At 62.2% G+C, this 56,230-nt stretch carries 50 protein-coding genes, 1 tRNA gene, 2 rRNA genes and 1 riboswitch (2 of these 54 cut by a window edge); of the genes, 38 read left to right on the top strand and 15 right to left on the bottom strand.

Features of this window, described 5'->3' with window-relative positions:
* The 20 genes from M0639_RS15380 to M0639_RS15285 form a co-directional block, all read left to right on the top strand.
* Positions 1–3,028, top strand: a 23S ribosomal RNA gene (locus M0639_RS15380); it begins 107 nt to the left of the window's first position.
* A 153-nt stretch (positions 3,029–3,181) separates the two neighbouring features.
* Positions 3,182–3,298, top strand: a 5S ribosomal RNA gene (gene rrf / locus M0639_RS15375).
* A 61-nt stretch (positions 3,299–3,359) separates the two neighbouring features.
* Positions 3,360–4,301 (top strand): tetratricopeptide repeat protein, encoded by a 942-nt coding sequence (locus tag M0639_RS15370; protein WP_073513327.1) that lies wholly within the window; start codon positions 3,360–3,362, stop codon positions 4,299–4,301.
* On the top strand, positions 4,298–5,281 hold the full coding sequence (locus tag M0639_RS15365) for an HAD-IIA family hydrolase (RefSeq protein WP_007731903.1): 984 nt from the start codon (positions 4,298–4,300) through the stop codon (positions 5,279–5,281). Before M0639_RS15370 ends, M0639_RS15365 begins: the two co-directional genes overlap by 4 nt.
* A 76-nt stretch (positions 5,282–5,357) precedes the next feature.
* Positions 5,358–5,600: a hypothetical protein gene (locus tag M0639_RS15360; protein ID WP_003946140.1), complete on the top strand. Its 243-nt coding sequence runs from the start codon at positions 5,358–5,360 to the stop codon at positions 5,598–5,600.
* A 1-nt stretch (position 5,601) separates the two neighbouring features.
* Entirely contained in the window at positions 5,602–6,441 is an 840-nt protein-coding gene (locus M0639_RS15355; RefSeq protein WP_003946142.1) for a TlyA family RNA methyltransferase, read from the top strand.
* Positions 6,438–7,385, top strand: coding sequence for an NAD kinase (locus tag M0639_RS15350; protein WP_003946132.1), 948 nt, complete (start codon positions 6,438–6,440; stop codon positions 7,383–7,385). The genes M0639_RS15355 and M0639_RS15350 overlap by 4 nt, the downstream gene beginning before the upstream one ends.
* A gap of 2 nt (positions 7,386–7,387) precedes the next feature.
* Entirely contained in the window at positions 7,388–9,166 is a 1,779-nt protein-coding gene (gene recN / locus M0639_RS15345) for a DNA repair protein RecN (protein WP_003946143.1), read from the top strand.
* Positions 9,167–9,252: 86 nt separating this feature from the next.
* Positions 9,253–10,437: a putative cytokinetic ring protein SteA gene (gene steA / locus M0639_RS15340; RefSeq protein WP_064074351.1), complete on the top strand. Its 1,185-nt coding sequence runs from the start codon at positions 9,253–9,255 to the stop codon at positions 10,435–10,437.
* On the top strand, positions 10,434–11,387 hold the full coding sequence (locus M0639_RS15335; RefSeq protein WP_007731900.1) for a copper transporter: 954 nt from the start codon (positions 10,434–10,436) through the stop codon (positions 11,385–11,387). The genes steA and M0639_RS15335 overlap by 4 nt, the downstream gene beginning before the upstream one ends.
* A gap of 156 nt (positions 11,388–11,543) precedes the next feature.
* Entirely contained in the window at positions 11,544–13,304 is a 1,761-nt protein-coding gene (gene pyrG / locus M0639_RS15330) for a CTP synthase (protein WP_003946139.1), read from the top strand.
* 6 nt (positions 13,305–13,310) lie between these two features.
* Complete coding sequence (locus M0639_RS15325; RefSeq protein ID WP_047270484.1) at positions 13,311–13,943, top strand: NUDIX domain-containing protein; 633 nt, start codon at positions 13,311–13,313, stop codon at positions 13,941–13,943.
* 1 nt (position 13,944) lies between these two features.
* Positions 13,945–14,868, top strand: a complete 924-nt coding sequence (gene xerD, locus M0639_RS15320) for a site-specific tyrosine recombinase XerD (protein WP_047270485.1) — start codon at positions 13,945–13,947, stop codon at positions 14,866–14,868.
* Between the two features lie 143 nt (positions 14,869–15,011).
* Positions 15,012–16,025 (top strand): ParA family protein, encoded by a 1,014-nt coding sequence (locus tag M0639_RS15315; RefSeq protein WP_003946138.1) that lies wholly within the window; start codon positions 15,012–15,014, stop codon positions 16,023–16,025.
* Positions 16,026–16,075: 50 nt separating this feature from the next.
* Positions 16,076–16,897 (top strand): segregation and condensation protein A, encoded by an 822-nt coding sequence (locus M0639_RS15310; protein ID WP_046379919.1) that lies wholly within the window; start codon positions 16,076–16,078, stop codon positions 16,895–16,897.
* A 41-nt stretch (positions 16,898–16,938) separates the two neighbouring features.
* Positions 16,939–17,622: an SMC-Scp complex subunit ScpB gene (gene scpB / locus M0639_RS15305; protein ID WP_064074353.1), complete on the top strand. Its 684-nt coding sequence runs from the start codon at positions 16,939–16,941 to the stop codon at positions 17,620–17,622.
* A gap of 77 nt (positions 17,623–17,699) precedes the next feature.
* Positions 17,700–19,145 carry a pseudouridine synthase gene (locus M0639_RS15300; protein ID WP_082893171.1) on the top strand — a complete coding sequence of 482 codons (1,446 nt, stop codon included), beginning with the start codon at positions 17,700–17,702 and terminating at the stop codon, positions 19,143–19,145.
* Between the two features lie 11 nt (positions 19,146–19,156).
* Complete coding sequence (gene cmk / locus M0639_RS15295; protein ID WP_197486162.1) at positions 19,157–19,837, top strand: (d)CMP kinase; 681 nt, start codon at positions 19,157–19,159, stop codon at positions 19,835–19,837.
* Positions 19,834–21,261 carry a ribosome biogenesis GTPase Der gene (gene der, locus M0639_RS15290; RefSeq protein WP_064074349.1) on the top strand — a complete coding sequence of 476 codons (1,428 nt, stop codon included), beginning with the start codon at positions 19,834–19,836 and terminating at the stop codon, positions 21,259–21,261. Before cmk ends, der begins: the two co-directional genes overlap by 4 nt.
* A gap of 102 nt (positions 21,262–21,363) precedes the next feature.
* Positions 21,364–21,437 (top strand) — tRNA-Pro (locus M0639_RS15285).
* 270 nt (positions 21,438–21,707) lie between these two features.
* Here M0639_RS15285 and M0639_RS15280 read toward each other — a convergent pair.
* The gene (locus M0639_RS15280) at positions 21,708–22,133 is read right to left on the bottom strand and encodes a hypothetical protein (protein ID WP_064074348.1); all 426 of its coding nucleotides are present in this window, start codon (positions 22,131–22,133) and stop codon (positions 21,708–21,710) included.
* A 644-nt stretch (positions 22,134–22,777) separates the two neighbouring features.
* Here M0639_RS15280 and M0639_RS15275 point away from each other — a divergent pair.
* Positions 22,778–22,927 (top strand): hypothetical protein, encoded by a 150-nt coding sequence (locus tag M0639_RS15275; RefSeq protein WP_225320035.1) that lies wholly within the window; start codon positions 22,778–22,780, stop codon positions 22,925–22,927.
* Here M0639_RS15275 and M0639_RS15270 read toward each other — a convergent pair whose 3' ends face one another.
* The 8 genes from M0639_RS15270 to M0639_RS15235 all read right to left on the bottom strand — a co-directional run bounded on the left by M0639_RS15270 (position 22,928) and on the right by M0639_RS15235 (position 30,560).
* Positions 22,928–23,269, bottom strand: a complete 342-nt coding sequence (locus M0639_RS15270; RefSeq protein ID WP_042451032.1) for a hypothetical protein — start codon at positions 23,267–23,269, stop codon at positions 22,928–22,930.
* 35 nt (positions 23,270–23,304) lie between these two features.
* Complete coding sequence (locus M0639_RS15265) at positions 23,305–23,985, bottom strand: hypothetical protein (protein WP_064074347.1); 681 nt, start codon at positions 23,983–23,985, stop codon at positions 23,305–23,307.
* A gap of 176 nt (positions 23,986–24,161) precedes the next feature.
* Positions 24,162–25,046 (bottom strand): SCO6745 family protein, encoded by an 885-nt coding sequence (locus tag M0639_RS15260; RefSeq protein ID WP_063316365.1) that lies wholly within the window; start codon positions 25,044–25,046, stop codon positions 24,162–24,164.
* A 65-nt stretch (positions 25,047–25,111) separates the two neighbouring features.
* Positions 25,112–25,972 carry an ABC transporter permease gene (locus M0639_RS15255; protein WP_020969703.1) on the bottom strand — a complete coding sequence of 287 codons (861 nt, stop codon included), beginning with the start codon at positions 25,970–25,972 and terminating at the stop codon, positions 25,112–25,114.
* Positions 25,969–26,931: an ABC transporter permease gene (locus tag M0639_RS15250; protein WP_158510646.1), complete on the bottom strand. Its 963-nt coding sequence runs from the start codon at positions 26,929–26,931 to the stop codon at positions 25,969–25,971. The genes M0639_RS15255 and M0639_RS15250 overlap by 4 nt, the downstream gene beginning before the upstream one ends.
* Before the next feature lie 80 nt (positions 26,932–27,011).
* Complete coding sequence (locus M0639_RS15245; protein ID WP_064074346.1) at positions 27,012–28,544, bottom strand: ABC transporter substrate-binding protein; 1,533 nt, start codon at positions 28,542–28,544, stop codon at positions 27,012–27,014.
* Positions 28,545–28,674: 130 nt separating this feature from the next.
* On the bottom strand, positions 28,675–29,649 hold the full coding sequence (locus M0639_RS15240) for an oligopeptide/dipeptide ABC transporter ATP-binding protein (protein ID WP_064074345.1): 975 nt from the start codon (positions 29,647–29,649) through the stop codon (positions 28,675–28,677).
* The gene (locus tag M0639_RS15235; protein ID WP_231915248.1) at positions 29,649–30,560 is read right to left on the bottom strand and encodes an ABC transporter ATP-binding protein; all 912 of its coding nucleotides are present in this window, start codon (positions 30,558–30,560) and stop codon (positions 29,649–29,651) included. The genes M0639_RS15240 and M0639_RS15235 overlap by 1 nt, the downstream gene beginning before the upstream one ends.
* Before the next feature lie 275 nt (positions 30,561–30,835).
* Between M0639_RS15235 and M0639_RS15230 the strand changes: the two genes are divergently transcribed.
* Entirely contained in the window at positions 30,836–31,393 is a 558-nt protein-coding gene (locus tag M0639_RS15230) for a QsdR family transcriptional regulator (RefSeq protein WP_021333511.1), read from the top strand.
* An 85-nt stretch (positions 31,394–31,478) separates the two neighbouring features.
* Here M0639_RS15230 and M0639_RS15225 read toward each other — a convergent pair whose 3' ends face one another.
* Entirely contained in the window at positions 31,479–32,300 is an 822-nt protein-coding gene (locus tag M0639_RS15225; protein WP_064074344.1) for a class II glutamine amidotransferase, read from the bottom strand.
* 21 nt (positions 32,301–32,321) lie between these two features.
* Positions 32,322–32,765, bottom strand: a complete 444-nt coding sequence (locus M0639_RS15220; RefSeq protein ID WP_030537512.1) for a DUF7144 family membrane protein — start codon at positions 32,763–32,765, stop codon at positions 32,322–32,324.
* Positions 32,766–33,108: 343 nt separating this feature from the next.
* Here M0639_RS15220 and M0639_RS15215 point away from each other — a divergent pair, with 343 nt between their 5' ends.
* The 5 genes from M0639_RS15215 to M0639_RS15195 all read left to right on the top strand — a co-directional run bounded on the left by M0639_RS15215 (position 33,109) and on the right by M0639_RS15195 (position 39,229).
* Entirely contained in the window at positions 33,109–33,837 is a 729-nt protein-coding gene (locus M0639_RS15215; RefSeq protein WP_064074343.1) for a hypothetical protein, read from the top strand.
* A complete protein-coding gene (locus tag M0639_RS15210) occupies positions 33,834–34,448 on the top strand; it encodes a class F sortase (RefSeq protein ID WP_231915247.1) in 615 nt (204 codons plus the stop codon). Before M0639_RS15215 ends, M0639_RS15210 begins: the two co-directional genes overlap by 4 nt.
* A 93-nt stretch (positions 34,449–34,541) precedes the next feature.
* The gene (thiD, locus tag M0639_RS15205; RefSeq protein ID WP_003946192.1) at positions 34,542–35,342 is read left to right on the top strand and encodes a bifunctional hydroxymethylpyrimidine kinase/phosphomethylpyrimidine kinase; all 801 of its coding nucleotides are present in this window, start codon (positions 34,542–34,544) and stop codon (positions 35,340–35,342) included.
* Between the two features lie 48 nt (positions 35,343–35,390).
* Complete coding sequence (gene pepN / locus M0639_RS15200) at positions 35,391–37,874, top strand: aminopeptidase N (protein ID WP_064074341.1); 2,484 nt, start codon at positions 35,391–35,393, stop codon at positions 37,872–37,874.
* Positions 37,875–37,939: 65 nt separating this feature from the next.
* Entirely contained in the window at positions 37,940–39,229 is a 1,290-nt protein-coding gene (locus M0639_RS15195) for an alpha/beta hydrolase (RefSeq protein WP_064074340.1), read from the top strand.
* On the opposite strand, the gene M0639_RS15190 is transcribed toward M0639_RS15195, so the two are convergent.
* Positions 39,191–41,458 (bottom strand): DUF2254 family protein, encoded by a 2,268-nt coding sequence (locus M0639_RS15190; protein WP_064074339.1) that lies wholly within the window; start codon positions 41,456–41,458, stop codon positions 39,191–39,193. The genes M0639_RS15195 and M0639_RS15190 overlap by 39 nt on opposite strands.
* Positions 41,459–41,462: 4 nt before the next feature.
* Entirely contained in the window at positions 41,463–43,598 is a 2,136-nt protein-coding gene (locus tag M0639_RS15185; protein WP_063316370.1) for a bifunctional lysylphosphatidylglycerol flippase/synthetase MprF, read from the bottom strand.
* Positions 43,599–43,737: 139 nt separating this feature from the next.
* On the opposite strand from M0639_RS15185, the gene M0639_RS15180 reads away from it, so the two are divergent.
* From M0639_RS15180 to gcvP, 11 genes are all read left to right on the top strand, one after another.
* The gene (locus tag M0639_RS15180) at positions 43,738–44,352 is read left to right on the top strand and encodes an NUDIX hydrolase (protein WP_003946186.1); all 615 of its coding nucleotides are present in this window, start codon (positions 43,738–43,740) and stop codon (positions 44,350–44,352) included.
* Between the two features lie 109 nt (positions 44,353–44,461).
* Positions 44,462–45,061 (top strand): CDP-alcohol phosphatidyltransferase family protein, encoded by a 600-nt coding sequence (locus M0639_RS15175; RefSeq protein WP_030537518.1) that lies wholly within the window; start codon positions 44,462–44,464, stop codon positions 45,059–45,061.
* Positions 45,058–45,924: a DUF881 domain-containing protein gene (locus tag M0639_RS15170; protein WP_064074338.1), complete on the top strand. Its 867-nt coding sequence runs from the start codon at positions 45,058–45,060 to the stop codon at positions 45,922–45,924. Before M0639_RS15175 ends, M0639_RS15170 begins: the two co-directional genes overlap by 4 nt.
* A 13-nt stretch (positions 45,925–45,937) precedes the next feature.
* Positions 45,938–46,288: a small basic family protein gene (locus M0639_RS15165; protein ID WP_003946178.1), complete on the top strand. Its 351-nt coding sequence runs from the start codon at positions 45,938–45,940 to the stop codon at positions 46,286–46,288.
* A 3-nt stretch (positions 46,289–46,291) separates the two neighbouring features.
* On the top strand, positions 46,292–47,074 hold the full coding sequence (locus M0639_RS15160; RefSeq protein ID WP_007731994.1) for a DUF881 domain-containing protein: 783 nt from the start codon (positions 46,292–46,294) through the stop codon (positions 47,072–47,074).
* Positions 47,075–47,119: 45 nt separating this feature from the next.
* Positions 47,120–47,524, top strand: a complete 405-nt coding sequence (gene gcvH / locus M0639_RS15155) for a glycine cleavage system protein GcvH (protein ID WP_064074337.1) — start codon at positions 47,120–47,122, stop codon at positions 47,522–47,524.
* Positions 47,525–47,735: 211 nt separating this feature from the next.
* Positions 47,736–48,230, top strand: a complete 495-nt coding sequence (garA, locus tag M0639_RS15150) for a glycogen accumulation regulator GarA (RefSeq protein ID WP_003946166.1) — start codon at positions 47,736–47,738, stop codon at positions 48,228–48,230.
* Complete coding sequence (ftsR, locus tag M0639_RS15145; RefSeq protein WP_003946161.1) at positions 48,230–48,967, top strand: transcriptional regulator FtsR; 738 nt, start codon at positions 48,230–48,232, stop codon at positions 48,965–48,967. Before garA ends, ftsR begins: the two co-directional genes overlap by 1 nt.
* A 93-nt stretch (positions 48,968–49,060) precedes the next feature.
* On the top strand, positions 49,061–49,534 hold the full coding sequence (locus M0639_RS15140; protein WP_003946194.1) for a bifunctional nuclease family protein: 474 nt from the start codon (positions 49,061–49,063) through the stop codon (positions 49,532–49,534).
* Positions 49,535–49,866: 332 nt separating this feature from the next.
* Positions 49,867–50,421, top strand: a complete 555-nt coding sequence (locus M0639_RS15135; protein WP_021344354.1) for a MerR family transcriptional regulator — start codon at positions 49,867–49,869, stop codon at positions 50,419–50,421.
* A gap of 220 nt (positions 50,422–50,641) precedes the next feature.
* A riboswitch (glycine riboswitch) is annotated at positions 50,642–50,770 on the top strand.
* 53 nt (positions 50,771–50,823) lie between these two features.
* The gene (gene gcvP / locus M0639_RS15130; protein ID WP_063316371.1) at positions 50,824–53,682 is read left to right on the top strand and encodes an aminomethyl-transferring glycine dehydrogenase; all 2,859 of its coding nucleotides are present in this window, start codon (positions 50,824–50,826) and stop codon (positions 53,680–53,682) included.
* Between the two features lie 22 nt (positions 53,683–53,704).
* Here the strand turns inward: gcvP and M0639_RS15125 are convergent, their stop codons facing one another.
* Both M0639_RS15125 and M0639_RS15120 read right to left on the bottom strand, forming a co-directional pair.
* Entirely contained in the window at positions 53,705–54,853 is a 1,149-nt protein-coding gene (locus tag M0639_RS15125) for a metallophosphoesterase (RefSeq protein WP_058226700.1), read from the bottom strand.
* On the bottom strand, positions 54,853–56,230 hold the 3' portion of the coding sequence (locus M0639_RS15120; RefSeq protein ID WP_058038818.1) for a VWA domain-containing protein. It continues 317 nt past the right edge of the window; 1,378 of the gene's 1,695 nt are visible here — the last part of the coding sequence; the start codon falls outside the window, past its right edge — the gene reads right to left on this strand; its stop codon occupies positions 54,853–54,855. Before M0639_RS15120 ends, M0639_RS15125 begins: the two co-directional genes overlap by 1 nt.

Below are 56,230 nucleotides of genomic sequence, written 5' to 3'. Positions count from 1 at the left end.
AGGATGTCCGAATGGGGAAACCCAGCACGAGTGATGTCGTGTTACCCGCGCCTGAATATATAGGGCGTGTGGAGGGAACGTGGGGAAGTGAAACATCTCAGTACCCACAGGAAGAGAAAACAACCGTGATTCCGTGAGTAGTGGCGAGCGAAAGCGGAAGAGGCTAAACCATGGGTGTGTGATAGCCGGCAGGTGTTGCATTCGTGGGGTTGTGGGGTTCATTTTGTCAATACTGCCGTGTTGGCCAACAGTAAGAAATCACAGGGTTAGTGGAAGTGGTCTGGAACGGCCTGTCGTAGAGGGTGAGAATCCCGTACACGAAAACTTTGTGACTGTTGTAATGGAAACCCAAGTAGCACCGGGCCCGTGAAATCTGGTGTGAATCTGTCGGGACCACCCGATAAGCCTGAATACTCCCTGGTGACCGATAGCGGACTAGTACCGTGAGGGAAAGGTGAAAAGTACCCCGGGAGGGGAGTGAAATAGTACCTGAAACCGTGCGCTTACAATCCGTCAGAGCCTTCGAGCAGTTTACTGCTGGGGGTGATGGCGTGCCTTTTGAAGAATGAGCCTGCGAGTTAGTGGCATGTCGCGAGGTTAACCCGTGTGGGGTAGCCGTAGCGAAAGCGAGTCCGAATAGGGCGATCGTAGTGGCATGCTCTAGACCCGAAGCGGAGTGATCTACCCATGGCCAGGTTGAAGCGACGGTAAGACGTCGTGGAGGACCGAACCCACTTAGGTTGAAAACTGAGGGGATGAGTTGTGGGTAGGGGTGAAAGGCCAATCAAACTCCGTGATAGCTGGTTCTCCCCGAAATGCATTTAGGTGCAGCGTCGCGTGTTTCTCACCGGAGGTAGAGCTACTGGATGGTCTAGGGGGCCCACAAGCTTACCGAAATCAGCCAAACTCCGAATGCCGGTGAGTGAGAGCGCGGCAGTGAGACTGCGGGCGATAAGGTTCGTAGTCGAGAGGGAAACAGCCCAGATCGCCAGCTAAGGTCCCTAAGCGTGTACTAAGTGGAAAAGGATGTGGGGTCGCGAAGACAACCAGGAGGTTGGCTTAGAAGCAGCCACCCTTGAAAGAGTGCGTAATAGCTCACTGGTCAAGTGATCCTGCGCCGACAATGTAGCGGGGCTCAAGTACACCACCGAAGCTGCGGCATTCACGCAATAGCCCCCAGTTGATCCACGGATTTTCTGGCAGGTGTGTGGATGGGTAGGGGAGCGTCGTGTGGCCATGGAAGCGGCAGGGTGACCTAGCCGTGGAGGCCACACGAGTGAGAATGCAGGCATGAGTAGCGAAAGACGAGTGAGAAACTCGTCCGCCGAATGACCAAGGGTTCCTGGGCCAGGTTAATCCGCCCAGGGTGAGTCGGGACCTAAGACGAGGCCGACAGGCGTAGCCGATGGACAACGGGTTGATATTCCCGTACCCGTGTGAACGCGCCCATGGTGAATCAGTGATACTAACCATCCTGAAGCCACGAGAAGACCTTCGGGTCTCGAGTTGGTGGATGCATGGGACCTGATCTGGTAGTAGCCAAGCGATGGGGTGACGCAGGAAGGTAGCTGAGCCAGTCAGTGGTAATACTGGTGTAAGCGTGTAGGGCGTGACCTAGGCAAATCCGGGTCGCACATAGCCTGAGACGTGATGCGTAGCCGATTGAGGCGAATTCAGTGATCCTATGCTGCCGAGAAAAGCCTCTAGCGAGCTTTCACACGGCCCGTACCCCAAACCGACACAGGTGGTCAGGTAGAGAATACTAAGGCGATCGAGATAACTATGGTTAAGGAACTCGGCAAAATGCCCCCGTAACTTCGGGAGAAGGGGGGCCCTGTCTGGTGACGACATTTACTGTCTGAGCTGGGTGGGGCCGCAGAGACCAGTGAGAAGCGACTGTTTACTAAAAACACAGGTCCGTGCGAAGTCGTAAGACGATGTATACGGACTGACGCCTGCCCGGTGCTGGAAGGTTAAGAGGACCGGTTAGTTCCTTCGGGAGCGAAGCTGAGAATTTAAGCCCCAGTAAACGGCGGTGGTAACTATAACCATCCTAAGGTAGCGAAATTCCTTGTCGGGTAAGTTCCGACCTGCACGAATGGCGTAACGACTTCTCAGCTGTCTCAACCGTAGACTCGGCGAAATTGCATTACGAGTAAAGATGCTCGTTACGCGCGGCAGGACGAAAAGACCCCGGGACCTTCACTACAGCTTGGTATTGGTGTTCGGTTCGGTTTGTGTAGGATAGGTGGGAGACTGTGAAGCGGTGACGCCAGTTATCGTGGAGTCGTTGTTGAAATACCACTCTGATCGAATTGGACCTCTAACCTCGGACCATGATCTGGTTCAGGGACAGTGCCTGGTGGGTAGTTTAACTGGGGCGGTTGCCTCCCAAAATGTAACGGAGGCGCCCAAAGGTTCCCTCAGCCTGGTTGGCAATCAGGTGTCGAGTGCAAGTGCACAAGGGAGCTTGACTGTGAGACTGACAGGTCGAGCAGGGACGAAAGTCGGGACTAGTGATCCGGCACCGGCAAGTGGAAGCGGTGTCGCTCAACGGATAAAAGGTACCCCGGGGATAACAGGCTGATCTTCCCCAAGAGTCCATATCGACGGGATGGTTTGGCACCTCGATGTCGGCTCGTCGCATCCTGGGGCTGGAGTAGGTCCCAAGGGTTGGGCTGTTCGCCCATTAAAGCGGCACGCGAGCTGGGTTTAGAACGTCGTGAGACAGTTCGGTCTCTATCCGCCGCGCGCGTTAGAAACTTGAGGAAGGCTGTCCCTAGTACGAGAGGACCGGGACGGACGAACCTCTGGTGTGCCAGTTGTTCCGCCAGGAGCACCGCTGGTTAGCTACGTTCGGAAGGGATAACCGCTGAAAGCATCTAAGCGGGAAGCCTGTTCCAAGATGAGGTTTCTCACCCCCTCGAGGGGGTAAGGCCCCCGGCAGACCACCGGGTTGATAGGCCAGAACTGGAAGTGCAGTAATGCATGCAGGTGACTGGTACTAATAGGCCGAGGACTTACCACAAAGAAGCTACGCGTCCACTGTGCGGTATCTGAAACAACACACAGATACTGATGAGAAACCCTGTTTTCTCCATCCCCCAACACCAGAAACTGGTGTTGACGGGTGGTGAAACCAGGTGATCAGAAGAAGGTTACTGTGACAGTTTCATAGAGTTACGGCGGTCATAGCGAAGGGGAAACGCCCGGTCCCATTCCGAACCCGGAAGCTAAGCCCTTCAGCGCCGATGGTACTGCACTCGACAGGGTGTGGGAGAGTAGGACACCGCCGAACACCCGTTAACCGAAAGGGGACCCAACATATTGGGTCCCCTTTCGTGCGTTGTATGAGAGGAATGACTGTGTCGGAGAATGGCGACGAGCGTCGGTCCTTCCGTGGGGGAGGAGCGCCTCGATCAGGTGGCCCCCGTCGTGACAACGACGGGCGTGGATCACGCGGCGCTGCAGGCGGAGACCGCCGCGGTGGTGCCGGAGACAACAACCGTGGCGGTGCTGGAAACAGTAACCGCGGCGGCGGATTCAACGGCGGACAGCGTCGCGGCGGCGAGGGTGGGTTCACCCCTCGTGGACGCGACGGCGACCGCAACCGTCAGCAAGCACGACCTGACGAACCGGATTTGCCCGACAACGTAGAGCCCACGGAGTTGGACCCGGCCGTTCGTCGGGATCTGCTCAGCCTCGACAAGGACAACGCCAACACAGTTGCGCGTCACCTCGTCATGGCGGGCAAGCTCGTCGACGAAGATCCGGAACTCGCACTGCTCCACGCTCGCGCTGCCCGTCAGCGCGCCGGCCGAATTGCGGTCGTTCGTGAAGCTGCCGGAATCACCGCGTACCACGCCGGTGAATGGGCTGAAGCTCTCTCCGAGCTTCGTGCTGCCCGTCGAATGGCTGGCGGACCGGGTCTGATCGCTGTCATGGCCGACTGCGAACGCGGTTTGGGTCGACCCGAACGCGCGATCGAACTCGGTCGTAGCGACGAGGCTGCCCTGCTTTCGGGCGACGAGGCGTCTGAGTTGAGGATCGTCGTCGCAGGCGCCCGCATGGATCTCGGTCAGTTCGATCAGGCAGTTGTCACACTGCAGACCAAGGATCTGGACGCAGCGCGTACCGGTGAAGCTGCGGCTCGGCTGTTCTACGCCTACGCCGATGCCCTCGTTGCAGCTGGTCGCGTCGAAGACGGACTGAAGTGGTTCCTCAACGCTGCAGCTGCTGACCTCGAGGGTGACACGGATGCTGAAGAACGGGTGGCCGAGTTGACCGGAGAAGATCAGTGACCGTGCTTCGTACTCAGTACGACGTACTTTTGCTCGATCTCGATGGCACTCTGTACGCCGGAGCTCATGCGATTCCCGGCACCCAGGCTGCTCTCGGTCAGGGCACGCAGGCTTTGTACTACGTGACCAACAATGCGAGTCGCTCGCCTTCGGCAGTGTCGGCGCATCTGACCGAACTCGGTTTCGATTCCGAAGACGATCGTGTCGTCACCAGTTCTCAGACGGCAGTGCGTCTGCTGTCGGAGCGTCTCGAACCCGGTGCCGCTGTACTCGTCGTCGGTACCGACGCATTGGCCGACGAGGTGACGCGCGTCGGGTTGCTTCCGGTGCGCGAATTCGCGGATTCTCCGGTTGCTGTCGTTCAAGGACATTCGACGGAGACCAACTGGTCGATCCTTGCCGAGGCGTGCTTGGCGATCCGGGCCGGTGCGCTGTGGGTAGCGGCAAACCTGGACACAACACTGCCGTCGGAGCGGGGTTTGGTGCTGGGCAACGGCTCGATGGTGGCAGCTCTACGCGCTGCGACCAAGCAGGAACCGTTGGTGGCAGGTAAGCCTGCTGCACCGCTGATGGAGGACGCGCTCGCTCGCAGCGGGTGCTCGCGTCCACTGGTGGTCGGTGATCGTTTGGACACCGATATCGAAGGCGCACAAGCTGTTTCGATCGACTCGTTGTTGGTTCTCACCGGTGTGAGCACGCCGGGTGACGTACTGCGGGCTCCGGTTGAGCAGCGCCCCACCTACATTGCAGCAACTCTGGATTCGCTCAATCAGCCGGCCGTCGAATCGCTGGTCGGTGCGGACTCCAAGTGGTCTGTCTCCGTGAACGGGTCGGCGCTGGTTGTCGACGGCCCGGTTGTCGGGGACGAGATGTCGCTTCTACGCGCGGTTGCGCCTGTCGCATGGGCTAATCCGTCGTTCCGGACCCTGGAAGCGTCGGATGCCGGCGTGGCGGATCTGTTTGCATCCTGGCTCGTCTGATCTCTCGCAAATGTGTTCGACTCGCGGGGGTGCGGGTGTATGCGTAACCGAGAGTCATGCACTAACGTTGTGCCCGATGAGCACGCCGACACCGCACCCCGGAAACACGAGTAACGGATCTCCGTTGCCCGGGCCACGCCCTTCCGTCGATCCGGAACGCATACGTTCTGACGTCGACGGTTTGCTGGCGCGCCTGGGCGGCATCGAACAGGATCCGAACGATCAGCACGGAGCAGGTGTGATTCCGCAGAAGGCACATATTTTGGAACAGGCACACGAGGTGCTCGTCCAGGCACTCGCCTCTGTGGACAGGGCTTGACGTGGCACGTAGAGCACGGGTGGACGCCGAACTTGTCCGTCGCGGACTCGCACGGTCACGAGATCATGCGCAAGAACTGATTTCCGCCGGGCGAGTTCTCATCTCGGGAGCCGTTGCGACCAAGCCTGCGACGGCGATCGAAGCCGGAACGCCACTTCGGGTCGTCGAGGTGGAGCAGGAAGTTTCGTGGGCGTCGCGAGGTGCTCACAAACTGATCGGCGCACTCGACGCCTTCGGTGCCGAAGGATTGACGGTCGAAGGTCGCCGTTGCCTCGACGCCGGCGCATCCACCGGTGGGTTCACCGATGTTCTGCTGACGCGTGGTGCGAAGGAAGTTGTCGCAGTCGACGTCGGCTACGGACAACTGGTGTGGCGCCTGCAGTCCGATGACCGGGTGCACGTCATCGACCGAACCAATGTTCGTGCAATTGATGCGGAGACCATCGGCGGAACTGTCGATCTCGTTGTCGCGGACTTGTCGTTCATTTCTCTCAAACTTGTACTCGGGGCGTTTGTCGCCTGTACTGCTGACGGCGCGGACCTGGTTCCGATGGTCAAGCCTCAGTTCGAGGTGGGCAAGGACCGCGTCGGTGCCGGTGGCGTCGTACGAGATCCGGAATTGCGAATCTCGGCTGTGCTCGACGTGTCGGAGGCTGCTGCAAAGGTAGGTCTGCGGACGTTAGGTGTCGTGGCCAGCCCATTGCCCGGTCCGTCGGGAAATGTCGAGTATTTCCTGTGGCTTCGAAAGACAGGTTCGCCCGGTGATCACGAGCCGGACACCGAGGGAATTCCTTCGGTGGAGGACATGATTCGCAAGGCTGTAGAGGAAGGGCCCCAGTGAACGCGGTCACGAACGGCGAGTCGCGCGAGATCCTTCTTGTCGCACACCCTGGTCGACGTGACATCACGGAAACCGCCAAGCGAGTCGGGAAGATTTTCGAACGGGCGGGAATCGGGCTGCGAGTCCTCGTCGACGAAGCAGACAGCTCGCGCATCGAAGCAATGACGGAACCCGCGGGCTTCTCTGCGCCGGGTCTCGACGTCACGGTTGTTCATCCCGGCCCTGATGCTGCCGTCGGATGCGAGTTGGTTCTGGTTCTCGGTGGTGACGGCACATTTCTGCGCGCCGCCGAACTCGCTCAAGAAGCGTCCATTCCGGTACTGGGCATCAACCTCGGACGGATCGGATTTCTGGCAGAGACCGAGGCCGAGCATCTCGACGAGGCTCTCGCACAAGTAGTTCGCAAGGAATATCGCGTCGAGTCCCGTATGACACTCGACGTCGTGATTCGGGTGGACGACGAGATCATCGACCGCGGGTGGGCGCTCAACGAGGCCAGTATCGAGAACCGTTCGCGTCTGGGAGTTCTCGAAGTTGTCCTCGAAGTCGACGGCAGACCGGTGTCTGCCTTCGGTTGCGATGGTGTTCTCGTGTCCACTCCCACCGGCTCGACCGCTTATGCATTTTCCGCAGGCGGCCCCGTCGTGTGGCCCGAACTCGAAGCATTGCTCGTCGTACCCAGCAACGCGCATGCGCTGTTCGCGCGGCCGTTGGTCACCAGCCCGAATTCGATCATCGCGGTGGAGACCGTCGCCGGTAGCCACGACGGCCTGGTCTTCTGCGACGGGCGTCGTACGTTGGAACTGCCTGCCGGCGCTCGCGTCGAGATCGTTCGCGGCGCCACTCCCGTCAAGTGGGTCCGGTTGGACTCTGCGCCCTTCGCAGATCGGATGGTTCGCAAGTTCGAGCTTCCGGTTACCGGATGGCGAGGAAGGAAGCCTTAATCGTGCTCGCAGAGATCCGTATCGACAGTCTTGGTGTGATCTCCGAGGCCAGCGCCCAGTTCCACGAGGGCCTGACCGTCCTGACCGGTGAAACCGGCGCAGGTAAAACGATGGTCGTCACCAGCTTGCACCTCCTCAGCGGAGCGCGAGCCGATGCCGGTCGGGTGCGGTTGGGCGCGTCGCGAGCCGTCGTCGAAGGACGATTCATCGCCGACGACGTCTCACCGGCCACCGAGCGTGAGATCGTCCGAATCCTGGAATCGTCCGGCGCCGAGCGCGACGAGGACGGGACCATCATCGCCGTCCGGACAGTCGGCAGCGACGGCCGCTCACGGGCTCATCTCGGCGGACGAAGCGTGCCGGCGGGAGTTCTCTCCGAATTCACGGATCCACTTCTGACTGTCCACGGACAGAACGATCAGCTGCGATTGCTTCGTCCCGACCAGCAACGCAATGCGCTGGACCGCTTCGGGGACAAGGCAATCGGAACGCTGCTGACGAGGTACCGCAAACACCGTCGTGAATGGCTAGATGCTCGTTCGGAGTTGATCGAACGCACGTCGAAGGCTCGTGAACTGGCGCAAGAAGCAGATCAGTTGACCTTCGCGCTCAACGAAATCGACGGCGTGGCACCCGAGCCAGGCGAGGACACGGCAATCGTTGCCGAAGTTCGTCGACTCAGTGAACTCGATTCGCTCCGCTCGGCTGCGGAAGAGGCGCACGCTGCGCTCGCCGGTAGTGACGACATGGCAAGCGGCGACGTCGGGGTCATGCCGGCGCTAGACCTGATGTCCGAAGCGCGGGCGCGTATCGAGTCGGTCACCGACGCAGATCTGGACGGCCTCGGTTCCCGGTTGGCCGACGCTATTGCCGTCGTCACCGATGTTGCCGGTGACCTGAACACCTATCTGTCCGGGCTGCCCGCAGACCCGGGTGCTCTGGACTCGCTGCTGTCGCGGCAATCGGAACTGAAGACTCTGACTCGCAAGTACGCCGCCGATGTCGACGGTGTTCTCGAATGGGCAGATACCGCTCGCGCTCGTCTGTCCAAACTCGACGTGTCGTCGGATGCGTTGTCGCTGTTGGCCAAGCAGGTCGAGGAGACGGCTGGCCTCACCGCGGAAGCCGCCACAAAGCTGAGCGCCGCCAGAGTCAAGGCAGCGGCAAAGCTCGCCAAAGCCGTCAGCGCGGAACTCGCCGGTCTGGCGATGGGACGTGCGGGCCTCGAGGTGACCGTCCGTTCTCAGCCTGCGGGCCCGCAGGACTCGGCGCCGCTCAGTGTCGGGGGAGTAGACCTTCATGCCGGGTCTGCCGGCGTCGACGAGGTGGAATTCCGTCTGTCTGCGCACAGCGGGGCACCGTCACTTCCGATCAGCAAGAGCGCTTCCGGTGGCGAGCTGTCACGCGTCATGCTGGCGCTCGAGGTTGTTCTCGCTGGTAGCGACACCGGCGCGACGATGGTTTTCGACGAAGTGGACGCGGGGGTCGGTGGTCGCGCTGCTGTCGAGATCGGCCGCCGATTGGCGAAACTTGCTCGTACGCATCAGGTTATCGTCGTCACCCACCTTCCGCAGGTTGCTGCGTTTGCCGACACCCACCTCGTGGTGGACAAGGTCGACGACAAAGGCGGAGTGGTGAGCAGTGGCGTGCGGACCTTGTCGGATTCGGATCGGGTGGTCGAATTGGCCCGTATGTTGGCAGGGCTGGACGACACCGAGACCGGTCGTGCGCACGCCGAAGAACTGCTCGAGATCGCGAATGCGGCCCGCGTCACAGATTGAAGGTTCTGTGGTGTTGGTGTGACTGATGTGGTAGTTGTCGGCGCGCCTCCACCGGTCAACGCGGTTTCAGGTTCATCATCGAAGCCATGAAGATGCCCGGATTGCTCTCACGTAACACCGAATCCTTGCCTGGGATCAGTGGCATCGCCAGGGCCGATCGGAACACGGCGAAGCTTCTACGCCGCGTCGGTCCTGGAGACATCGTGATCCTCGACGAAGTCGACATCGATCGCCGGACCGCCGATGCTCTGGTGAAAGCCGGAGTCATGGCCGTGGTCAACGCGTCGCCGTCGATTTCGGGGCGGTACCCCAACCTCGGACCGGAAGTGATCGTCGCCAACGACATCGTTCTGATCGATGCCGTAGACGGTGACGTCTTCAAGAACGTCAAGGACGGCAGCAAGATCCGCCTGCACGAGGGCGAGATCTTCAACGGCGAGAAGAGCCTCGTCAGGGGCGAAGAGCAGACCGAGGCCGAGATCTCCGATCGGATGATCGAGGCCAAGACCGGCCTGGTCGATCACCTGGAAGCGTTCTCGGGTAACACCATCGAGTTCATCCGCACCGAAAGTCCTTTGCTGATCGACGGAATCGGTGTTCCGGACATCGACATCGACTTGAAGGATCGCCACGTCGTGGTCGTCTCCGACGGACCCGAACACGAGGCAGATCTGAAGAACCTCAAGCCCTTCATCAAGGAGTATTCGCCGATCCTGATCGGTGTCGGCGCAGGTGCGGACGTGTTGAGCAAGGCCGGATACCGCCCCGATCTGATCGTGGGCGACCCGGAAGAGATCACCAGTTCCACCCTCAAGTCCGGCGCGGAAGTTGTACTGCCCGCAGACCAGGACGGTCATGCGGCGGGGCTTTCCCGAATCCAGGATCTCGGTATCGGGGCGATGACGTTCCCGGCGACCTGCTCACCGACCGACCTTGCGTTGCTGCTCGCCGATCACCACGGAGCTTCACTGATCGTGACGGTCGGCAACGTGGTGTCCTTGGACGAGTTCTTCGACCGTGGGCGTCGTGAAAGCAATCCGTCGGCGTTCATGACTCGGCTCAAGGTGGGACCGAAACTGGTCGACGCCAAGGCTGTGGCAACGCTGTATCGAAGTCGAGTGTCCGGCGGCGCGATCGCGCTCCTGGTGCTCGCCGCCCTGGTGGCAGTGATCGTCGCCCTGGTCGTGTCCAATGCCGGTAGTGAAGTTCTCGACTGGGCAATCGCAACGTGGAACAGCTTCGCGCTGTGGGTTCAGGGGCTCTTCAAGTGATTTCGATGCGTCAACATGCAATTTCCATAGCGGCAATCTTCCTGGCACTCGCGATCGGCGTGGTGCTCGGTTCCGGAATGCTGTCCAGTGGATTGCTTTCGGGTCTGCGCGACGACAAGGCGGACCTGCAGAACGAGATCGAAGACCTCAATCAACAGTCCAATCAGCTTCAGCAGCAACTCAATTCCGCGGACGGCTTCGATGCTGCTGTCGGCGGTCGCGTCGTGCGTGACAGTCTCGCTGGTCGCACCGTCGTCGTCATCACGGCACCGGACGCCGATCCCGGTGATCTCGACGGTGTCAACCGACTCGTCACTGCCGCCGGTGGCGCCGTGACCGGACGCGTCTCGCTCACCGATTCGTTTGTCGACGCCACGGGCGGTGACCGCTTGCGGACCGTCGTCACCAATGTCATCCCTGCGGGCATCACACTCAAGACCGGTGCGGTCGATCAGGGCAGTCTCGCGGGTGATCTGCTCGGTTCGGTTCTGCTTCTCAACGGGCAGAACAGCGAGCCGCAGAGCACTCCGGACGAGATGAATCTCGCGCTCGACTCGCTGCGTAGCGCCGGTTTCATCAGCTACGACGACGGAGCGGTCAAGCCGGCTCAACTCGCGGTGGTTCTCACCGGCGACAACAAGAGTGAATCCGACGCAGCCACCGGTAACCGCGGCGCCGTCATCGCCCGGTTCGCCGGTGCTCTCGACGGACGCGGCGCAGGAACGATTCTCGCGGGCCGGCCTGGCTCGGCCGAGGGCAGTGGTCCGGTTGCCGTCGCTCGTGCGGACGCGGCGCTCTCAGCGGGCTTGACGACCATCGACAACATCGATCGGGAGTCGGGCAAGATCACCACGCCGTTGGCGCTGCAGGAACAGTTGAACGGCGGCGCCGGCCGCTACGGCACGGGACCGGGAGCGGCGGCGGTCACCGTCGGCGCACCCACCAACTGAACACCCCGGTATTGATACGCCGGTCACATCGGGGGCGGAAAGTCGGCGCGTTGTAGGCACCGACCCCCGATAGGTGTTACCGTGAAATCCCGTGGGTCGGCAGGCCCCAGCATGCTTCATCAGACCAAGCCCTGCACAGTCGTCACGGGAGCCCCTTTGCCACAGTCACGCACTAACACGCGTACCGCCACCAAGCACATCTTCGTCAGCGGAGGTGTAGCTTCCTCGCTCGGCAAAGGTTTGACCGCCTCAAGCCTGGGACAGTTGTTGACCGCGCGGGGAATGCGCGTGACCATGCAGAAGCTCGATCCCTATCTCAATGTGGATCCGGGCACCATGAACCCCTTCCAGCACGGCGAGGTCTTCGTCACCGAAGACGGTGCCGAGACCGACCTCGACGTCGGACACTACGAGCGGTTCCTCGACCGTGACCTCTCCGGCCAGGCGAACGTCACCACCGGCCAGGTCTACTCGACGGTCATCGCCAAGGAACGCCGCGGCGAGTACCTCGGCGACACCGTTCAGGTCATCCCGCACATCACCGACGAGATCAAGCGTCGCATCCTCGAGATGAGCGGTCCGGATCTGCAGGGACACCGCCCGGACGTCGTGATCACCGAAATCGGTGGAACAGTCGGCGACATCGAATCGCAGCCCTTCCTCGAAGCCGCTCGCCAGGTCCGCCACGACGTCGGCCGCGACAACGTCTTCTTCCTGCACGTCTCCCTCGTGCCGTACCTCGGCCCCTCCGGAGAACTCAAGACCAAGCCCACGCAGCACTCGGTTGCGTCGTTGCGCAGCATCGGCATTCAGCCCGACGCGCTGATCCTTCGTTGCGATCGTGACGTTCCGCAGGGCCTCAAGAACAAGATCGCCCTGATGTGCGACGTGGACGTCGACGCCTGCATCTCGACGCCCGACGCTCCCTCGATCTACGACATCCCGAAGGTTCTGCACCGTGAGGGCCTCGACGCCTACGTCGTTCGCCAGCTCGGTCTCCCGTTCCGCGACGTCGACTGGACCGTGTGGGGCAACCTCCTCGATCGTGTTCACCAGCCGCGTGAGACCGTGCGGGTCGCGTTGGTCGGCAAGTACGTCGACCTGCCCGACGCATACCTCTCCGTCACCGAGGCACTGCGCGCCGGTGGATTCGCGAACCGGTCCAAGGTCGAGATCTCCTGGGTCCCGTCGGACGCCTGTGAGACCGAAGCCGGAGCGCAGGCCGCTCTCGGTGACGTCGACGGTGTTCTGATCCCCGGCGGCTTCGGCATCCGCGGCATCGAAGGCAAGCTCGGCGCGATCCGTTTCGCACGTTCGCGCAAGCTGCCGCTGCTGGGTCTGTGCCTGGGTCTGCAGTGCGTCGTCATCGAAGCTGCTCGTAGCGTCGGCCTCGACGATGCCAACTCGGCCGAGTTCGAGCCGGACACCAAGCACCCGGTCATCTCCACGATGGCTGATCAGGAAGACGTCATCGCCGGTGACGCCGACCTCGGTGGCACCATGCGTCTGGGTGCTTACCCGGCCGTGCTGACCAAGGGTTCCGTCGTCGCTCAGGCCTACGGAACCGAGGACGTCTCCGAGCGTCACCGTCACCGCTACGAGGTCAACAACACCTACCGCGATCGGATTGCCAAGTCCGGCTTGCAGTTCAGCGGAACCTCGCCGGACGGCCACCTGGTCGAGTTCGTCGAGTACCCGCGTGAGCAGCATCCGTTCTTCGTTGCCACCCAGGCACACCCGGAGCTCAAGAGCCGTCCGACGCGCCCGCACCCGCTGTTCGCGGCCTTCGTCGAAGCAGCGTTGACGTACAAGCTCGAAGAGCGCCTGCCCGTCGACGTCCACGGTGACGAGAAGATCGACACCGCTGCCACCGAGACAGCGCTCGACGCTGCAGTCGAGAACGTGGAAAAGGTCTAGCCACACATGAGCGATCCCGGTCGGCACGAATTCGACACCCTCGGCTCCAAGACGGTCTACACCGGCGCGATCATCGCGTTGCGCGTCGACACCGTTGCGATGCCTGGTGGTCAGCGTGCCGATCGGGAAGTCGTCGAGCATCACGGCGCCGTTGCCGTCGTGGCACTGGACGAGCACGACAACCTGGTGCTGATTCACCAGTACCGTCACCCGCTCGGGCACCGGTTGTGGGAAATTCCTGCCGGTCTGCTCGACGCTCCGGGGGAGAGCCCGGTCGAGGCTGCAGCGCGCGAGCTGGGCGAAGAAACCGGACTCGGCGCCGATCGATGGTCGGTGCTGGTCGATGTCGCTCTCTCACCCGGGTTCACGGACGAGGCGGTTCGCGTCTTCCTCGCCGAGGGGCTGCACGAGGTGGAGCGCGACGATCCCGAACACGAAGAAGCCGATCTCGAGATTTCGCGGGTTCCGCTCGCCGACGCCGTCGACATGGCGCTACGTGGCGACATCGTCAATGCCACAGCGGTATCGGGCATACTCGCGATCGCCACCGCACGCGCGACGGGCAAGCCGCTGCGCCCCGCCGACGCACCGTGGCCCGATCGTCCTCGCGCATTCGGAGAACGCAAGTCGCGAGCCTGAAGTGCTTGCCCGACAGGTGGACTCGTATCTCGACCATCTAGCGGTCGAGCGAGGATCTGCGCGCAATACTCTACTTTCCTATCGCCGCGACCTGAATCGGTACGCGGAGTACCTGCACGGACGCGGCATCGACGACGTCGCGGGCGTGACGGAGAACGACGTCACCGAATTCGTGACACATCTGCGCCTGGGTGACAAAGATGCCGGCGTCGTACCATTGGCGGCCAGTTCGGCAGCACGCACCCTGATCGCGGTTCGCGGATTCCACAAGTTTTCCGCCGCCGAAGGTCTGGTCAGCGTCGACGTGGCCCGAACGGTCAAGCCGCCGACGCCCGGACGCAAGCTGCCCAAGGCCCTGCCTCTCGACGACGTGATCGCCCTGCTCGACGCTTCGGGTGGCGGTGCTGCCGGTGACGGGCCCCGCGATCTGCGGGATCGCGCTCTGCTCGAGCTCCTGTACTCGACCGGAGCGCGAATCACCGAGGCGATCGATCTGGACGTCGACGACATCGACACCGAAACCCGTTCCGTGCTGCTCAAGGGCAAGGGCGGCAAGCAGCGGATCGTCCCCGTCGGCAGGCCGGCGATCGCCGCGGTGGACGCGTATCTCGTCCGGGGGCGCCCCAGCTTGGCGACGCGCGGTGTTCCTGCCCTGTTTCTCAACGCTCGCGGTGGACGCCTCTCGCGTCAAAGCGCGTGGCAGATACTTCAGGATGCGGCGGCGTCGGCCGGGATCAAGGCGGACGTCTCACCCCACACGCTCAGGCACTCGTTTGCCACACACCTGCTCGACGGCGGCGCGGACGTACGCGTCGTGCAGGAACTTCTCGGTCACGCTTCGGTAACCACGACGCAGATCTACACACTGGTCACCGTCACCGCGTTGCGCGAAGTGTGGGCTCAGGCACACCCGCGTGCCCGTTAGGGGTTGGTTGGCTCATGCGTGTCTGCGAGACCATTCGGTGATGTAAGCGGTAGCGTTCAAGGAGCGCGAGCGGCCTCCACCGCAGTTTCGGGGGTTTGCCGGCGCCGAGAGCAACCGCCGAAAGAGTAGGGGAGCATCGGACCGTGTCGACATCGCAGCCACCAGCGGCGGAGTCCGCGCCGCCGCATGTCAATGCCCAACTCTTCGAGCGCGTGAACGAATCAGCACCAGCTGTACCCTCCGAACCAGAGGCGATGTTCGAAATAGATACGACGCCAGTAGCCTCTCCACCTGCGGAAACCCTCACCGTTTCCGCGGAAGAACTCGGTCCGACGGGCCGGCCGGTCCGCGAGGTACCCCAACCGACACCGTTGGCGCACCACGGACCCGCGATGATCATCGCGATGTGCAACCAGAAGGGCGGCGTCGGCAAGACGACGTCGACCATCAACCTGGGTGCGTCGTTGGCCGAATACGGTCGCCGAGTGCTCCTGGTGGATCTCGATCCCCAAGGCGCGTTGTCTGCTGGACTGGGCGTCCAGCATCACGACCTGGAACTGACCGTCCATAACCTTCTGGTCGAACCGCGTGTGTCCATCGACGATGTGTTGATGCGAACTCGGGTCGACGGCCTCGACCTGCTGCCCAGCAACATCGACCTTTCGGCCGCCGAGATCCAATTGGTCACCGAGGTCGGACGTGAGCAGACCTTGGGACGCGTGTTGCACCCTGTTCTCGATCGGTACGACTACGTGCTCATCGACTGCCAGCCGTCGCTTGGCCTGCTCACGGTGAATGCACTGGCCTGCGCCGATTCGGTCATCATTCCGATGGAATGCGAGTACTTCAGCCTGCGCGGCCTGGCACTCCTCAACGACACCGTCGAAAAGGTGCACGATCGTCTCAATCCCAAGCTCGAGTTGGCCGGTATCGTCGTCACGATGTTCGACGCCCGGACTCTGCACGCTCGTGAGGTGATGGCGCGAGTCGTCGAGGTGTTCGGCGACGTCGTCTACGACACGGTGATCAACCGCACCGTCCGATTCCCCGAAACCAGCGTCGCCGGTGAGCCGATCACGACGTGGGCGCCGAAATCGGCTGGGGCCGAGGCATATCGAGCATTGGCCCGCGAGGTCATTCACCGGTCTGGTCGTTAGTGGAACTGATTGCATCGCAAGAAGATTCGGTCGAAGTCGAGCCGGATTCGATCGACCCGAACGTGCCGACCGACGCTCAGACCGCAGCCAAGGCTGCCGGTTTCCGAGTCACTCTCCGGAACTTCGAAGGCCCGTTCGATCTGCTGTTGAACCTGATCAATCAACGACAGCTCGATGTCACCGAAGTCGCCCTGCACACCGTCACTGACGATTTCATCGCATACACCAAGGAACTTGGCAGTGCGATGGGCCTCGATCAGACAACAGAGTTTCTGGTCGTCGCAGCTACGCTTCTGGACCTGAAAGCGGCCAGGCTGTTGCCCGCCGGGCAGGTCGAGGACGCGGAGGATCTGGCGCTTCTCGAAGCCCGCGACCTTCTCTTCGCGCGACTGCTGCAGTACCGGGCGTACAAACAAGTTGCGGCGCTGTTCGGTGAGTTGGAGGAAGCAGCGCTGCGGCGCTATCCGCGCTCGGTTGCCGTCGAGGATCAGTTCACCGAACTCCTGCCCGAGGTGTTGTTGGGCGTCGACCCTCAGCGTTTTGCGGAGATCGCGGCGACTGTGTTCACACCACGTCCGGTGCCGACGGTGGGCCTCGATCACCTCCATGTGTCCAATATCTCGATACCCGAGCAGGCCGAGCGAATTCTCGAGTTGCTGCGCGAGCGAGGCATAGGGGAGTGGACACCCTTCGGGGACCTCGTTGCCGAGTGTGAGATCACCGTCGAGATAGTCGCAAGATTTCTCGCGTTGCTCGAGTTGTATCGCCGGCAGGTCATTGTGTTCGAGCAACCCGAAGCACTCGGACCGCTGATGGTGAGTTGGACCGGAGACGACCCGGCCGCGCCGGTCACAGAGGAGGACTACGGATGAACGCCGAGCCGACGGAACCAGAGTCTTCGCAGCTAGACGAGATGATCGAGCCTACCGAACACGCCTCGGAGTCCGAAAATTCCGCCCCCGATTTCGAACTCGACGACGATCAACTCGACGCAGTGCTGGAGTCGCTTCTGCTTGTCGTGGATTCGCCGGCCGAAGTGAACCAACTCGCATCTGTCACCGGAACCGCGCCGGAACGAGTCGAAGAACGCCTGACGTCGATGTCGGCCGCATTGACCGCTCGCGGCAGCGGAATGGACCTTCGCTACGCGGGCGACGGATGGCGTCTGTACACGCGACAAGAGTTTGCCCCGTACGTGGAAAAGCAGCTATTGGACGGCGCACGCACCAAATTGACCAGGGCGGCATTGGAAACTTTGGCCGTAGTCGCATACCGTCAACCGTTGACTCGTGCGCGGATCAGTGCGGTACGAGGCGTCAACGTGGACGGGGTGGTACGCACCCTCCTTGCCCGCGGACTGATCGCGGAAGCCGGGCCTGACCCGGACACCAACGCGACACGGTACTCCACGACCGAACTGTTCCTCGAACGGCTCGGCCTGGCCTCGCTCAGCGAGCTCCCGGAGTTGGCCCCGCTCTTGCCTGATGTCGATCTCATCGACGACATCAGCGAAAGCCTGGAATCCGATCCGCGATTTGCGAGAATGAACAAGGCAGACGTGCCCGCTGACGTAGTGGACACCGAAGTCGACGACTGACCGGAATTCCGGCGCTCGTCAGCACCGAGAAAGACCCGACCACGCTCGGGAAACAGTAGAAAACTGACAGGAAAAAAGTGAACAATCCCGCTCGCCGAGATGGCACACCGGACCGTAACAACTCCCGCGACAACCGCGGCGCACGCAGCGATGCCCCCCGTGGTGGTCGCAGCGACGCCCCCCGCGGCGCACGTAGCGAAGCGCCCCGTGGTGGACGCAGCAACACTTCCCGCAGTACCTCCGGATACGACCGCAACGCCGGATCCGACCGTCCCCGCACGGACGACCGTCGCGGTGGATTCAACGATGACCGTCGCCCGCCGCGCAGTGATGACCGTCGCCCGCCGCGCAGTGATGACCGTCGCCCGCCGCGCAGCGACGACCGTCGCCCCGCACGTACGGACGACCGTCGTAGTGGCTACAACGACGATCGGCGCGGCCCGCGCACGGACGATCGCCGCGGACCCCGCAGCGATGACCGCCGTACCCCCCACGTCGACGCCCGCCGCGCACCGCGTGGCGGCGCTGACCGTCGTAGTGACGATCAGCGCGGCGCACGCCCCGACGCTCCTCGTGGCGGCGCATGGTCGAACGCACCTCGTGGATCCAAGTTCGACGGACCTCCGCGCAAGCGCCCGGCAGCTCCCACACCGCCGGCGACCAACAAGCGTGGCAAGCCGAAGACCGAGAAGCCGCAGCGTGTCGTCTCTCAGAATCCGTTGGTCTCCAACGCCAAGCCGGCGCGTCACCAGCATGCCGAGATCACCAAGCACGACGGCCCGCCGAAGGGCGACGGCGTCCGCTTGCAGAAGGTGCTGGCTCAGGCCGGCGTCGCATCACGCCGTGCAGCTGAAGAGCTGATCGACCAGGGTCGCGTCGAGGTCGACGGCCGCATCGTGGTCGAACAGGGTCTGCGTGTCGACCCCGAGAACGCAGTGGTTCGTGTCGACGGCGTCCGCGTCGTCGTGCAGAAGGACCTCGTCTACCTCGCGATGAACAAGCCGCGTGGCTGGCAGTGCACCATGTCCGACGATCTCGGTCGTCCGTGCGTCGGCGACATCGTCTCCGAGCGCGTTCAGGCGGGTCAGCGACTCTTCCACGTCGGCCGCCTCGACGCCGACACCGAAGGCTTGCTTCTCTTCACCAACGACGGTGACTTGGCTCACCGCCTGATGCACCCGTCGTTCGAGGTTCCGAAGACGTACCTCGCCACGGTTCACGGCGTTGTCGAGCGCAGCACCGGCAAGCAGTTGCGTGACGGCGTCACCCTCGACGACGGTCCGGCCAAGGTGGACGCGTTCACCGTGCTCGAGATCAACGAGGGCAAGACGCTCGTCAAGCTGGTTCTGCACGAGGGCCGTAAGCACATCGTGCGTCGCCTCCTCGATGCCGTCGGTCACCCCGTTGTCCGCCTGGTACGCACCAACGTCGGAGTTGTCGCTCTCGGCGATCAGCGTCCGGGAACGCAGCGCGTCCTCGGACGTAGCGAGGTCGGTGGACTGTACGAGGCGGTCGGCCTGTGACCGATTCGTCCATGCCGCTGGTAGTCGCTATGGACGGACCGTCCGGAACCGGCAAGTCCAGCGTCTCTCGCGCGTTGGCGCAGCGTTTGGGCGCTCGCTACCTCGACACCGGAGCCATCTACCGGATCGCGACCCTGCACGTGCTGCGTCAGGGAATCGATCTGGCGGATTCCGCCGCGATCACGGCCGCCGTTGCGGCGTTGCCATGGTCCATCGGTACCGATCCGAGCAGCGAGCAGGTGCATCTCGACGGCGCGGACGTCAGCGAGGAGATCCGCGGCGACGCGGTAACCAAGGCTGTCTCCGCGGTGTCGGCTGTACCCGAGGTTCGTCACCTGCTGGTCGCCACTCAGCGTGAGTTGGCGGCCGGTGCGGAGCGGATCGTCGTGGAAGGTCGCGACATCGGAACCGTCGTACTCCCCGATGCAGACGTCAAGATCTTCTTGACCGCATCGGCGGAAACCCGTGCGGCACGGCGCAATACGCAGAATATCGGCCAAGGCCGTGAAGACAATTACGAAGCGGTGCTGGCTGATGTGCAGCGCCGTGACCATCTCGATTCGACTCGGGCAGTGTCGCCGTTGCGCCCTGCCGAGGATTCCATTCTGGTGGATACGAGCGAATTGGGAATTGAAGATGTGATCGCCAAGTTGCTGTTGGTGGTCAGCGACAGAACTGGAGCAGTGCAGTGAGCGACGATCTGGTAACCGAATATGCCGGTGACGGAACTTGGTCCGAGGAATCGGAGTGGGATTACGCCGATCTCGAAGCGGACGGCGAAGGCGAAGCGCACATTGCCGTCCCGACCTTGGCTGTTGTCGGTCGACCGAACGTCGGCAAGTCGACACTCGTCAACCGCATCATCGGCCGTCGTGAAGCGGTAGTCGAGGACATCCCCGGCGTTACCCGTGACCGTGTCTCGTACGAGGCGAACTGGGCCGGACGACGCTTCCTCGTCCAGGACACCGGCGGATGGGAGCCCGACGCAAAGGGTCTTCAGCAGGCCGTTGCCCGGCAGGCCGAGTTGGCCATGGGAACGGCTGACGCCATTCTCCTGGTCGTCGACGCCGTTGTCGGCGCTACGGCGACGGACGAAGCGGTCGCTCGAGTGCTTCGCCGCTCGAAGACTCCGGTCATCCTCGTTGCCAACAAGGTGGACGACGGACGCACCGAGTCCGAGGTTGCAGCACTGTGGTCCTTGGGCCTCGGTCAGCCGTACTCCGTGAGTGCGACGCACGGACGCGGTACCGGCGACCTGCTCGACGAGGTTCTCGAGAAGCTGCCGGAAACCCCGCGTGAAGGTATCCCCGGCGGCGGTCCGCGTCGTGTTGCTCTCGTCGGAAAGCCGAACGTCGGAAAGTCCAGCTTGCTCAACAAGCTGTCCGGTGACGAGCGGTCCGTCGTGCACAATGTTGCCGGCACCACCGTCGACCCGGTCGACTCCATCGTCGAACTCGGCGGGCGCCCTTGGCGTTTCGTCGACACGGCTGGTCTGCGCAAGCGCGTCAGCCATGCCAGCGGCGCGGAGTTCTATGCGTCGCTGCGTACGAAGAGCGCGATCGAGGCCGCTGAGGTTGCGATCCTGCTGATCGACGCGCACGAGCCGATCACCGAGCAGGACTTGCGTGTTCTGAGCATGGTGGCCGACACGGGTCGTGCATTGGTGATCGCATTCAACAAGTGGGACCTCGTGGACGAGGACCGTCGACTCATGCTGGACAAGGAAGTGGACCGCGATCTGGTCCGCGTTCCGTGGGCTCAGCGAGTCAACATCTCCGCCCACACCGGTCGCGCCGTGGCGAAGCTCGTGCCGGCTCTCGACACGGCTCTGGAGTCCTGGGACAAGCGCATCCCCACGGGTCGCCTGAACACCTGGCTCAAGGAAGTTGTGGCAGCAACGCCGCCTCCGATGCGTGGTGGTCGCCTTCCTCGCATCATGTTCGCGACGCAGGCAAGCACACGCCCGCCGACATTCGTTCTCTTCACCACGGGCTTCCTCGAGTCCGGCTACCGCCGCTTCATCGAGCGGCGTCTGCGTGAAGAGTTCAACTTCGACGGCAGCCCGATCCGCGTATCCGTCCGAGTGCGCGAGAAGCGTGACCGTAAGGGCCGCTGATTCTGCGTCCAATTCGGTACTGAAACGGCTCTGACCAGCCGATTGGTACTTCGGCCCGTCCCTGATGTAATCTTTCCAAGCGCCCGAAACAAGGGCGTGGGACGGGCTGTGGCGCAGCTTGGTAGCGCACTTGACTGGGGGTCAAGTGGTCGCAGGTTCAAATCCTGTCAGCCCGACCGAAGTTAGATCAAAAAGGCAGTTTCTCAGAAATGAGAAACTGCCTTTTTGTTTGTGCCTTCAAAGGTTCGGCAACGGATCATGCGGGAAGTCCTGCGGTGACGTGATCTCCGCGTCGGCAGCGTTCACGACTGCAACATATTCTTCGTCGGTTTCGCGCTCATCAGAACGTCTGCTGGAAACGCGTAGTGGATCTCGTCGTCTGGATGCAAGTGGGAGCGAAGGCGCGCACGGACGCTCGCGGAAACCGTCATGCGCGGAAGGCTAGCTCAGGTTCGCTGACTGAGGCGAATATTGTGAACGGCAACGGTTACTTCGAAGAGCGCGATCAGAATGGCGGTAAAGATTGCTGCCAACCACCACGGCGCCGAACCTGCTGTATTCAGCCAGATGGTCAGTGCACCGAAAATTGTAGTCGGAATGCCGACAGCACGAGACAGGTTGACGTTCCTCGGATTGACCGGCGGTGTTCTCCACCAATGAAGGCGATGTCCTCGATTCTCACGCAGCATTCGCAGGATGGACCAGACAGTAAGCGGCAGACCAATCGCGAGGATGACCATCCCGCCAATGATCGCCAAAGTGCACCCGTCTCGGAAGTACGTCACGGCAGCGCCCACAACACCTGCAAAACCGATGGCCGTGAATACTTTCCACGCCGGGGTTATGGACTGGCCATGCGGTTGTGTTGCCATGCAAGCACCCTTCCACAAAACATAATCGAAAACTTCAACCCTGTTGCGGCCGTCGATTGTGCATCAGGGTGACAATCAAACTCGGTAGGCCGTTAACTAATCCGAGTACAGCGACTGCGATACCCGCACTCAAGAGAGGTGCTGTCTCCCAATAGTTGTCGACGATGGCAGATGCTCCGATCAAGCTCGATACCCAGCCCGTGAGTTGAGCACGTCGGACATGTTGTGCCGCTCGCGAGGAGGTCGGTCCTACCGAGAGAGGTAACCTCCGCCCCTTTCGAGTTGTAGTCGCTTTCTGCTCCGGAGCGCAATTTCGCCTACTGGCATGATCTCTTCGTATGATTGGGATTCGGATCGCGTGGGTTGTATTGGCGGTCGCCACCGGGATTCTGGGATCCGCGACGGCACAGTGGCCGCTGTACGAGATCACCGATTGCGAAATAGGCCTCGGCCCGCTCAGTTCTGCCGATTGTTACCGCTCGATTCACGACTATTTCGGGCGGGAGCTCTTCTTGGTGCTGGCGTTGCCGGTGGCTCTGTGCGTTATTCCAGCCGTGATCCCACGACCATTAGTTTCCTAGATCGTCTCGGCGACAATGCTTTGCGCTGCAGTATTGGGTTTCTTTGCAGCTTTCAGCTCTGATATGCCTTCTCTGCTGTCGATGGTGGGGAGCCTCCCTGCTGCAGTGCTGGCATTGGTACTTGCTGCGGTGCATCAGGGGATCGCATTGCGCAACAAGGGCGCCATTGCGCGTGCGCGCAGTGGGGTTCGCGATACGCAGCCGAGTGAGTGATCAGTCGGGGCTGAAGAACAGTTCCATCGAGATCCAGAACCACGCCACCATTGCTGCCACAGAAAGGAACGCGAGCACCAATGGCAACGCGAATTGCCTGCCGGTGCGGCTGGGAATAGTCATAAGTCCGAGAATGACGAACACGGCGGCAGGCGCCGCCCAACTTATCCAGTAGGTGAGCGGTGGCGGGTTGGGGCCGAACGACGTGAACGAACGGTTCGGATAAAGCTGCGGCTGCGGGACATCTGCGAAATGTTGCCACAGGAGTACCAACGGCAGATAGCCGAACAGCCCGAGCAGAAGGCCGACGACGAGTCCCGCGAAGATTCGCTCGCCCCTCATATCGATGCGCCCGTCGGAATCAATCGTTCCACCGCCTATGCCACTTCTGGAAAGTCACGAGCCAGCATCCGTAGTGCCCACGCCCGGGCCGCAACGAACGTCACGGCCAATACGAGCACCACCAGCAGTACGACTGCAATCCAGGTGGGAGCGGCGGTGGAAAAGCCCAGCTTCCACGCAGTACCGACACCCGCAGCAGTCGCCGCCAACGCCCCGACCGGAAGCATCGCCGCGACCGCTCGCGTCGTGCGAACAGTAAGTCGATCCCCGGCAGCGCGAAGGACTCCGAACACGGCGGCGACCGAAATGCCATACGCCAGGAGACCGCTGACGGCATAGACCAGGAGCGGGGACCATCCGATATCAACCGACCCGGTGAATGCCATGCCGATCAAGACCAACAGGGGCGTCAACCCAAGCGTGACGCCTGCGAGGCCTGCCACCACAGTTGGAACCATTCGATTGTCCTGGCCTCCGGAGATTCGCACGCCCGCGAGGCGGAGCACGAACCCGGTCAGCGCGCCCAGAAGGGCGCCGATCACCGCAGCCTCGATGGGCCAGGTCCATTGCGATTCACCCGCGAAGCCCGAGATTGTGGTGCCACCCGAAAAGAGGGTGATCGTGGCGGACGCCTGTGCCGATCCCTGTGTCAGCGCCGCCGTGACGATGGCAACGGTCGCACCGAACAAAGCAAACCCGAGTGCCTGTTTCCACATCTAGCCATCTTGACCCATCCCGCGGGAGAATTCGGCACAACGGCAGTCTCATCCGGATGCCTTCTCACTGTGCAGATTGGGGGCGCAGCCGACTTCGGCGATAATTGTGTGAAGGGGCTGGTGGTGACACCCTCGTCGTATCACCACCAGCCACGTTCGACACTCACGACCTGCTGTCACGCACGCAATCGGCGACGTGCTGCCAGTGCTGCCGGAAATCCGAGATCTGCATCGATCACTTCACCGGAGAGACGTTCCGAGATTTCGATCAGTCGACTGCATCCGGTCTCTCCGATCGCCTCGTACGGGTACGACCCCAGCACATCGGTCTGATGCTCAACCCGCTTCCGGCGATCGCGACCCACCTCGTTCAGGTGAAGCTCGGGGCCGTCTTCGAGCCATCCACGCGCCCGCACACCTTCGACGCCTTCCGCCCACTGATCGTTGTCCCATGCCCGGCTCATTTGCAGAGCAGCAGCAGGAACATCACCGGTTGCGGCGTGGACTACCAACGCTTCGACACCGTTGAGTCCCTCGGCGTGAAGAAGTGCGACATGAGAATCTCCGCGAAACTCCCGGAGCAAGGATTGGGCATGCCACAACACGAGATGAGGCTCCTCAGGCCACGGCAATGATGCGTGCCCACCGAACAGGGGTCGCCCTTGTGGTCTGTTGCAGGCGCGTTCCGCGGCTCGACGTGCGAGTTCGGCAGCTTCGCGAACTTCGGTGCCGTCGACATGTTCTCCCCAGGCCTTGCGCAGCGAACGGTCGACAGCGTCGAGTCGAGCGGTGAGGATCTGTTCGGGGGTGGCGATTGTCCAGGCTTCCGGCAGCACCGCGTGTACCAGTTCGGGGTTGAAGTTGAAGAACGTAGCGATGGTGACTTCAGCCGCTACTGCGCCCATGGGCGCAGACCGCGAAGCGAAGTAGCCCATTCGAGGGTGTGTAAAGCCCAGTGCGGCATATGCTTCCGCGCCGAAAGGGGTGAAGTAGATCATGCCGTGTATTGGTTCGGCTCCACGGAAGACGCGGCGCGCGGTTTCTGGTGCGATCGAGGTCATCGATAGTCCTTCATGCTGGTGGTGTGGTCTTCGAACAGTCGAGTCGGATGGTTGTTCTACGCCGGCTATCTCCCTCTGACATACATGCGGTCCCGGACGGCATCACCCACTCGGTAGACGGCCAGGACGACCAATGAAATCAGAATGCCGGAGGGGAGAATCTGTTGTGGTGCACTCAAGATGTGCAGGTACGCATCGGATAAGTCACCGCCCCAACTCGGAGTGGGGGGCTGTATTCCCAACCCCAGGAATGAGAGTGCCGCCTGCGCGAGAAAAGTCAGGCCGGTGAGCACGGTCACCTGAACGACAACCGGCCCGATTGCGTGCGGAAGAAGATGACGCAGGAGCACTACGTGCGGCGGGCATCCTGAGAGTCGCGCGCTCAGAACGAAGTCTCGGTTCCTCGTTTCGCTGACCCCGGCAGCCAGAATTCTTGCAATTGTGGGTGCATAGACGACTCCGAGCGCTGACATCGACGTGATCAGGCTCGGCCCCAGAACACCGGTAATAGCCACTGCGAGAACCAAACCTGGGAATGCCAGCAATGCGTCCGCCACCCGGAGGAGTGACGCGCCGATCCAGCGTGGCCAATATCCGGCGATCAACCCCCACGGAATTCCCAACAGCAGACTGACAGCGACAGCGATCGCGACGCCGAAGAAGGCGGAGCGTCCTCCCCAGATCAATCGACTGAGCACGTCACGACCGAAGCCGTCAGTGCCAAGCAGGTGCTGTGCACTCGGACCGGCGAACGTGTTGGTCAGGTTCTGATCGGTCGGACTGTGCGGAGCCACGAACGAGGCCAAGACGGACGCCGCTATCAGCGTTCCGAGAAAGCAGTAGCTGAGCCATAATCCGGGGTGCAGTCGAGGGAGAGCCCACTTGGAGCGGGTCTCGCCTGCGGTGGTCAGCGCGAGTTGGCTCACGAGATCGTTCCCTTCCTCAATTGTGGGCTGATCATGTTGTTGACGACGTCGACCAGGATGTTCACGAGAAGCACGATCACGACGAACAGCAACACAATGCCTTGAAGCATCGGATAATCTCGCGTGTCGATCGCAATGACGAGAGCGCTCCCTAGGCCCGGCAGCACGAAGATCTGCTCGAGAATGACCGTCGCACCCAGCATCGCCACGGCAAGCAATCCATAGACAGTGACAATCGTGGGAACGATGTTTCGTAGCGCGTAGCGCCACACGATCTTCCGCTCGTCGATACCCATCGCACGCGCAGTTCGTACGTAGTCACTTGACAGTGTCTCGATCATCGCAGCCCTGGTCTGCCGAACCGCAATCGATGCTGCGCCGGCAGCGAGCGCCGTTGCTGGTAGGACCAAATGGCTCAGGTTGTCGATCACACTGTTCTCGAGAGGAACCCAGCCGAGCACCGGTAGAACTCCCAAACCGAGGGCGAAGACATCGACCAGCACGATAGCGAGGAAGAAGTCCGGTACCGCGAGTCCGATCCCCGAAACCGTGCGGGTCAGACCATCGCTGCGTCGTCCCTGCCGCGTCGCGGTCCACACACCGAGCGGTATGGCGACGACGGCGGACAGTAACAGTGCGAGTACAACGAGCTCGGCGCTCGCCGGCAGGCGCGCAAGGATCTGTGGGCCGACGGGGGCGCTGTTCTGTAGCGACGTTCCCAGATCTCCGTGCAGAGCCGACACCACCCAGTTCCAGTACTGGACCAGCAGAGGTTGATTCAATCCGAGGCGCTCGTTGAGTGCCGCGATGGCTTCATCGCTGCCGTTCGGACCGAGAAGTGCCTCGGCTGGTCCACCGGGGATTATCCGGATAAGGGCAAAGGTTATGAAACTAGCGATAATCGCGGTAGGAATTATCTGTGCGAACCGGACGCCGATCATCCGTATGTAAGGATTCACCGGCGATCGGTGAGGGTTTCGGGTCGGAACGCTCTCAGGCTCGGGGGCCAACGAATTCTCTTGCGATACAACGGTCGTCGTCATGACTTCGAGAGGTACGTCAGATTGGGGGAGCCGTTCAGTGCGGGAACGGCCCCGTGGACGTTCTTCGTGTAGGCGACCACGTCGGGAGTGAAGTACAACGGTACATACTCAGCGGACTTGATCACGACTTGATTGATCTGTTTGACGATGTCGAGCTGAGCGGTTTCGTCATACGTGTTGTTCAGCAGTGCGATCAGCTTCTCCAACTCCTCGTTGGGGACGGAATTCTGCCGGAAGTACGATCGCGAACCCAGAGAGGCTTCGAAATTGAGCGGTGCGGATGCTCGCGTGGGCCATCCCACGCTGAAGACGTCCGCGCTGTTGTGTGCGACGAACTCCGTAATCGCCTGAGGTCCACTCATTTCGACGAAGTCGACCTTGATGCCGACTTTCTCCCATTGTTCTCCGACAAGGACCGCGTTGGTCGAGTACGGCGGTAGGTTGCCTGCTAGTCCGCGCACGGTGACCCCATTCGGATACCCCGCCTCCGCTAGCAGCGATTTGGCCTTCTCCGGGTCGTACGGCCATGCATCTTCGGTTTCCTCGTCGTAGAACTGCGAACCGGGAGGATATTGACCGAACGCCGCAGTTCCTTCCGAGCTGTCCAGCGCGGCTCGCGCAATTGCCTTGCGGTCGAGCGCATACTGCATCGCCAGACGAACCCGGACGTCGTTAACCACAGGGTTCTTGTTGTTGATCACGACGAGCGCAACTCCGAGTCTCGGGTCGTGACTGACGTTCAGGTTGGGATTCCGTTCGAGGATCGGAGCACTCGACGGTGTGAGCCCGTATGCAAAATCCGCAGCGTTCGATGTCAGGGCATTTGTCAGCGCTGTGGGATTGGAGATCACCTGGATCTGGATCTTGGCGAGCTGGGGGCTGGGTGGACCTGCCGGTTTGTAATCGTCGAATCGACTGAATGTGTATGAACTGTTCGGGACTGCGCTGGTGAATGTGTACGGCCCTGCGCCTACAGGCTTGTTGGCGAAGTCTGCCCCTGCTGCCGCCAGCGCAGTGGGGGAGACCACCATTCCCAATCTGCCGTTGAGCCAGCCTGGTAAACCGGAGGTAGGTGAACTCAACGAGATCGTGACGTGATCTGGGGACGTTGCTTCGATGCTCTTGATCGTCGGGACGGAAACGATTCCGAGACTCAAGCAGTGTTCCATGCTTGCCTTGACGGCTGCTGCATCGACAGCTGTACCGTCGTGGAAGGTCAAGCCGTTCTGCAACGTCATCTCGAACGTCAGGTTGTCCGGTCCGGAGAAGCCCCACTCGCTGGCGATTCCGGGCCGCAACTTCTGGGTGGCAGGTTCCGCATCGATCAGTGGTGCATACATCAACTGTAAGTAGTCGATGTCGTATCCGATGTTTCCCGCACACGGGTCGAGCGAGGCGGGCACGTGCGATGTCGCGACCTTGAGTTCGGCGTTCGGATCGGCAGGTCCGGTATCGCCGGCGGTACCGGTGGCGCTGCTCGAACAGCCGCTGAGCACAAGAGCAGAAAGTGCAAACGCAGCTACCAGCACACGTGGGCCACTTTTCCCATGATTCTGGAAGCGTGTGATCGGATATCGGGATCGCAAAGACAGACGCGGATTCATATGGTGGACTTTCGCTTTGGTCTTCTCGGAAGGGGGAGACTGACGCGGCACGCATTTACTGCGGCGGGTTGGAGATTCCGATCGATATGGCCGGGGACGATAGATGGCAGGCGGAGCTGTGTGCGGAATTCGAGGCCGCGCGAAGTGACGGCGCTTCCGACGCACAGCGATCCATCGCAAACGGGCAGCGGGTGCGGAATCGACAGCCCGAGGGTGGATTCCGTGGGTCGGGTAACTCGCCCCGCACCAATGCTTTCCGACGACTGCGCCGCTCGAGTTCGATGTGCGGGGCCGCGGCGAGAAGCGCCTGCGTGTAGGGGTGCGATGGAGTCCTCAGGACCGTGGCAACCGGTCCGATCTCGACGATTCGGCCGAGGTACATCACCGCGACGCGATCGGCGATCCGTGCCACCGAACCCAAATCGTGCGAAATGAAGATGTACGTGAGGTCATGTTCTTCTCGGAGATCGGCAAGAAGTTGCAACACCTCTTCCTGAAGCGAAACATCCAGGGAGGCAACAGGTTCGTCGCAGAGAATCAGTGGCGCCTTGGAGGCAAGTGCACGAGCGATGGTCACGCGTTGGCGTTGGCCACCGGAGAGCTGGGTCGGGAGGCGGTCGGCAAGCTCAGCGCCGAGACCGACCCGACGCAACAGCTCGACGGCTTTCGGCCGCAAGGACTGTGGGATGCGCAGACGCCCTGGCGCCATCGGCTCGGCTACGCAAGCCCATGAGGACATCCGATTGTTCAAGGCCGACGTAGGGTTTTGAAAAATGAGATGGGAAGATCCACCCTTGCCGAACGCCGGGTCGTCGAGATTCATAGTGATGGAGCCTGCGGCCGTAGCCACCAGACCCGCGAGAGCGTGAGCCGTCGAGGATTTTCCCGATCCTGATTCACCGATTATCGCAAGGGTTTCGCCCCTCTGTACGGAGAAGCTGACGTCGTCGACCGCGCGAAGAGCTTTGCGTCCGCGTCCGTACTCGACTGCCAGATTCCTAACGTCGACGATGACGTCGGTGTTGCTCATCAGCTCACCAGTCCGAGCAACTCGAGTTCGTCGCTGCGGTGACATCTTGTTGCCGATTCCGGTGATCCGATCAGAAGTGGATGATCGGATATGCAGAGCTCCTCGGAGTAGTTGCACCGGGCGACGTATCGGCAACCCACGCCGTCAGCAGGGGCTTTGCTGGTGAAATCGCCTCGCGCCTTGGGCGATTGGGAGGAGACTTCTTCGAATGTCGAGCGTGCCGCCTCGAGAAGGCTGAACGTGTAGGGATGCGCGGGCCGCCGAAGCAGCACGTCTCGTGGCGCGACGTCGACGATCTCGCCGCGAAACATGGTGATGACTCGATCCGCGACCTCGGCGACAACCGCGAGGTCGTGACTGATCAACAACACGGCAAGATCGCGCTGTTCGGCCAGTTCTCGAAGGAGATCGACAATCTGAGCTTGGATGGTGACATCGAGCGCTGTTGTCGGTTCGTCCGCGATCAGCAACTTCGGACCGCATGCCAGGGCCATCGCGATCATCACCCGCTGACACATCCCGCCGGAAAGCTCGTACCCGAACGACTTCAAGGTTCTGCTCGGGTCGGCCAGTCCGACCTGGTGGAGAAGATCTGTAGCCACGTCCTCCGCATCGACTTTCGTGATGTCGCGGTGGGCCTTCAACACATCGACGATCTGGCGACCGATGCTGACGGAGGGGTTGAGAGCCGAACTCGGGTCCTGGAAGACCATACTGACGTCGCGACCGCGTATTTTCCTCAACTCGGCGGCGGGCAGACCCACAAGTTCCTGTCCTTCCAAACGGAAGCTTCCGCTGGTTGTTGCCGTACGGGGCAAAAGACCGAGCAGAGCGAGTCCGGTCAGTGTCTTTCCGCTCCCGCTCTCTCCTACGAGGCCGGTGATTTCGCCCGACCCCAACTCGAAGCTCACTCGGTCGAGGAGTCTGTTCGAAATCGATTCTGTCCCAATGTCAACCGTGAGGTCTCGTACTTGCAGAAGTGGGCTCATCGTCGGGTCGTCCACGTGTGATCGTTCATCGCATTCCTCCGTAAACAACTGAACTGTTGTGACTGGAATCACGTACCGGGGAACCATAAACACTGACCTGCAACAAAGTCAATGAATGTTGCAACGATTGCCGTCGATGGCGCCGTCTGATCGCCTCCGGCTACCGACCAGCACGTCGTCAGCGATACATTCACTCCATGGCCGAGACACGTGACATCCGCGCGGAAGCGTTGAGTGCCGCCCGACGACAGTTCGCAGCCGGAAAACCGCTCGATGTGAACGCTTTGGCCACCGAGTTGGGGGTGGATCGGACCACCTTGTTCCGGCGTGCAGGGAATCGCGACACAATTACCGGTGACGTGCTCGATTCGCTGGCGCGCCGAACGTGGCGAATGGGCCTCGAGGAGTGCGGTGGAAGCGGAGCGTCAAGGGTTGTCGACGTCCTCACTTACCATGCACGGGCGACAATCGAGACCGAATTCTTCCGGACGTATTTGACTCGGGAACCGCAAAAGGCGTTGTGCATACTCACAACTGGACTGGGGCCGATTCAGGGCACGATGGTCGAATCCGTGCGAAGGCTGATCGAAGCTGAAATACCAGAGCAGATTCGGCCCGACCTGCCCGTCGAGGACATGGCATATCTGCTGGTTCGCGTGGGTGAGTCGTTCATCTACAACGATTTGCTCACCGGTGGCACTCCGGATACGGAGAAGGCTCGCTTGGCGTTCCGGCTCATCCTCTCGCGTGACTAGTATGCCGAGTTTCCGTTTTCTCAGTTTTCGTGAAAGCGCTTCGAATGCAAGCTATTTCATAGCTATGTCTGGTTGTATGACCCAATCAGGCTGGTGGGATCGGCACAAAGCTCCGCATCTCGTCCCGTCCGGGCCGGATGACGCCTGCGGCGGATTCGGGAACCTCGTTCCAGGCGCCGGGAAGGTCACGTAGAGGCTCGGAGACGACGATTCGGGTCTCCTCACTCAGATGGTGCAGGGCATCCACCTCTGGATGGAGCTTGCGCAGCGTGGAAATCTCGGTGGAGAAGAACAACGACCTCGACTGGTGCTCGCTGGAATAGCGAAAGATCCAGGTGGAGATGCCATCCGACGTGGCGACGGTCATCTGAACCGGATTGTCGATTCCCTGAGAGCGAGCCGTGTGCTCGACGAATCCGACGGCCCTCGCGACACCTTCGAACGGATCGTCGGTCAGGCCGAACGTCAGCGCGAGGAAGAACAGAGTTTCCGAGTCCGTCGATCCTTCGAGATCCGGAAAGAGCGACGGATCAATGGCAGTCACCAATTCCCGTTTCATGTCGTGGAATCCGTGTAGTGAACCGTTGTGCATCCACAACCACCGCCGGTGCCGGAACGGGTGACAGTTGCTGCGCTGCACTGCAGTTCCCGTCGAGGCGCGGATGTGAGCGAACAGCAGAGGGGTGCGCAATTGGGAGGTGACCTCGCGCAGGTTCGAGTCGTTCCACGCGGGTTCGATGCTCTTGAAAACTGCCGGTTGGGGGCCTTCCCCGTACCAGCCGATTCCGAAGCCGTCGCCATTTGTCGTCGTGGCCCCGAGTTGAGAATGCAGGCTCTGGTCGATCAGCGAGTGCTGTGGCCTGAACAGCAAGTCATGGGCCAGTATCGGCTCTCCGGAATACGCCATCCACCTACACATACTTTCAACTCAAGCAGATCGAGTCGGCGTTGACGGTGCATGCGCAGCGGCGTGCGTCGTCTGGGTGGGCTTCCATGTCGACACAGCCCAGATCACGACGATGTTCAGCGCGATGATGAGAGTCGACCACCAGGGGTAGTACGGCAGCCACAAGAAGTTCGCGATGATCGAGATCGCGCAGATCACCACTGCCGACACCCGCGCCCAGGCCGCTCCGGTGAACAGTGCAAGCCCGACGAGAGCGACGAGCGCGCCCAACACGAGATGGATCCAACCCCACGTCGTCAGGTCGAACTGATAGACGTAGTCGATCCCGACTACGAACACTTCGTTTTCGGCGACGGCAGCGAGTCCCTGGAAGAACTGCACGATGCCGACCGTCACCAAGATGACGGCTGCCCCGATCGATGTTCCTACCGCGAAACCCTGCTTGACTGACGTTGTATCCGACATGACGGTTTCCCTTGATTCGGTGGGGGGCGACCGGACACGTGCCCGGCACGCTCGTTGTAGTGATCGTTGTTCCACCGGCTGACCGCTATGAAACGGAAATACCTGTCCAATGCGGTGAGAAATCAGTGCGATCTGCTCCGATGTGCGGGCGAAATGTAACTTCTGACCCCTGTTGATCCGATGTACCCCTTGCCGGAACGCGTGTGCGGAGAAATTGCTCGTAACCGAAGTTCACAGAAAACAAGAGGAATTCGGCACGGAATTCGACCTATTTGTCCAGCTGTACTGGTATTTTGACTGAATTGACCGGAAGCTACGGTCCGCGGAAAAAGGTAGCGAGAGAATGACGATCTTCGGCAGGCGTACCGCGGGCATCACCGCGACGGCCTTCGTCTTGGCGACCGTTGTGTCGACAGCACTCCCCGCAGTGGGATCGGCTGCCTCCGTTTCGCTCACCCGCGCGTGCAACTCGGAAATCAACGAAAATTCGATGTCACTCGATCCGGCCGTGATCGACGGTTGGTACGACATCTCGACTGGATCGCCTGGAACGAAAATCAACTCGATCGAGGCGTGGCGGACAGTGCCGGGAGACATCCTCGAGTTTCGCGCATCGGTGACGATCAGAGCCCACGGAAGTCCCGTCCGAGGGACCCTTCGGATCGACGGCGCCGGCTTGACCGGAGATCAGGATTTGATCTCCAGAATGACGTTGACCCAAGATCTCGGCCGGTCAGGGTCAACGGTCACCGACGCTGACGACGGTTCGGTCATCCCCGTACGTGCCAAGCTCGCATTCGACGTCACAACTCCTGGACAAGTCGCGCAGAACCAGACGGTCAACCTCTCGGCAGTCAAGATTGTCTTGGCAGGCGACACCACCGATCCGGGAGGTGAGTGCCCCGGCCCCGGCCCCGGCGGCGGGGGGAATGGAAGCGGTGGCGGAAACGGCAGCGGTGGTGACGGTTCCGGTGGGAACGGTGGGGATTCCGGTGACGCACTTCCCGGTCGTGACGTAGGAAACCGAGTACCAATTGCCCAGATTCCGTCCGGCCCGACTTCTCGTCCGTGACAGCGGCACCTGGATCCACGGCCAGCCGAACGTGGGCCGCTGCAGTAGTGGCGACAATGCTCTTGATCGGCGGATGTTCCGACGACGGTGACTCGCCGACCCGCGTCCTCGCGACCGGCCAACAAGATTTGCCGCCGGCAGTTCGCGCCGCAGTCGACGGTCCGGATGTCCCGACCACGCTGCGCACAGGCAACAGCACCGCTGACATCCTGCCGATCAAGACGACGACGGACGGCTCGCTCATTCCGCCCGAGGATGTCAGTGAGATCGGATGGTGGGCAGATTCGGCATTTCCCGGCTCCGGCGCGGGCACTGTGGTGATCACCGGACACATCAACGACATCTATCAGGGTGACGGTTTCGGAAAGAAGTTCTCGACACTGGAAATCGGCTCGGTCGTGACCGTGGCGGGCGCCGGGGGACAGACCTGGAACTACCGTATCGATGCGGTCGATCACTACAGCAAGGACGGCGAGCTGCCGGTCGAGCGATTGAACAGCCTCGACGGACCCGAAACCCTCGCGCTGATCACCTGCGGCGGCGAGTTCGTCGGTCCGCCGTTCGGATACGAGGACAACGACGTCGCGTGGGGAACTCCGGTGCCCGCATAGCCGAAAACCAGACGTCGGAACGGTTGATAAACTGGGTCCCGCGTTCGTGGCCATCCACGCACGTTTCGAAAGTCCGAAGAAGGAGATTGTGCTGTGGTTGACCTCGCCTATGTCATCGCTGGGTCCGAAGCGACTGGCGGTGCCGGCCTGCAGGTCGACCTGAAGACGTTCCAGGCATTGGACGTCTACGGCGTAGCGACCACCACATGTATCGTCTCGTTCGATCCCAAGAACAACTGGGGTCATCGCTTCGTACCGATCGCTCCTGACGTGATCGCTGATCAGATCGAGGCTGCCACTGCGGCTCACGATCTGGACGTCGTCAAGATCGGCATGTTGGGCACGCCCGCCACCATCGAGGTTGTGGCAGAGGGCCTGCGTCGGCAGTCCTGGCGCCACGTCGTCCTCGACCCGGTCCTGATCTGCAAGGGCCAGGAGCCCGGCGCGGCTCTCGATACTGATACAGCACTTCGTGATTCGATCCTCCCGCTCGCCACCGTCGTCACACCCAACCTGTTCGAGGCACGCACCCTCGCCGGAATGGACAGCATCGAAAGCGTCGACGACCTCATCGAGGCCGCACGTCGTATCCATGATCTCGGACCCAAGTACGTGCTCGCAAAGGGCGGTGTCGAACTCGCCGGTGGCGACGCCGTCGACGTGTTGTTCGACGGGACCGACGTGACTGTTCTCTCCGCCCCCAAGGTCGGCGAAGAGCGCGTCTCGGGTGCCGGTTGCACGCTGGCCGCCGCAGTGACCGCGGAGCTGGCAAAAGGCGCCGACGTGGGAGAAGCCGTCGCTCTGGCAAAGAAGTTCGTCACGGCGGGCATCGAAGGCCGCGTCTCGGCGCACACGCCGTTCGACACCGTCTGGCAGGGCGCGTTCAAGGGATAGGCGCACGGCGGCTCACATCGCCGCGCGCGGCCTGGCAGGATCGAGTGCGTGAGTACTGCGAACCTGAATCGAAGCGAAGTCGCCGAACGATCTCGAGCCATCTCCGTCGCCGGTTACCGGGTGGAGTTGGATCTGCGATCGGCGGTCGACTCCGCCGTGAAGACCTTTTCGACGGTCACGACAATTGATCTGACGTCCTCGGTGGAGTCCACGTGGCTCGATTTCATCGGTGCTGCAGTCGATTCCGTGGACGTCGACGGTGCGTCGATTCCGGTGGAGTACGACGGATCCCGGATCGTGCTGCGCGGACTCGGCGGATCGAACGTCGTTCGGGTGGCATCTCACGGCAACTACAGCCGTTCCGGTGAAGGGCTGCACCGATTTGTCGACGACGCTGACGATCAGACGTATCTGTACACGCAATACGAGCCCGCCGATGCCAGGCGTGTTTTCGCCTGCTTCGAGCAGCCGGACCTCAAGGCGCCCTTCACATTCGAGGTGACAGCACCTGACGGCTGGGAAGTCCTGTCGAATCAGCCCGCGACCCAGACTCTCTCCGTGGACGGTGCACAACGCGTCACTTTCGCCCCGACGCTGCCGATCTCGACCTACATCACCGCGATCGCGGCCGGGCCGTATCACCGCGTGGCGTCGTCGTGGAGTCGCGGCGAACTCACTGTCGAGTTGGGTGCGCTGTGCCGGGCGTCGTTGGCTCCACACCTCGATGCAGACAACGTTTTCGACATCACCCGTCAGGGGTTGGACTTCTACGCCGAGTACTTCGACTATCCGTATCCGTTCGGCAAGTACGACCAGATCTTTGTCCCCGAGTACAACCTCGGCGCCATGGAGAACCCGGGACTGGTGACCTTCACCGAGGCATACGTGTTCCGCGGCTCCGCAACCGACGAGCAGCATCAGCGCCGCGCCAACACGATCCTGCACGAAATGGCGCACATGTGGTTCGGCGATCTCGTGACCATGGTCTGGTGGGACGACCTGTGGCTCAAGGAATCTTTTGCCGATTTCATGGGATCGCTGGTCAGCGCCGAAGCCACTCGCTTCACCGATGCCTGGGTAGCATTTGCCATCAAGCGGAAGGCGTGGGCGTACCTCCAAGATCAGCTGCCGACCACGCATCCTATCGTCGCCGACATCGTCGATCTCGAAGCTGCGAAGCTGAACTTCGACGGAATCACCTACGCCAAGGGCGCCAGTGTCCTCAAGCAACTCGTGGCGTTCGTCGGCCGTGACGCGTTCTTCGAAGCGGCACGACGGTACTTCAAGGCCCACGCCTTCGGGAACACCACGCTGGTTGATCTGCTCGACGTGCTCGCGGAGACTTCCGGACGTGATGTGCGCGAATGGGCCCGAATCTGGTTGCAGACCACCGGAGTGTCCACGCTGTCGCTCGACGGAACAGACCTGGTCCAGACGGACCCGAAGCCGCATCGGCTCGCAGTCGGAATCTACGACTACAACGAGTCCGGAGACCTTGTTCGCACCGAACGCGTCGAACTCGACATCACCGAATCACGCACGTCGGTCGACCTTCCGCCCGGAGCACTTACACTGCTCAACGACGAAGACCTCACCTACGCCAAGGTGCGATTGGACGCGGAATCTCTGTCCACTGTCGAGGCATCCCTGGACCGCGTGAGCGATCCGCTTGCGCGCGGGATGATCTGGTCGTCGCTGTGGAACTCGGTGCGTGATGCGCAGCTCTCGGTGTTCCGGTACCTCGACATGGTGGAACGATTCGCTCCCGCGGAGACAGATCTTGCGATTCTCAGCTCGATCCTGACCGATGCCCAATACGCGGTTCTTCACTACGTTCCGAAAAGCTTGCGGCCCAATGTAAGTGCAGGCTGGTTGGAAACGACCTGGAAGGCGGTGTTCGAAGCCGAACCGGAGTCCGGAAGACAGCTGGCATGGGCACGGGCTCTGTCGGCCGCTGCAGCGGTCAACGATGCTCGCGCCGACGAGGTGCGGTCGATACTCGACGGCACCTGCCCGGGGCCGGTCGGACTGGCTCTCGATCCTGATCTGCGGTGGGCATTGTGGATCGCCCTGTCGGCGACCGGCCATGCGAGTGTGAGCGACTTCGATGGTGAGCTGAGCAAGGACAGCACGTCAGCGGGTCGAACGGCGTACGTCCGCGCCGCGGCGTCGATTCCCGATGCCGAGACCAAGGCGGCTGCCTGGGCGTCGGCGACCACTGACGGCTCACTCTCGAACGACCGCCTGGATGCGACGATCGCCGGATTCCGTTCGGGCACGGACCCGTCGTTGATCGAGGGATATGCGGCAGAGTACTTCTCGTCCCTGGGGAAGTGGTGGTCCGAACGCAGCATCGAGATCGCCCGACGGTTGGTGAACGGACTCTTCCCGGCAGCTGAAGACACCTCTGCTGTCGATTCCTGGATCCAGGCCAATGCGGAGGCGCCCGCGTCGCTGCGGAGGCTTGTTCTCGAGCGTCGGGATCACCTGGCCCGAGACCTACGTGCCCAGGCGTCGAACGCGGTGATCTGACGCCATCAGCTCCGAAATGTCCTGTTCTTGGATATTGTCTAAACAGGGCTGCGACGGGAGACGACGTGCACACGATCACGGATCTGTCGCTGGTCACGGGCCCGGTTCCGCCCGTGGTGACGGTGCTCGGAATTCTGGCACTTCTGTGGCTGATCTTCTCGAGATCGAGGCGTCACGTCCTGATTTCGATTCCGGTCTGCATCGTCGCGGCAATCGCGATCACTCTCGTGCTGTACTGGCTGATCGAGAAGGTGTGGCGCCCGTTCCCCGATCCGATTGCCCGTCCGGTCTACGTGTGGATCGGGTTGGGCATTCTCGGCGTGCTGCTGGGTGTTTCGCGGGTATTTGCGGCGACGCGGATCGACGGTCGCGTGCTCACCGTGGTCTCCGTGCTCCTGGTGGTCGTGTCGAGCGCGGCTCACGTGAATCTGCAGTTCCAGTCGTATCCGACGTTGGGAACAGCGCTGGGACTCTCGGACGCGGAGAAGGTTTCACTCGCAGACCTGGACGACGGCAAGGACGGGGCGGTACCGGTTTCGCAATGGAAGGCTCCCGCGGACATGCCGTCGGCGGGCAAGGTCAGCACGGTCACGATTGCGGGGACGGTCTCCGGATTCAGCGCCCGCGACGCCGAGATCTACCTACCGCCCGCGTATTTCACCAACCCGCGACCGGAGTTGCCCGTGTTGGTCCTGCTTGCCGGCCAACCAGGCGCGCCCGAGGACTGGCTACAGGGCGGACGTCTCGTCCAGACCATGGACACCTACGCCGCTGCGCATTCGGGCTTGGCTCCCGTTGTCGTCGTTGCTGACGGGACCGGGTCGGAACTGGCGAATCCGCTCTGCGTCGATTCTCAACTCGGGAACGTCGCAACGTACCTTTCGCGCGATGTTCCCGACTGGGTGCGCGGGAACCTCCAGGTGGATCCCGACCCGAGGAAGTGGGCGATCGGGGGACTTTCCTACGGCGGTACCTGCGCGTTCCAGATGGCAACGAACTTCCCCGCGGTGTATCCGACGTTCCTGGATCTGTCCGGTCAGATCGAACCCACACTCGGCGATCGCAAGCAGACGGTCGATGCAGCGTTCGGCGGCAATGACGCCGCGTTCGTGGCAGTGAATCCGCAGGATCTGCTCCGGGAGAAGAAGTTCCCCGACAGCGCCGGGGTGTTCGTGGTCGGCAAACAGGACAACGACTACCGCCCAGGTCTTCAAACGCTCTACGAAGCCGCAAAGGCCGCAGGGATGGACGTCCAGTACGCCGAGGTCGACGGAGGGCACAGCTTCCAGGTGTGGTCGGCTGGATTGGCGAGTCAATTAGGTTGGCTGGGAACGCGACTCGGTCTGCCCGGATGAACGATCGTCCGGAAGTTCCGAAGACCCGATGATCAGCGGGTGAATTCTTCCGGTCGCCCCGGCTTCGGAGCCCAATCCCTGCGGATCCGCCACACTCGCGAGCCGAAGGTCGAGTGCGCCGGTCCATTCTCGGGTCAATTGCGCATCGAGTGCGTCGACGCGCTCGAGTAGCGGAGGGTGCTGGTCCGGCGGGCAGGCTTCGAGCAAGGTCGCGAATACCGCGCGTAGACGGCGCTGGACCTGCGCGGAATTGGTACTGAAGTGCCGGATCTCGTCGGTGGCGACGGACACGTAATCGGTCCAGGTGCGTTGCTGCCCCCTGATCAGCGTGAGATCCGAGGTTGATGTGTCGAAGCGGACCCGCGGGGCGAGAAGTACCAGAAGATCTTCGATGTGGTCGAGTGCCTGGACGGCTCGGCCGGGGTCGTTGATGGCGGGTGACAGTGCCTTGAGCGCGATGTCCACGATCGACTGCAGCGCTGCACCGGGGCTGACGACCGGGCTGTGCGTGTCACCGAAGATCAAGCACGACATCAAGGTGTCCGGGCGTACCTTCAGCGAGGGTCCGCGTACCTCGAAGAGGGGCGCGTTCTGGGCGACGAACTCGCCGATGCTGGGGACGACTTCGACCGAGACGTCCCAGCGGCCGGCCAACCGCTGCAGTCGTGCGAGATCGATCGCCAGCAGAATCCGGCCGTCGGGTGAGAGGTGGCGCAGGCGAATCACCAGTGCGTCGGCGCTCTCGGAGTTCTCGGACTCGCGCGATTGGGGTAGGGGGAGCGGCTGACTGGGTTTCGGTGCGCCCGAGGGTAAGTCCTCGTACAGCGGATAGGCACGAATCGTCGCGCTCCGGCCCTGGGCCGCTATCCAACGCAGCAACCGACTGGAATTGAGAATCGACCCGACCTTCGCCACCAACGCGATGAACAGGATCGCACTGGCCAATGCCAGAAGCAGTGCGATCGCCGTGGAGATGGTCGGTGAGGAATTCTCCGAATCGAGCGCCAGATCGAGCGCAATGATCAAGGAGAAGACGAACGTGGCCAGAAACATGCCGATCGACCACCGCATCACTCGCTGTTGCGCAAGCATCGGGACCACCCGCACCGAAATCTGCGAGGCGCCGAACTGCATTGCGAGGGTGATGGCGGTGAACACCAGACCGGTGAGAGTGATCATCCCGCCGGCGATGACGCTGAGCAGCGTCGCGGTGGCCCCGGCGTCGACGCCCTCGGAAATGGTACCGACGTCGCCGTCGCTGACCAGGTCTCCGTCGATCCCGACGAGGATGTTCGCGGTGACGACGGACAGGACGACGAGGATCACGGGGAGACGCCAGACGGGGACTGTTCGTAGTCGTCGGCGAGTTCGACGCCAGCGAATTCTGTCCGAGAGCCGCCGCGACAATCCGACCTTCGACGTGGGGGTTGTGGTGTCGACGACGGGGAGCGGTGGTGGGGGCGGGGGAGTGGAACCGAAACTTCCCGACACCGTTTCCTGAACGTAGATCTTCGCGTGGATCATCGGCTCGCGATAACGCTGTTCACGGGCCACTGCCCGGCTCATCTTCGCCGGCTTGTCGCGGTAACGCGAGCGCGCCCACGGGGCACCCGGGCGACTCAACCGAATTGCTCCGATCAACAGAAGTGGGGTGAAGAACAGCCCGATCAAGCCGGTCCAGAGTTTGCCCTTCATCAACGTGATCACGGCGAGTCCGAGTTGGATGACGATCGCGACGACAACGCCGATCAACGTCGCCAGGCTACGGTCCTGCTCGTACGGGTCGAACTCTCCCGCGAACCCGATCGGGTGGACCCCGAGAAGGAAAAGGAACGAGATCGCGATGGCAACGAACACCGCGTCGATGGACGAGCGACCCTCCTCGGCCCAGTAGACATCGCGCAGATGCAACACGAGCGCGTACTCGTCGAGGACCAACGCGCTGCCGATACCGAACACCGACGCGAGAACACAATTGGCGATCGGGGTGTGATAGTCGGCCAGAGCGATGAAGGCGAAGCCGGACACGAGCATCATCATCAAACCGAAAACCATGTGGTGGATGTGCATTCCACCGGGCGTGACATTGCCTGGCCACCACGAGACCTCGGCCCGGATCATCCGGACGCTGAAGCGGATGAACAGGAACGTCAGGACAAAGGCGAGTAGGAGGAAGAACAGCGGGAGCCTGCCGGTGTCGACGACCGTGTGCTCGAACCAGGACCGCACGGCGTCAACTCTTGCTGGTGGCGAGCTTGATCAGCTGAGGAGCCGTTGCGTCGGGCAGGTAGGCACGCGTCAGTGCGATTCCGATCCGAGGCAGGTCGGCCTCGTCGCGGAAACACAGGAAAACGGGTTCGTACCTCGGCTTGAACTTCTTCTTGAACGCGTGAAGAGACCGGAAGCCGTAGAGCGGTTCCATCGCGGCTCCGAGCATGTCCAGCAGGCGGTCCATCGATGCGGCGTCGGCGCCGTCGTCGCTGCGGGCGAGCGGTGCTCCGGACAGTGAGACGAATTGGGCACCTTGTTCTTTGAACTCGAGGGCCGACGATGCGATGAGGAACTCGACCACCGGACGGAACCCGTCGGGACGTCGACGCATGACGTCGAGTGTCCAACCCTGAACCACGCCGCCTTCGCCGTACACCGGCAACCACGAGGTGACGCCGTGAATGCTTCCGGTCGGGTCGACGGCCAAGCCGACCCGGACGTCGCGGTCGAGCGCCTCCTCGACGCTTCCGAGGGTGAACCCCATCTCGGGTAGCCCCTTGTCGCCCACCCATTCCTCGGAGATGGCGCGCACCTGAGCCAATACGGAGAACGGCTCGTCGGCCAATGTTGTCATCCGGAAGGTGATGTCGTCCTTCTTGGCCTTGTTGAGCGCCGAGCGGATGTCCTGCCAGGATTTACCGGTGAACTGCAGTTCTGGTAGGTCGACGATCGTGTCTTCGGCGACCTGAACGGTGCGCCAGCCACGCCGGGTGGCGGCGTCGGCTGTCTCCTTCCCCACGGAGAACAAGCAGGGAGTGAGGCCGTTGGCTTCGGACATCGTCGTGAATTCGTCGACCGCTGCGGCAAGTCGGTCGGGGCTCGCTATCGGATCGGCCAGGACCACGACGACACCGACATGCCGTTGGAATGCAACGACGCTCTCACCCGACTCGCCGAAGTAGTAACTGTTGCCGTCCCACGTCGTCATCCACGACATGGTTCCGCCGCCGTGTCGTTTGAGTAGTTCCCGAGCGGCGGCGCGCGGATCGTTCCCGGACAACGGCCCGCCTCGAATCTTGCGCCGCATCGGTACGTGAAAAGCGTGGCGGCCCTTGATCAACAAGATGAGTTCGAGAAGCCAGAGCAGCGCGGTACCGACCGTGACGGCGCCGGCGCTCTCGTAGTCGAAGAAGATGACCGAGACGAGGACGAGGGCGGTGGCCAAAACCGTCAGTGAACCGAACACCACGGCAACCCACCAGGCCCAGCGGCGACCTCGTCGCAACTGGTCCGCGATCAGGGCAACGATGACCACGTCGATCAATGCCGTCCAGCCCGAACCGGTTTCGGCTTCCGTCGGCCCGAACGGTCCGCTTCCGGGGAACAGCCAGACGGCGATCTCGACCACGCCGATCAGGAGCAGGCCGATGAATCCGAGCAGGCGGATCTCGCGTCGCGTTCGGGGGATGAACCCGCGCTCTCCGTCGCCGAAGAACTTCTCGCCCACCGGCAGGAATATCGCGACCGCGATGAGGTGCTGCACGTCGGCGAGGCGGCCTTCGAAGAGGAACGCGATCGCAATGTACGCGCACAGAATGGCGCGCACTCGCATTCGCCAGGGCGAGCGGAGTGTTGCCGTGGTCGCGGCGAGTGCGGCGATGATTGCGGTGGTCACGCCGACGTCGCGGTGGGTGGCGAGGTTGCGAGCCCAATCCCAGTCGGTGTGGCTGCCCGCCCAGAGGAGGAGCGATGCACCGAGTTCGCCCGCCAACTGACCGCTGATCGTGACGATGGCCGCGTTCTTGGTTCCCAGGCGCCATTCGCACCAGCCGACCGCGAAGGCAAAAACGACGATGATCGAAACATACTGACCCGGCGTCAATCCGAAGAACCACCCCGTGACGAGAGTCCACCACTTGCCTTCCTGCAAGGCAGGAACTCCGTAGGCGATGTCGTTGAACCACGAATAGGTACGGACGTGATTCCACAGGGCGCCGGTCGCGATCCCGACGACGGTGATGGTGAGCACGACGCTCGCGGTGAACGGCACACGCCGCAGGACGCTCAGCGTGTCGGAAGCAAAGCGAGAGGCCCGATTCGACGCGCCCGGCGCGCCCTGGTCGGTCTGCGGGGTGGGGGTCTGGGACTGCTCAGCCATCGAGGTTCTCTTCTCGCCATGCCGCACGGTGGATTCTGCCTGTTCAGCATGACAGGAATACAGACCGATAATCAGGCGAAGCGGCCAAAATGGACCAGACTGGCTGAGGGTCTCAGTCTCGTGGCGCTACTGTCGAGCCATGGTGAACGGAGATTTACTGAATCGGGACCACGTGGTCGCCTCACTTGCCGCTTTCGAACCTCGGTCGGTCGAATTGGACGGAAGGCGCTCGGCGTCGGTGGTCATCGTCGTCATGCGGACTGCGGACGGAACACCAGTGTTCCCGGTGACGAAGCGGCCGAGCAAGATGCGCGCCCACCCCGGTCAATTCGCGTTGCCGGGCGGAAGCGTCGACCCGGGCGAGTCGTCCGAACAGGCAGCGGTTCGGGAACTTTCCGAGGAGCTGGGTGTCGACGTTCCCGAGTCGAAGATCATCGGCCGGCTCGACGACTACGTCACTCGTTCGGGATTCGTGATCCGGCCGTTCGTCATGTGGTCGGGCGAGGACATCGGGGGACTGGTACCCAATCCCGACGAGGTGGCCCAGGTGTATGCCGTCACGTCGGAGGAGCTCGACGTGGACTCGCGCTTCGTCACCATCGAGGAGTCACCGAACCCGGTGATCCAATGGCCGTTCCGAACGAGCCTGATCCATGCGCCGACCGGAGCCGTCATCTATCAGTTCCGCGAAGTGCTGAACGGACGGCACACGCGCATCGACAAGCTCGAGCAGCCGGTGTTCGCCTGGAGATAGGGGCAGCTCGACACGCTCGGGACAGTTCAGGCTACGGCGCCTCGGCGAATAGTCCGTCGTGCTGTGGAAAGCTGGCCGCACGGCAATCGAACGACGCGAGGTGTGTGCAGTGAACTCTGGCGAACAAGAACCGATCCCCACGGATCGGATTCTCACTGTTCCCAACGTGCTCAGTATCGTGCGTCTACTCGCTCTGCCGCTGTTCGCCTACCTGCTGCTCGTCACGCACTCGGACGGCTGGGCATTGGCGCTGCTGATGCTCAGCGGGTTCACCGACTGGCTCGACGGCAAGCTGGCCAGAGTGCTCGGACAGACCTCGCGTCTGGGAGCGCTTCTCGACCCGCTGGTCGATCGTCTGTACGTCGTGACGACACTGGTCACCTTCGTCGCCCGCGATTTCATTCCCTGGTGGGTCGCAGCGATACTCATCGGCCGTGATCTTCTGCTTGCGTTGACGCTGCCGATCTACCGCAGGCGTGGCCTGCCACCGCCCGAGGTGGTTTATCTCGGCAAGGCTGCGACCTTCCTACTGATGTTCGCTCTGCCGTTGATTCTTGCCGGGCACGGAGACTGGGCCATCGGACCGTTCACCCATGCCTTCGGTTTCGCTTTCCTGATCTGGGGAACCGTCCTGTACGTGTGGACTGCCGCGATCTACGTGCTCAAGGCCGTTGACGTTGCGCGAACCCACGAGGTCGTGCCCCGATGAAGTCGACCGGGGAGGACGTCCGTCGTAACCCGGTACCGTCGCTGCTTCGCTCACTCATGACCGAACATCTCGACCCGGGCTACGAGGCAACTGCATTCGAACGCCAGCACGAGCACACCAAGAACAGATCCTCGAAGACGGGGCCGTGGCTGGCCCTCGGCGCACTGTTGATCGGGTTCATCGTCACGGTCTCGGCTGTTCAGGCGACGAAGCAGGTGACCGGCACCGAAGAGGTTCGAAGCGAGTTGGTGGCGAAGGTCCGTGATGCGGAGGATCGAATCGATTCACTGGCCGCGTCCCGCGATTCACTCGGCGGAGCCGTCGACGCCGCGCGCGGCGTGGCGCTCGAAGGCGATGCACGCGGCAGCGCCGTCCTCGACCAACTGCGAGCGGTCGAATCCGGCGCAGGAGCCGAAGCTGTTCACGGGGAGGGGCTGGTGGTGACGTTGACGGACCCGGCCGGACGCCCGAACCTCTCGGATGCGTCGCAACGGAGTGTCGGCGGTAAGACAGTTGTCCTCGATCGCGATCTGCAGACCGTCGTAAACGCCCTGTGGGCTGGGGGAGCGGAGGCGATCGCCGTCGGCGGCGTGCGAATCGGGCCGACGGTGACCATTCGTCAGGCGGGCGGCGCGATGCTCGTCGACAACCAACCTGTTTTCTCCCCGTACCTCGTCGAGGCGATCGGAGACACGCGAGCACTGCAGCGGAAATTCGTCGTCAGCGACGCCTACGTGAGAATGTCTAGCGTCTCGCAACTGTACGGAGTCGGTTTCGCGGTGGCCGAAGACGATTCGTTGACTCTGCCGCCTGCGGCGCCTCGCGCCGTCCGAGTGGCAACAGAACCCACAGAATCCAAGTGACAGAAGGAGTTCGATGAAGGCCGGTTCCGCCCTGTACGGACTCGCAGCACTGGTCGTCGGCATCGTCCTGGGCGTAGTTTTCAGCCCGCAGGTGCCCGACGTGATCCAGCCCTATCTTCCGATCGCTGTCGTTGCGGCGCTCGACGCCGTCTTCGGTGGACTACGCGCGTATCTGGACGAAATCTTCGACGCGAAGGTGTTCGTGGTTTCCTTCGTCTTCAACGTGCTCGTCGCGTCGTTGATCGTCTGGCTCGGTGATCAGTTGGGTGTCGGTACTCAACTCTCGACGGCGATCGTCGTCGTGTTGGGTATACGGATCTTCGGCAACGCAGCGGCATTGCGACGCCGACTGTTTGGAGCGTGAGTCATGGCAGAACATTCCACGACCGAACCGGAAGAAGAACCTCCCGTCACCACTGCGGGTGAAGGTCGTCACGAGTTGCGTTCACCGTCCAAACACCGCACCAACGTCGTCTTCGCAATCCTCGCTGCTGTGCTGTTGGGCGTGCTCGGCGTTGCGATTGCCACACAGGTACGCAGCACAGTGGCCGGAGATTCACTCGACGCCGCGCGCCCTGCCGACCTCCTGGTGGTTCTCGACAATTTGAATCGGCGCGAAGCCGCGCTGAGGCAGGAAGTCGCGAATCTTCAGGAATCGCTTGCCACTTTGGAAGCCGGTGGCAACACGGGAGCAGCGCTGGACGAGGCGCGGGCGCGGCTGACCTCACTCTCCATTCAAGTGGGGACCGCTCCGGCCACTGGACCGGGTGTGACGATGACCCTGACAGATCCGGCGGGCGGCGTCGGATCGGAAGTGATTCTCGATCTCATCCAGGAACTGCGTGCTGCCGGTGCCGAAGCCATCTCGATCGCAGGTGCGAACGGCGAACCCATTCGTATCGGCGTGAACTCGTGGGTGAGTGGGCGCGGCGGCGAGATCGAATTGGACGGAACCCGGATCGAGCAGCCGTACACTGTGACCGCGATCGGAGATCCGCCGACATTGGCGGCAGCGTTGAACATTCCCGGAGGCGTCTTCGACAATGTCGCACGCAATGGCGGAACGTCGTCCGTCGAGCAATCGCAGCAGGTCACGATCTCCGTCTTGCGACAATTGAATCCGCGCCAATACGCTCAACCCGGAAATTGATCTTTTTGCGTCCGACTTTCGGACGGCCTGTGAAAGGAAGCCACTGTGAGTGAGCTCGATACACCTACCGATCTGCGCTACACCGCGGAGCACGAGTGGGTGAAGCGAACCGGCCCGACCTCAGTTCGAGTCGGTATCACCGACTTTGCTCAGTCGCAGCTCGGTGACGTCGTGTTCGTCCAGCTTCCCGCTGTCGACGAAGACGTGACCGCCGGTGAATCGCTCGGTGAGGTCGAGTCGACCAAGAGCGTCTCCGACATCTTTGCTCCGTTCACTGCGAAAGTTCTTGCAGCGAACGGTGAATTGGACGGACAGCCCGACCTCGTCAACACCGACCCGTACGACACGGGTTGGTTGGTCGAACTCGAGGTTGCCGACGAGACCACACTCGACGCCGCACTCGCGGCAACTCTGGACGCGGAGGCATACAAGGGACTCACGTCCGAGTAGAAAACCTGCGCGTGGACCGGCCAACTCGTGTTGTGTCGCGGCCTGTCTCGCTGCACACGGCGGTCTGCGCAGGGTACGGTCGTTAGGTACGCATGTGCCGAGTCGGGGCGCAGGGCCGTATCGAACGTGACTGTGAAAGATGCTCGTGAAGAAAGTGCACTGCGTAGTCCAGTGATTCATGATCTGGATGATTGACCCAGGAGGAGAAACAGTGAGCGAGAACGGTAACGACGCGGGCTATGGGGAGTCGCCGGCGGAGACCACTTCGGTTTTCCGCGCGGACTTCCTCAATGAGCTCGACAACACCTCCTCTGCAGCACCGGCCGCCGAGCAGCCGGTTTCGGGCGTGGAAGGCCTTCCCGCCGGAGCCGCACTTCTGGTGGTCAAGCGGGGACCGAATGCAGGATCCCGCTTCTTGCTCGATCAGCCGACGACGTCGGCAGGTCGGCACCCGGACAGCGACATCTTCCTGGACGACGTGACCGTCAGCCGTCGTCACGCCGAGTTCCGTCAGGAAGATGCAGATTTCCACGTCGTCGACGTCGGAAGCCTCAACGGCACCTACGTCAACCGTGAGCCTGTCGATTCGGCAGTTCTCGCGAATGGTGACGAGGTTCAGATCGGCAAGTTCCGTCTGGTGTTCCTCACCGGCCCTCGTGCCGGCGGTTCGCAGGTCGGCGAGTCGTCAGCAGGTGCGGGTAGCTAATGACGGCAGTGCGGCAGCAGAGCCAGCCCGGAATGTCGATTGGTTCCGTGCTGGATCGGTTGCGTCCCGATTTTCCCGACGTGACGATTTCGAAGATCCGTTTCCTCGAGTCCGAGGGCTTGATCAGCCCGCAACGGACACCGTCGGGATACCGCAGATTCTCTGTCGAGGACTGCGAGCGTCTTCGCTTCGTGCTGACCGCTCAACGCGATCAGTACCTGCCGCTCAAAGTGATCAAAGAACAACTCGAAGCGATCGACAGTGGCGCAGCGACGGTGAGTGCAGAAGTTCCTGCGCCACGTCGTGCTCGCGTCCTGTCGATCGCTACGGGCGATGTCTCACCCGAGGCGTTCCGGGTCGATCGCGAAGTTCGAGTCGGTCGTCAGGATCTTCTCGCGCGCGCTGACATCGACGATCGGTTTCTGACCGATCTGATCCGCACCGGTTTGGTCGTTCCCGGCGCGGCGGGCTTCTTCGACGAGGATGCCGTGACGTTGGCGCGCACCGCTAAGGCGATGTCCGAGTACGGCTTGGAGGTTCGCCATCTGCGGGCGTTCAAGTTGGCTGCTGATCGCGAAGCGGGGCTGGTGACTCAGATCGCCGGACCGGTTGCCAAGGGTCGTGACGCCGGAGCACGTGATCGTGCCGAGGAAATGGTGCGGGAGCTGGCCGCTCTGTCACTGACTTTGCACACGTGTCTGGTCAAATCGGCAGTTCGGGGAAGTCTCGATCGCTGAGTTCCTCGATCAGCGGGGCACACTCGAATAGAATTTCAGTACGACCGCATCGGAGTCGGTCGGCTGGATCACGTCAGGTTGGAGGCAAGCTCGATGGGCGAAATGCGTGTGATCGGAGTTCGTGTCGAGCAGCCTCAGAATCAGCCGGTCCTGTTGCTGCGAGAGTCCGACGGCGATCGGTACCTGCCGATCTGGATCGGGCAAACCGAAGCTACCGCGATTGTTCTCGAACAACAGGGAGTCGAGCCGGCGCGGCCGCTGACTCACGACCTGATCAAGATCTTGATCGAATCTTTCGGTCGGAGCCTCAAGGAAGTTCGGATCGTGGACCTGCAAGAGGGCACTTTCTACGCGGATCTCGTCTTCGACGAGCAAACCACTGTCTCGGCACGTCCGTCGGACTCGATTGCATTGGCCCTGCGCATCGGCGTTCCGATCTTCGCGTCGGAGGCTGTTCTCGCCGAGGCCGGTCTGGTCATTCCCGACGAGCGCGAAGACGAGGTCGAGAAGTTCAAGGAATTCCTCGACACCATCTCGCCGGACGATTTCAAAGCCACTGATGGTTAGCCTGAATTGACTGGTTGCGGACTTTAGTCTTCAACTCTCAAGTAGAGGTTGAGTCTCGGTCGGCGTGTTGCGTTGACCATGCACCCTCCTGGACTTACCGTTGCGTGCGGTGGAGATCTTCTCGCCTTGTCGATCGAGGCGTACTCTGGGTAAGTCCACTCATGGAATTACCTGCCTTGGATTCACATCTGAAAGTTCGGTCGGCACGGGATTCTCGTGACTGCTGATAGCACAGGTTGGTTACATGATGGCGAAGCGAGAGGGAGACGGCAGTGGAAGAACAGTCGAATGAGCGCGGGACGGGCATAGCCGGTAGTGCCGCGACTGCAGAAATGTCTTCCGAAGAGCTGCAGCCGGGCTTGTTCCCGGACGATTCCATCCCCGACGACCTCGTCGGATATCGAGTACCCAGTGCGTGCCAGATCGCCGGGATCACGTACCGCCAACTCGACTACTGGGCACGGACGTCGTTGGTTGTTCCGTCGATCCGTGGCGCTGCCGGATCCGGAAGCCAACGTCTGTACTCCTTCAAGGACATTCTCGTTCTGAAGATCGTGAAGCGTCTGCTCGATACCGGCATCTCACTGCAGAACATCCGCGTTGCCGTCGATCACCTCCGTAAGCGTGGCGTCCGCGATCTTGCCAACATCACTCTGTTCTCCGACGGCACCACCGTGTACGAATGCACGTCCCCCGAAGAGGTCGTCGACCTCCTCCAGGGTGGGCAGGGCGTATTCGGCATCGCAGTCAGTGGCGCGATGCGTGAACTCACCGGAACGATCGCCGACTTCCCCGCCGAGCGGGCCGACGGCGGCGAAAGTGATCCCAACCCGGAAGACGAGTTGGCTTCGCGACGCAAGAATCGCGCCAGCCGCAAAACCGGATAACGTACGTCACATCTCTTTGGAGGATGCCACGGTGCAGGTAGGCGTTTCGGTCAACTAGACTGGGCCTGCGTCGCCGGCGTACGGGAGAGCCTCGGATACCGATTCACCGAACTTGTCTTTGTTTCAGTCTTTGTCTCAAAGGTCAGTCGTGAGCGGGATCAGGGCGCCGAAGGAGCAATACCTCCCCGTCAATCTCTCAGGCACCAAGGACCGTACGGGCTCCGACGCCTCTGGAAAGCGGTGGGACAACCCACCCGCCGACGGGGAAAGGCTGTGGCTTCCGCCTTCGGCGGATCACTACCGAATCTCTCAGGCGCTCGGGAATCGAGCATGCGACAGAGGGGGAGGAACACACCGCAGTTCGGTGTGTGTCCTGATCCTCCGATCTGTCTGGGAGTTGTCGTGATCGACGCTGCAAGCCGTATATTTGCCGACCGCCATGTCGGTCCGAACGCCGCGGAACTCGCGCGCATCCTCGAACTCGTCGGGGTCGATTCACTCGACGAACTGGCAACCAAGGCCGTTCCCTCCGTCATCCTCGACGCTGCCCCGAACGGCATCGCTGCCGGACTCGACGCTCTGCCGCTTCCGGTCGGAGAGCACGAGGCACTTGCCGAACTGACTGCACTCGCAGCCCAGAACACCGTCGCGACGTCGATGATCGGCCTCGGCTACTTCGACACGTTGACGCCGCCGGTGTTGTTGCGCAACATCATCGAGAACCCGGCCTGGTACACCGCGTACACCCCGTATCAGCCGGAGATCAGCCAGGGCCGTCTCGAAGCCCTCCTCAACTTCCAGACCATGGTCGCCGATCTCTCCGGCATGGAACTGGCAAACTCGTCGATGCTCGACGAGGCCACCGCCGCTGCCGAAGCCATGACGCTCCTGCGCCGCGCGAACCGCAGCAAGTCCCCACGATTTGTCGTCGACGCCGATCTCTACCCGCAGACCCTCGCCGTCATCGAGACTCGCGCCGAGCCGCTCGGGATCGAGATCGTCTCCGCGGACCTCACCGCTGGTCTTCCGGAAGGTGAGTTCTTCGGCGTCATCGCCCAGATCCCAGGTGCCTCGGGACGAGTCGTCGATTACACCTCGATCATCGCGGAAGCTCACGAGCGCGGCGCACTGGTTGCCGTCGGCGCCGACCTCCTCGCGATGACGCTCATCACCTCACCCGGTGAGCTCGGCGCGGATGCGTGCTTCGGAACCACCCAGCGTTTCGGTGTTCCCATGGGATACGGCGGACCGCACGCCGGTTACCTGGCCGTGCACTCCAAGCATGCGCGTCAGCTGCCCGGCCGCTTGGTCGGCGTCTCCATCGACGCCGACGGAGACAAGGCATACCGCCTGGCGCTGCAGACACGTGAGCAGCACATTCGCCGCGAGAAGGCGACGTCCAACATCTGTACCGCTCAGGTGCTCCTCGCCATCCTCGCTGCGATGTACGCGAGCTACCACGGCGCCGAGGGACTCAAGGCGATTGCGTTGCGCGTCGCTGCCCGCGCACACGCGTTGGCAAACGGCCTGCGAGAGGGCGGCGTGACCGTCGTCCACGATTCGTTCTTCGACACCGTGCTCGCTCAGGTTCCGGGCAAGGCGGCCGACGTCGTCGCTGCGGCCAAGGAATCCGGGATCAACCTGCGTCTGGTCGACGCCGATCATGTCGGTATCTCCTGCGACGAGGCCACGACCGCCGACCACGTCCTTGCCGTGCTCGACGCGTTCGGGATCGAGGATGCTGTTGTCGCCATCGAAGCCGAGGGCAATTCGGTTCCGGCTGCTCAGGAGCGCACCTCCGACTACCTGCAGCACGAAGCCTTCACCCGTTACCGTACGGAAACGGCAATGCTTCGCTACCTGCGCGCGCTGTCCGACAAGGACATCGCCCTCGATCGCAGCATGATCCCGCTGGGTTCGTGCACCATGAAGCTCAATGCGACCGCCGAGATGGAATCCATCACCTGGCCCGCGTTCAACGCGATCCATCCGTTCGCGCCGACATCGGATGCGCCCGGTCTGCTGAAGATCATCAAGGATCTCGAAGACTGGCTGGTCGCGGTCACCGGCTACGACAACGTCAGCCTGCAACCCAACGCCGGCAGCCAGGGGGAATACGCGGGCCTGCTCGCGATCCGCAACTACCACCTCAGCCGGGGCGACGACCACCGCGACACCTGCCTCATTCCGTCGAGTGCTCACGGCACCAACGCGGCTTCTGCCGTCATGGCCGGGATGCGCGTCGAGGTTGTCGCCTGCCGTCCCAACGGTGACGTCGACGTCGACGATCTGCGCGCGAAGATCGCCGATCACGCCGAGCGTCTCGCCGCGATCATGATCACCTACCCTTCAACACACGGTGTCTACGAGCACGAGATCTCCGACATCTGTGCAGCGGTACACGACGCCGGTGGCCAGGTGTACGTCGACGGCGCCAACCTCAATGCGCTTGTCGGCCTTGCCCGTCCGGGCCGATTCGGCGGCGACGTCAGCCACCTGAATCTGCACAAGACCTTCTGCATCCCGCACGGCGGCGGCGGACCCGGCGTCGGCCCGATCGGTGTGCGCTCACACTTGACGCCGTTTTTGCCCGGACACCCGATGGCCCCCGAACTCGGTGGTGGAGGAACGATCTCGGCAGCGCCGTACGGCAGTGCGTCCATTCTGCCCATCACCTGGACCTACATCCGGATGATGGGTGCTGCGGGCCTGCGCCGCGCCAGCCTGACCGCCATCGCGTCGGCCAACTACATCGCGCGTCGACTCGACGAGTACTTCCCGGTTCTCTACACCGGCGAGAACGGCATGGTCGCGCACGAGTGCATCCTCGACCTCCGTGGGTTGACCAAGGACACCGGCGTCACCGTCGACGACGTCGCAAAGCGTCTGGCCGACTACGGTTTCCATGCACCGACCATGAGCTTCCCCGTGGTCGGCACACTGATGGTCGAGCCCACCGAGAGCGAGAACCTCGAAGAGATCGACGAGTTCTGCGAGGCGATGATCGCCATTCGCGGCGAAATCGATCGCGTCGGCGCCGGCGAGTGGACGGTGGAGGACAACCCGCTACGCGGTGCTCCCCACACTGCCGGAAGCATTGCAGCGCAGTGGGATCACCCGTACTCGCGTGAGATCGCCGTCTTCCCGCGTGGCAAGGCCCGCCCGAAGGTGTGGCCGTCCGTGCGTCGTATCGACGGTGCACATGGCGACCGCAACCTGGTCTGCTCCTGCCCGCCGATCGAAGCGTTCGCAGGCAACTAAGGCGTGTGCCCGCCGGAGATCATCACCTCTCGTGTACGAGTTCGAGAACAGTGATCTCCGGCGGGGCGCCGACGCGTACCGGCGGACCCCAAGCCCCGGCGCCACGCGTCGTGTACAGCACTGTGTTTCCGACCCTGTCCAAGCCTTGCACCGAAGGCTGCTGCAGCGGAACGAGATACCGCAGCGGCCACATCTGACCGCCGTGAGTGTGCCCGGACAGTTGCAGATCGATACCCATCTCGGATGCCTCGATCGCTTGACGCGGTTCGTGCGCGAGAAGCAAGGCGAAAGTATTCGGATCGCGACCTGCGAGCGCGGCAGTCAGGTTCGGCTCGTACGGGGCCGGCGACGTGTAGTCGTGGATGCCCACGATGTCGATGGTATCGCCGCCATGCTGGATCGAGGTGCGGCTGTTGCGAAGTGTGGTGATCCCCAATGTCTCCCACACGTCGAGCCATTTGCCGCCGTCGTCGGCGTAGAACTCGTGGTTTCCGCTGACTCCGAAGATTCCGTCGGGCGCCCGAAGATCGGCGAGCGGAGCAAGATCGGGAGCAACTTTCGCGACGGTTCCGTCCACGAGGTCGCCGCCGATCGCGATCAGATCGACATTCTGCGAGTTCACGATATCGACCACCTTGCGGGTGAAGTCGACCCCGCGGGCCGGTCCCACGTGCAGGTCGGTGATCAAGGCGATCCGGTATCCGTTGAAGCCCTCAGGTAGGCGAGCGAGCGGCACGCGGACGCGGGAAATCTTGGGGCCCGACGCCTCGTAGACGCCGTAGCCGGCGGTGCCGATCGCCGCGAGAGTGACTGCTGCCGTAGCCAACTGCAACGTACGACGCTTGGCTGGGTCGACTTCGGTCGTGGTATCCGTGTGGCGTGCACGTAGTCGACCGATCCCGGCGAACAGGCCGATCACGAGCAGTCCGGGAATCAGATACAGCCACGAAGCCAGCCAGACCCATCCGACAAATCCGATCGGTCGCGCCCACGATGTCGGAAAGACTTCGCCGCTGCCGACCCCGATGAGCGTCGAGACCGCCAAGACGACAAGCGCAGTGTCGGCGAGACGAGCCCATCGCCTCGGGATGCCGGTGGCGCGAGCGAGTCGGCGATGCAGGAACCAGGTCAGAAGGGCGAGAAGGACTGCAAAAACCGCGACGCGCCCCATCAGGACAGCATCTTGGTCACTGCGGCCGCGAGAGCGGGGTCGGACGTCGAATCGACCCGAACCAATGTGCCGCCCGTCCGATCCGAGACGTCTTGGAGTGTGGAGACGTCGTCGCCCGCACCGACGACGATCACGTCGACCTGTACCGGACGCGACGGATTGCCCGCAGCGGCGATCGCGCTGAGCAGTTCGGCTCGCGTCGTGGTGGATTCGTCAGGCGTACTCGAGGTGATCAGCAGCACCGAGTTGACTCGCCCCGCGTCGAAACCGTCCACGGCGGCTTTGTAGGAGCTGGCAAGCGCCGGGTATTTGGAGGTCTTTCCGCCGGCCCGAAGCCCGTTGAGGAAATCGGTGATCGTGGCACGCCGATTAGGCTCGGACAGTGAACCGCCCGGAACCAGGATGCGCTCGGACGGTTTTCCGTCGGTGCCCGTGCTGAACTCGCGAAGGCCGATGTCCGAAGCGTCAGGGCTGCGACCCAATTGGGTATTCACCGCCGAGGCAACGTTCGCCAAGCGGGTAGTGCCACCGTCGTCGGTACCCATCGACGCCGACGTGTCCATCAGGATGGTGGCACTACGCGGCGAGACCGGGTTGGCGACTATGTCACCGAGCGCCGCTGCGGTCTCCGCCGAAGCCGGTTTCAACGTGGACGAGATCTTGGCCGGGGACACCGCCCCGAGATCGGGAAGGTCTTGGCCCTCGACCCGGAAACCGGCGCCGACGAACAACTGTGACTGATTCGGCTCACGCATGAAATCGGCAAACTGTGCCGCTGCGCGCGACGCGGTTTCGTCGATCCCGCTGCCCGAGACGATGACCGCCGGATAGTCCGCGACTGGCGTTGCGCCGGCGGGGGAGTACGTCGTCATCGCCGCGTTCGCGCTCTGCGCTATCGACTGTTCCGTGGCCGGAACGGCTTTCACCGAATCCGGTGTTCCGGCGCTCAGTGCTCCGAGGGCTTCGGCGGTGGACGAGGGGGGAGTCGGCAAGGATTGGAACTGCAACGCCCGTGCACTGAGCGCAGCGTTGACCTGAGCGGACTTCGCCTGATCCGTCGTGACCGGACCGGCACCCGCATCGGCGACGTCGGCAGCGATCGCCTGTGCAGCCATCGAGGTTTCGGTACTTCCGACCGGCAGGGCGACCGTCAGATCGGAAGGCAAAGACTTCCAACTCGATGCTGCGCCGGCCAATGCTGCCGCGGTCTCGGGACCGGCTGCCAGAACGATCGGGGAACTCGCGAGCGAGCGAGGATCACCGTTGATCACGGCCTTGCCCGACAGTGGCGCGAGTTCGAACGAACTCGTCGGGATCCACAGGGAGGGACGCGGTCCCAATGCTGCGTCGTCCCAGGGGGCCGCCGGACCGGCTTCG

Origin of the sequence: Rhodococcus qingshengii JCM 15477, assembly GCF_023221595.1 — a bacterium.
GTDB lineage: Bacteria > Actinomycetota > Actinomycetes > Mycobacteriales > Mycobacteriaceae > Rhodococcus_F > Rhodococcus_F qingshengii.
The sequence above is the reverse complement of the archived record's forward strand: the minus strand, read 5'-3'. Positions and strand labels throughout refer to the sequence as shown.

Coding starts and splice junctions, on each gene's coding strand:
- M0639_RS15370 (WP_073513327.1), top strand. CDS start 3,360: ATGACTGTGTCGGAGAATGGCGACGAGCGTCGGTCCTTCCGTGGGGGA.
- M0639_RS15360 (WP_003946140.1), top strand. CDS start 5,358: ATGAGCACGCCGACACCGCACCCCGGAAACACGAGTAACGGATCTCCG.
- steA (WP_064074351.1), top strand. CDS start 9,253: ATGAAGATGCCCGGATTGCTCTCACGTAACACCGAATCCTTGCCTGGG.
- M0639_RS15325 (WP_047270484.1), top strand. CDS start 13,311: ATGAGCGATCCCGGTCGGCACGAATTCGACACCCTCGGCTCCAAGACG.
- scpB (WP_064074353.1), top strand. CDS start 16,939: ATGATCGAGCCTACCGAACACGCCTCGGAGTCCGAAAATTCCGCCCCC.
- cmk (WP_197486162.1), top strand. CDS start 19,157: ATGCCGCTGGTAGTCGCTATGGACGGACCGTCCGGAACCGGCAAGTCC.
- M0639_RS15280 (WP_064074348.1), bottom strand. CDS start 22,133: ATGGCAACACAACCGCATGGCCAGTCCATAACCCCGGCGTGGAAAGTA.
- M0639_RS15275 (WP_225320035.1), top strand. CDS start 22,778: ATGCCTTCTCTGCTGTCGATGGTGGGGAGCCTCCCTGCTGCAGTGCTG.
- M0639_RS15270 (WP_042451032.1), bottom strand. CDS start 23,269: ATGAGGGGCGAGCGAATCTTCGCGGGACTCGTCGTCGGCCTTCTGCTC.
- M0639_RS15265 (WP_064074347.1), bottom strand. CDS start 23,985: ATGTGGAAACAGGCACTCGGGTTTGCTTTGTTCGGTGCGACCGTTGCC.
- M0639_RS15260 (WP_063316365.1), bottom strand. CDS start 25,046: ATGACCTCGATCGCACCAGAAACCGCGCGCCGCGTCTTCCGTGGAGCC.
- M0639_RS15240 (WP_064074345.1), bottom strand. CDS start 29,649: ATGAGCAACACCGACGTCATCGTCGACGTTAGGAATCTGGCAGTCGAG.
- M0639_RS15230 (WP_021333511.1), top strand. CDS start 30,836: ATGGCCGAGACACGTGACATCCGCGCGGAAGCGTTGAGTGCCGCCCGA.
- M0639_RS15225 (WP_064074344.1), bottom strand. CDS start 32,300: ATGGCGTATTCCGGAGAGCCGATACTGGCCCATGACTTGCTGTTCAGG.
- M0639_RS15220 (WP_030537512.1), bottom strand. CDS start 32,765: ATGTCGGATACAACGTCAGTCAAGCAGGGTTTCGCGGTAGGAACATCG.
- M0639_RS15215 (WP_064074343.1), top strand. CDS start 33,109: ATGACGATCTTCGGCAGGCGTACCGCGGGCATCACCGCGACGGCCTTC.
- M0639_RS15185 (WP_063316370.1), bottom strand. CDS start 43,598: ATGGCTGAGCAGTCCCAGACCCCCACCCCGCAGACCGACCAGGGCGCG.
- M0639_RS15180 (WP_003946186.1), top strand. CDS start 43,738: ATGGTGAACGGAGATTTACTGAATCGGGACCACGTGGTCGCCTCACTT.
- M0639_RS15170 (WP_064074338.1), top strand. CDS start 45,058: ATGAAGTCGACCGGGGAGGACGTCCGTCGTAACCCGGTACCGTCGCTG.
- M0639_RS15165 (WP_003946178.1), top strand. CDS start 45,938: ATGAAGGCCGGTTCCGCCCTGTACGGACTCGCAGCACTGGTCGTCGGC.
- M0639_RS15160 (WP_007731994.1), top strand. CDS start 46,292: ATGGCAGAACATTCCACGACCGAACCGGAAGAAGAACCTCCCGTCACC.
- ftsR (WP_003946161.1), top strand. CDS start 48,230: ATGACGGCAGTGCGGCAGCAGAGCCAGCCCGGAATGTCGATTGGTTCC.
- M0639_RS15140 (WP_003946194.1), top strand. CDS start 49,061: ATGGGCGAAATGCGTGTGATCGGAGTTCGTGTCGAGCAGCCTCAGAAT.
- M0639_RS15135 (WP_021344354.1), top strand. CDS start 49,867: ATGTCTTCCGAAGAGCTGCAGCCGGGCTTGTTCCCGGACGATTCCATC.
- M0639_RS15125 (WP_058226700.1), bottom strand. CDS start 54,853: ATGGGGCGCGTCGCGGTTTTTGCAGTCCTTCTCGCCCTTCTGACCTGG.